General features: G+C 58.4%; 43 protein-coding genes, 1 tRNA gene and 3 pseudogenes (2 of these 47 running past the window's edge). 18 read left to right on the top strand and 29 right to left on the bottom strand.

The annotated features are described in order from the left end of the window. Positions 1-544 carry the 3' end of a cyclopropane fatty acyl phospholipid synthase gene (gene cfa / locus ITX55_RS09540; protein WP_108680257.1) on the top strand. The gene continues 608 nt to the left of window position 1, outside the view, so the window shows 544 of its 1,152 coding nt (coding positions 609-1,152); its start codon lies off the left edge, out of view; its stop codon occupies positions 542-544. A gap of 111 nt (positions 545-655) precedes the next feature. On the opposite strand, the gene ITX55_RS09535 is transcribed toward cfa, so the two are convergent. The 3 genes from ITX55_RS09535 to tesA all read right to left on the bottom strand — a co-directional run bounded on the left by ITX55_RS09535 (position 656) and on the right by tesA (position 3,029). Next, the gene (locus ITX55_RS09535; protein ID WP_033642135.1) at positions 656-1,510 is read right to left on the bottom strand and encodes a co-chaperone YbbN; all 855 of its coding nucleotides are present in this window, start codon (positions 1,508-1,510) and stop codon (positions 656-658) included. A gap of 77 nt (positions 1,511-1,587) precedes the next feature. Continuing rightward, positions 1,588-2,364, bottom strand: a complete 777-nt coding sequence (locus ITX55_RS09530) for an SDR family oxidoreductase (protein ID WP_004940195.1) — start codon at positions 2,362-2,364, stop codon at positions 1,588-1,590. 26 nt (positions 2,365-2,390) lie between these two features. Then, on the bottom strand, positions 2,391-3,029 hold the full coding sequence (tesA, locus tag ITX55_RS09525) for a multifunctional acyl-CoA thioesterase I/protease I/lysophospholipase L1 (protein ID WP_223085037.1): 639 nt from the start codon (positions 3,027-3,029) through the stop codon (positions 2,391-2,393). Between tesA and ybbA the strand changes: the two genes are divergently transcribed. The 3 genes from ybbA to ITX55_RS09510 all read left to right on the top strand — a co-directional run bounded on the left by ybbA (position 3,000) and on the right by ITX55_RS09510 (position 7,879). Further along, complete coding sequence (ybbA, locus tag ITX55_RS09520; protein ID WP_046897614.1) at positions 3,000-3,686, top strand: putative ABC transporter ATP-binding protein YbbA; 687 nt, start codon at positions 3,000-3,002, stop codon at positions 3,684-3,686. The two genes, tesA and ybbA, sit on opposite strands and share 30 nt — an antisense overlap. Next, positions 3,683-6,115 (top strand): putative ABC transporter permease subunit YbbP, encoded by a 2,433-nt coding sequence (ybbP, locus tag ITX55_RS09515; RefSeq protein WP_108680258.1) that lies wholly within the window; start codon positions 3,683-3,685, stop codon positions 6,113-6,115. Before ybbA ends, ybbP begins: the two co-directional genes overlap by 4 nt. Before the next feature lie 357 nt (positions 6,116-6,472). Beyond that, positions 6,473-7,879, top strand: a complete 1,407-nt coding sequence (locus tag ITX55_RS09510) for a sugar porter family MFS transporter (RefSeq protein ID WP_223085016.1) — start codon at positions 6,473-6,475, stop codon at positions 7,877-7,879. Between the two features lie 64 nt (positions 7,880-7,943). On the opposite strand, the gene purK is transcribed toward ITX55_RS09510, so the two are convergent. From purK to ppiB, 4 genes are all read right to left on the bottom strand, one after another. Continuing rightward, complete coding sequence (gene purK, locus ITX55_RS09505; RefSeq protein WP_072628246.1) at positions 7,944-9,011, bottom strand: 5-(carboxyamino)imidazole ribonucleotide synthase; 1,068 nt, start codon at positions 9,009-9,011, stop codon at positions 7,944-7,946. After that, positions 9,008-9,532 carry a 5-(carboxyamino)imidazole ribonucleotide mutase gene (gene purE, locus ITX55_RS09500; RefSeq protein WP_004940188.1) on the bottom strand — a complete coding sequence of 175 codons (525 nt, stop codon included), beginning with the start codon at positions 9,530-9,532 and terminating at the stop codon, positions 9,008-9,010. The genes purK and purE overlap by 4 nt, the downstream gene beginning before the upstream one ends. 149 nt (positions 9,533-9,681) lie before the next feature. Continuing rightward, complete coding sequence (locus tag ITX55_RS09495; RefSeq protein ID WP_108680259.1) at positions 9,682-10,404, bottom strand: UDP-2,3-diacylglucosamine diphosphatase; 723 nt, start codon at positions 10,402-10,404, stop codon at positions 9,682-9,684. A gap of 10 nt (positions 10,405-10,414) precedes the next feature. After that, positions 10,415-10,909, bottom strand: a complete 495-nt coding sequence (gene ppiB / locus ITX55_RS09490) for a peptidylprolyl isomerase B (protein WP_016928800.1) — start codon at positions 10,907-10,909, stop codon at positions 10,415-10,417. 308 nt (positions 10,910-11,217) lie between these two features. Here ppiB and cysS point away from each other — a divergent pair, with 308 nt between their 5' ends. Continuing rightward, positions 11,218-12,603 (top strand): cysteine--tRNA ligase, encoded by a 1,386-nt coding sequence (gene cysS, locus ITX55_RS09485; protein WP_108680260.1) that lies wholly within the window; start codon positions 11,218-11,220, stop codon positions 12,601-12,603. Between the two features lie 58 nt (positions 12,604-12,661). Here cysS and ybcJ read toward each other — a convergent pair whose 3' ends face one another. Together ybcJ and folD are read right to left on the bottom strand one after the other, a co-directional pair. Continuing rightward, positions 12,662-12,874 (bottom strand): ribosome-associated protein YbcJ, encoded by a 213-nt coding sequence (ybcJ, locus tag ITX55_RS09480; RefSeq protein WP_033642141.1) that lies wholly within the window; start codon positions 12,872-12,874, stop codon positions 12,662-12,664. Positions 12,875-12,884: 10 nt separating this feature from the next. Continuing rightward, positions 12,885-13,751 carry a bifunctional methylenetetrahydrofolate dehydrogenase/methenyltetrahydrofolate cyclohydrolase FolD gene (folD, locus tag ITX55_RS09475; RefSeq protein WP_004940177.1) on the bottom strand — a complete coding sequence of 289 codons (867 nt, stop codon included), beginning with the start codon at positions 13,749-13,751 and terminating at the stop codon, positions 12,885-12,887. A 205-nt stretch (positions 13,752-13,956) separates the two neighbouring features. Between folD and ITX55_RS09470 the strand changes: the two genes are divergently transcribed. From ITX55_RS09470 to ITX55_RS09460, 3 genes are all read left to right on the top strand, one after another. After that, positions 13,957-14,166: a hypothetical protein gene (locus ITX55_RS09470; RefSeq protein WP_042783825.1), complete on the top strand. Its 210-nt coding sequence runs from the start codon at positions 13,957-13,959 to the stop codon at positions 14,164-14,166. Further along, complete coding sequence (locus tag ITX55_RS09465) at positions 14,163-14,471, top strand: hypothetical protein (RefSeq protein ID WP_072022486.1); 309 nt, start codon at positions 14,163-14,165, stop codon at positions 14,469-14,471. Before ITX55_RS09470 ends, ITX55_RS09465 begins: the two co-directional genes overlap by 4 nt. Before the next feature lie 96 nt (positions 14,472-14,567). Continuing rightward, positions 14,568-14,644 (top strand) — tRNA-Arg (locus tag ITX55_RS09460). Positions 14,645-14,668: 24 nt separating this feature from the next. Here the strand turns inward: ITX55_RS09460 and ITX55_RS09455 are convergent. Then, positions 14,669-14,809: pseudogene (locus ITX55_RS09455) on the bottom strand (integrase); the annotation flags it as partial. 636 nt (positions 14,810-15,445) lie between these two features. On the opposite strand from ITX55_RS09455, the gene rfaQ reads away from it, so the two are divergent. Then, on the top strand, positions 15,446-16,606 hold the full coding sequence (rfaQ, locus tag ITX55_RS09450) for a putative lipopolysaccharide heptosyltransferase III (protein WP_108680261.1): 1,161 nt from the start codon (positions 15,446-15,448) through the stop codon (positions 16,604-16,606). Positions 16,607-16,657: 51 nt separating this feature from the next. Further along, entirely contained in the window at positions 16,658-17,905 is a 1,248-nt protein-coding gene (locus ITX55_RS09445; protein ID WP_108680262.1) for an O-antigen ligase, read from the top strand. 177 nt (positions 17,906-18,082) lie between these two features. Here ITX55_RS09445 and ITX55_RS09440 read toward each other — a convergent pair whose 3' ends face one another. Further along, positions 18,083-19,579 carry an NCS1 family nucleobase:cation symporter-1 gene (locus ITX55_RS09440; protein WP_033642144.1) on the bottom strand — a complete coding sequence of 499 codons (1,497 nt, stop codon included), beginning with the start codon at positions 19,577-19,579 and terminating at the stop codon, positions 18,083-18,085. 133 nt (positions 19,580-19,712) lie between these two features. Between ITX55_RS09440 and ITX55_RS09435 the strand changes: the two genes are divergently transcribed. The 5 genes and pseudogenes from ITX55_RS09435 (at position 19,713) to ITX55_RS09415 (ending at position 24,123) form a co-directional block, all read left to right on the top strand. Beyond that, positions 19,713-20,429 carry a GntR family transcriptional regulator gene (locus ITX55_RS09435; protein ID WP_033651130.1) on the top strand — a complete coding sequence of 239 codons (717 nt, stop codon included), beginning with the start codon at positions 19,713-19,715 and terminating at the stop codon, positions 20,427-20,429. Further along, a pseudogene (locus ITX55_RS09430) lies at positions 20,429-21,296 on the top strand (aspartate/glutamate racemase family protein); the annotation flags it as partial. The gene ITX55_RS09435 and the pseudogene ITX55_RS09430, both read left to right, overlap by 1 nt. Next, a pseudogene (gene puuE / locus ITX55_RS09425) lies at positions 21,265-22,119 on the top strand (allantoinase PuuE); the annotation flags it as partial. The pseudogenes ITX55_RS09430 and puuE, both read left to right, overlap by 32 nt. Before the next feature lie 193 nt (positions 22,120-22,312). Next, positions 22,313-22,456 (top strand): hypothetical protein, encoded by a 144-nt coding sequence (locus ITX55_RS09420; RefSeq protein ID WP_162837200.1) that lies wholly within the window; start codon positions 22,313-22,315, stop codon positions 22,454-22,456. A gap of 125 nt (positions 22,457-22,581) precedes the next feature. Further along, the gene (locus ITX55_RS09415) at positions 22,582-24,123 is read left to right on the top strand and encodes a glycosyltransferase family 39 protein (protein WP_197752348.1); all 1,542 of its coding nucleotides are present in this window, start codon (positions 22,582-22,584) and stop codon (positions 24,121-24,123) included. A 75-nt stretch (positions 24,124-24,198) separates the two neighbouring features. On the opposite strand, the gene cysE is transcribed toward ITX55_RS09415, so the two are convergent. The 10 genes from cysE to ITX55_RS09365 form a co-directional block, all read right to left on the bottom strand. Further along, entirely contained in the window at positions 24,199-24,966 is a 768-nt protein-coding gene (gene cysE, locus ITX55_RS09410) for a serine O-acetyltransferase (protein WP_049866655.1), read from the bottom strand. Between the two features lie 58 nt (positions 24,967-25,024). Beyond that, positions 25,025-26,245, bottom strand: coding sequence for an aminotransferase class V-fold PLP-dependent enzyme (locus ITX55_RS09405; RefSeq protein WP_042783829.1), 1,221 nt, complete (start codon positions 26,243-26,245; stop codon positions 25,025-25,027). After that, complete coding sequence (locus ITX55_RS09400) at positions 26,242-27,525, bottom strand: phenylacetate--CoA ligase family protein (RefSeq protein ID WP_108680265.1); 1,284 nt, start codon at positions 27,523-27,525, stop codon at positions 26,242-26,244. The genes ITX55_RS09405 and ITX55_RS09400 overlap by 4 nt, the downstream gene beginning before the upstream one ends. Further along, on the bottom strand, positions 27,522-28,529 hold the full coding sequence (locus ITX55_RS09395) for a TauD/TfdA family dioxygenase (protein WP_033651136.1): 1,008 nt from the start codon (positions 28,527-28,529) through the stop codon (positions 27,522-27,524). The genes ITX55_RS09400 and ITX55_RS09395 overlap by 4 nt, the downstream gene beginning before the upstream one ends. After that, the gene (locus ITX55_RS09390) at positions 28,526-31,636 is read right to left on the bottom strand and encodes an amino acid adenylation domain-containing protein (RefSeq protein WP_182074110.1); all 3,111 of its coding nucleotides are present in this window, start codon (positions 31,634-31,636) and stop codon (positions 28,526-28,528) included. The genes ITX55_RS09395 and ITX55_RS09390 overlap by 4 nt, the downstream gene beginning before the upstream one ends. 8 nt (positions 31,637-31,644) lie before the next feature. Then, entirely contained in the window at positions 31,645-32,223 is a 579-nt protein-coding gene (locus ITX55_RS09385) for a DUF6817 domain-containing protein (protein WP_049866656.1), read from the bottom strand. 18 nt (positions 32,224-32,241) lie between these two features. Then, positions 32,242-37,263, bottom strand: coding sequence for a non-ribosomal peptide synthetase (locus ITX55_RS09380; RefSeq protein ID WP_223085014.1), 5,022 nt, complete (start codon positions 37,261-37,263; stop codon positions 32,242-32,244). Between the two features lie 13 nt (positions 37,264-37,276). Then, entirely contained in the window at positions 37,277-44,866 is a 7,590-nt protein-coding gene (locus ITX55_RS09375; RefSeq protein ID WP_223085011.1) for a non-ribosomal peptide synthetase/type I polyketide synthase, read from the bottom strand. After that, on the bottom strand, positions 44,859-45,641 hold the full coding sequence (locus tag ITX55_RS09370; protein WP_071883536.1) for a thioesterase II family protein: 783 nt from the start codon (positions 45,639-45,641) through the stop codon (positions 44,859-44,861). The genes ITX55_RS09375 and ITX55_RS09370 overlap by 8 nt, the downstream gene beginning before the upstream one ends. Positions 45,642-45,721: 80 nt before the next feature. Beyond that, positions 45,722-46,945, bottom strand: coding sequence for an MFS transporter (locus tag ITX55_RS09365; protein WP_159085269.1), 1,224 nt, complete (start codon positions 46,943-46,945; stop codon positions 45,722-45,724). 1,189 nt (positions 46,946-48,134) lie between these two features. Between ITX55_RS09365 and ITX55_RS09360 the strand changes: the two genes are divergently transcribed. Both ITX55_RS09360 and ITX55_RS09355 read left to right on the top strand, forming a co-directional pair. Then, positions 48,135-48,686 carry a flavodoxin family protein gene (locus tag ITX55_RS09360; protein ID WP_033642149.1) on the top strand — a complete coding sequence of 184 codons (552 nt, stop codon included), beginning with the start codon at positions 48,135-48,137 and terminating at the stop codon, positions 48,684-48,686. A 603-nt stretch (positions 48,687-49,289) separates the two neighbouring features. Continuing rightward, positions 49,290-50,738, top strand: a complete 1,449-nt coding sequence (locus tag ITX55_RS09355; protein ID WP_033644213.1) for a GGDEF domain-containing protein — start codon at positions 49,290-49,292, stop codon at positions 50,736-50,738. 6 nt (positions 50,739-50,744) lie between these two features. On the opposite strand, the gene ITX55_RS09350 is transcribed toward ITX55_RS09355, so the two are convergent. After that, complete coding sequence (locus ITX55_RS09350; protein ID WP_015376921.1) at positions 50,745-50,906, bottom strand: YnfU family zinc-binding protein; 162 nt, start codon at positions 50,904-50,906, stop codon at positions 50,745-50,747. A 60-nt stretch (positions 50,907-50,966) separates the two neighbouring features. Further along, a complete protein-coding gene (locus tag ITX55_RS09345) occupies positions 50,967-51,467 on the bottom strand; it encodes a cold-shock protein (protein ID WP_108680270.1) in 501 nt (166 codons plus the stop codon). A 167-nt stretch (positions 51,468-51,634) separates the two neighbouring features. Here ITX55_RS09345 and ITX55_RS09340 point away from each other — a divergent pair, with 167 nt between their 5' ends. Further along, on the top strand, positions 51,635-52,144 hold the full coding sequence (locus ITX55_RS09340) for a VOC family protein (protein ID WP_089196711.1): 510 nt from the start codon (positions 51,635-51,637) through the stop codon (positions 52,142-52,144). Positions 52,145-52,182: 38 nt separating this feature from the next. On the opposite strand, the gene ITX55_RS09335 is transcribed toward ITX55_RS09340, so the two are convergent. The 6 genes from ITX55_RS09335 to ITX55_RS09310 all read right to left on the bottom strand — a co-directional run. After that, complete coding sequence (locus ITX55_RS09335) at positions 52,183-53,010, bottom strand: amino acid ABC transporter ATP-binding protein (RefSeq protein WP_015376924.1); 828 nt, start codon at positions 53,008-53,010, stop codon at positions 52,183-52,185. 9 nt (positions 53,011-53,019) lie between these two features. Continuing rightward, the gene (locus tag ITX55_RS09330; protein ID WP_004940038.1) at positions 53,020-53,907 is read right to left on the bottom strand and encodes an amino acid ABC transporter permease; all 888 of its coding nucleotides are present in this window, start codon (positions 53,905-53,907) and stop codon (positions 53,020-53,022) included. A gap of 30 nt (positions 53,908-53,937) precedes the next feature. Then, a complete protein-coding gene (locus tag ITX55_RS09325; RefSeq protein WP_096241998.1) occupies positions 53,938-54,465 on the bottom strand; it encodes a GNAT family N-acetyltransferase in 528 nt (175 codons plus the stop codon). Between the two features lie 9 nt (positions 54,466-54,474). Next, positions 54,475-55,395 (bottom strand): ABC transporter substrate-binding protein, encoded by a 921-nt coding sequence (locus ITX55_RS09320; protein WP_108680271.1) that lies wholly within the window; start codon positions 55,393-55,395, stop codon positions 54,475-54,477. Positions 55,396-55,421: 26 nt separating this feature from the next. Next, positions 55,422-56,747, bottom strand: a complete 1,326-nt coding sequence (locus ITX55_RS09315) for an LLM class flavin-dependent oxidoreductase (protein WP_042783837.1) — start codon at positions 56,745-56,747, stop codon at positions 55,422-55,424. A gap of 188 nt (positions 56,748-56,935) precedes the next feature. Beyond that, positions 56,936-57,671: the 3' portion of a M20 peptidase aminoacylase family protein gene (locus ITX55_RS09310; protein WP_108680272.1), read on the bottom strand. The gene runs 428 nt beyond the window's last position; 736 of the gene's 1,164 nt are visible here — the last part of the coding sequence; the start codon falls outside the window, past its right edge; its stop codon occupies positions 56,936-56,938.

Here is a 57,671-nt window from a genome sequence, read left to right as displayed (position 1 = left end):
GAAGCTGGCGCAGGAACGCTGCGCCGGGCTGGACGTCGAGATCTTGCTGCAGGATTACCGCGATCTGGATCGTCAGTTCGATCGCATCGTGTCGGTCGGCATGTTCGAGCACGTCGGGCCGAAAAACTATGAGACCTATTTTAGCGTCGCGGCGCGCAACCTGAAGCCGGATGGCCTGTTCCTGCTGCACACCATCGGTTCCAATCAGACCGATCTCAACGTCGACGCCTGGATAGACAAATACATCTTCCCCAACGGCTGCCTGCCTTCGGTGCGGCATATCGCCGAGGCCAGCGAAGGGCGTTTCGTGATGGAGGATTGGCACAACTTTGGCGCCGATTACGATCGCACGCTGATGGCCTGGCTGGAGAATTTCAAACGGGCGTGGCCGGATCTGATGGGCGGTTATTCCGAACGCTTCGAGCGCATGTTCACCTATTACCTGAACGCCTGCGCCGGCGCGTTCCGTTCGCGCAACATTCAGCTGTGGCAGGTGTTGTTCAGCCCGGCGGGCGTGGAGGGCGGGGTGCGGGTCTATCGCTAATCCCCGTCATATTCAAGCTGGCTGCACGTTCGAGCCCTGGTCGCTTAGCTATCTAAGCGCCCAGGGCTTTTCACATTTGCCGCCTGGATGCAGCTTCAAGTATGACGGAGATCAGTACAGCAGGGAGTACAGCTGGCGGCGATATTTAGCGGCCAGCGCGTCGCCGGTGCCGAGTGCGGCCAAAATGTCCATCAGGGTTTTGCGCGCGCTGCCGTTGGCGGCGGCCAGATCTTTCTTCAGATGCCCCATCAGCAGTTCCAGCGCTTCTTCGTTACGCCCGACCTGATGCAGTTGCAGCGCCAGCTGCACCGCCAGTTCGACGTTGTCCGGCTGCTGCTGCACCTGCTGTTGCAGCTGTTGGATTTCCGGCGTGTCCGCCGCCTGCTTCAACAATTCAATCTGCGCCACCAGACCTTGATAGCGGGTATCGCGATCCTGCAGCGGGATGGTCGCCAGCACCGCTTCAGCGTCTTCGCTGCGGCTGAGCGCGATCTGAGTTTCGGCCAGCGTCAGGCCGATGTCGCTGCGCTGTTGGCTGCTCTGCCAGGCGTCTTTCAGCAGCGGCAGCGCTTCGGCGGCGTTGCCGGCGGCCAGCAGCTCCTGCGCCTGTGCCAGTTTCAGATCTTCTTCCTTCGGCAGGAAACGCTGCAGCAAATCGCGGATCGCTTCTTCCGGCTGCGGGCCCTGGAAGCCGTCGACCGGCTGACCGTCTTTGAACAGGTAGACCGTCGGAATGGAACGCAGCCCGAATTGCGAGGCGATCATCTGTTCGGCGTCGCAGTCCACCTTGGCCAGAATGAACTGACCGGCGTATTCCGCCGCCAGCTTGTCCAGCACCGGCGTGAGCTGCAGGCAGTGTTGGCTGCGCTCGGACCAGAAGTAGAACAGCACCGGTGTGGACATCGATTGTTCCAGCGTCTGGTGCAGGTTAGTTTCGTTAATATCAACAACAGCTTGAGCTAGCATCTTTTTTCTCTCTGATCGTGCGGAGCCATGGGGTGTAGATGGGGGCGCGCCGCCATTCTTCAACCCCGTCGGGCGAATTAAGCGTTGCTGCGCAGCAGCCAATCCAGACAGCGGCCCGGCAAAATGCGGCGCAGCACGCTCATCGCGTGCGCCAGCAGGGTGACCGGATAGCGCAGTTTGGCGCGCGGGCTTTCCAGCGCGTGGCGCAGTTTGGGCAGAATGGCCTCCGGCGGCAGCGTCAGGCGCTTGGCGATGCCGGGATTGTGCACCGGTTTGTCGCTCTGCGCCTGGTTGACGTTCTGGCTAAAGTGGGTGGAGATCGGCCCCGGTTCGATCAGGCTGACCTGAATGCCGCTGCCGTGCAGCTCCATGCGCAGCGCGTCCGACCAGGCTTCCAGCGCGAACTTGCTGGCGGCGTAGGCGCCGCGCCCGGCGCTGGAGACCAGGCCCATCACCGAACTGGTCTGAATGATCCGCCCTTCGCCGTGCGGCAGCATCGCCGGCAACAGCAGTTGGGTCAGTTGGTGGGTGCCGAACAGGTTGGTGGCGAACTGCCGTTCCAGCTGGCTGCGCGAAATGCGGCTGAGCGGGCCGTAAACGCCGAAACCGCCGTTATTGAACAGACCGTACAGTCGGCCGTCGGTCAGCGCGATCACCTCGGCGGCGGCGCGCTCGACGCTGGCGCTGTCGTCCAGATCCAGCTCGATGCCTTCCAGCCCGAGCTGGCGCATGTTTTCCACGTCCTGCGGCTTGCGGCAGGCGGCCAGCACCCGGTAGCCGCGGTTGCGCAGATCCTGCGCCGCAATCAAGCCAATCCCGCTGGAACAGCCGGTTATCAATACCGCTTTTTGCATAACTTTACCTAGTGTACGACCCTAATTTAGTGAGACTCATGCTTTACTAGAGGCTCCAGGCGCTCCGCCATCCAGGTGGCGATAAACGGCTGGGCGTCCCCATTGGGGTGCAATCCGTCATCCTGCATCCATTCCGGCTTCACCACCACCTGTTCCATATAGAACGGCAGCAGCGGAATGTTGAACTGCTTGGCCAGTGCCGAGTAGACGGCGCCGAACGCTTCAGTATAGCGGCGGCCGTAGTTCGGCGGGATGCGGATCTGCATCAGCAGCGGCTGCGCGCCGGCCTGCTGCACCAACGTGATGATTTGGCCGAGATCGCGCTGTACGTCCTGCGCCGGGAAGCCGCGCAGGCCGTCGTTGGCGCCCAGCTCGATCAGCACCCAGCGCGGCTGATGCTGTTTCAGCAGCGCGGGCAGACGCGCCAGCCCCTGCGCGGCGGTGTCGCCGCTGATGCTGGCGTTGACCAGCTGCGGCGCACCCGGTTTTTTCTGCCACTGTTCGGCCAACAGCGTCGGCCACGCCCGCTCGATCGGCAGGCGGTAACCGGCGCTTAAACTGTCGCCTAAAATCAACAAGGTATCGGCGGCGGCAGCGCGTAAACTGAATAATCCCAACAGCAAAAGGAAGGGAAGATGCCAGCGGAAAACGTTCTTGAAGTTCATCATCTTAGTAAACACGTTGGTCAGGGTGAGCATCAGCTCACCATCCTTACCGGAGTCGAGCTGCTTGTCAAACCCGCGCAGACGATCGCCCTGATCGGCGAATCCGGATCGGGGAAATCGACCTTGCTGGGCATTTTGGCCGGGCTGGATGACGGCAGCGAAGGCGAGGTACGCTTGCTCGGCGAGTCGCTGACCGCGCTGGACGAAGAGGGGCGCGCCGCGCTGCGCGCCAGGGACGTCGGTTTCGTGTTTCAGTCGTTCATGCTGGTGCCGACGCTGAACGCGCTGGAGAATGTGCAGCTGCCGGCGCTGTTGCGCGGCGAGAGCGACAGACAGAGCCGCGAGCAGGCGGTGCAGCTGCTCGAGCAGTTGGGGCTGGGGAAACGGCTCGATCACCTGCCGGCGCAGCTGTCCGGCGGCGAGCAGCAGCGCGTGGCGCTGGCGCGCGCCTTCAGCGGCCGACCGCGGGTGCTGTTCGCCGATGAACCGACCGGCAACCTCGATCGTCAGACCGGCGATCGCATCGCCGACCTGCTGTTTTCCCTCAACCGCGATTTTGACACCACCCTGATCCTGGTGACCCATGACGAAACCCTGGCGGCGCGCTGCCAGCGGCGGCTGCGGCTGCGCGAAGGCAAGCTGTGGGAGGAAGCATGATCTGGCGCTGGTTCTGGCGCGAATGGCGTTCGCCGTCGCTGCTGATCGTGTGGCTGGCGCTGACGCTCTCCGTCGCCTGCGTGCTGGCGCTGGGCAGCATCAGCGATCGCATGGACAAAGGGCTCAGCCAGCAGAGCCGCGATTTTATCGCCGGCGATCGGGTGCTGCGCAGCGCGCATCCGGTGCCGGAAGGCTGGCTGCTGGACGCGCAGCAACAAGGGCTGAAGGTGAGCCGTCAGCTGTCGTTCACCACCATGACCTATGCCGGCGATCGGCCGCAGCTGGCGGACGTGAAAGCCACCGATTTGGCCTATCCGCTGTACGGCAAGCTGGAAACGCGCCCGGCCAACATCCAGCCCGAACCGGGCAGCGTGCTGGTGGCGCCGCGTTTGCTGGCGCTGCTGAACGTGAAAGTGGGGGATTCGCTGGAGGTCGGCGACACCACGCTGCGCATCGCCGGTGAAATCATTCAGGAGCCGGACGCCGGTTTCAATCCATTCCAGACCGCGCCGCGCATCATGATCAACCTGGCGGACGTCGATAAGACCGGCGCAGTGCAGCCGGGCAGCCGCCTGACCTATCGTTACATGTTCGCCGGCGCCGAGCCGGATATTCAGCGTTACGAAGAACGGCTGACGCCGCAGTTGACGCCGGATCAGCGCTGGTTCGGGCTGCAGGAATCCGGCAGCGCGCTGGGCAAGTCGCTGCAGCGCTCCCAACAGTTCCTGCTGTTGTCGGCCCTGCTGACGCTGCTGTTGTCGATCGCCGCCGTGGCGGTGGCGATGAGCCACTATTGCCGCAGCCGCTACGATCTGATCGCGGTGCTGAAAACCCTTGGCGCCGGGCGCGGCGCGCTGCGCAAATTGATCGTCGGCCAGTGGCTGGCGGTGATGGCGCTGGCGGCGGTGTGCGGCGGGGCGATCGGGCTGGCGTTCGAGGCGCTGTTGATTCGCCTGCTGAAGCCGGTGTTGCCGGCCGCGTTGCCCGCCGCCGGCGTCTGGCCGTGGCTGTGGGCGCTCGGTGCGCTGGTGCTGATTTCGCTGCTGGTCGGGTTGCGGCCGTATCGCCAGTTGCTGGCCACCCAGCCGCTGCGGGTGCTGCGTCGCGATGTGGCGGCCAACGTCTGGCCGCTGCGCTATTTCCTGCCGGTGACGGCGGCGATCGTGGTCGCGTTGTTGGTGTTGCTGATGGGAGCCAGCACGTTGCTGTGGGCGATCCTGGCGGGCATGGCGGTGCTGGCGCTGCTGCTGGGCGGTATAGGGTGGGGCAGCCTGCTGCTGTTGCGCCGCATCACGCTCAAGAGTCTGGCGCTGCGGCTGGCGGTCAACCGCCTGCTGCATCAGCCGTGGGTGACCATCAGCCAGTTGGCGGCGTTCTCGCTGTCGTTCATGCTGTTGGCGCTGCTGTTGGTGCTGCGCGGCGATCTGCTCGAACGCTGGCAGCAACAGCTGCCGCCGGACAGCCCGAACTATTTCCTGCTCAACATGACCGAGGCGCAGGTGCCGCAGGTGAAAACTTTCCTGCAGCAGCACCAGATCAAACCGGAAACCTATTACCCGATCGTCCGGGTGCGCCTGACCGAGATAAACCAGCAGGTGGCGACCGAACGGGTGCATGAAGACGATCCGGGCGGCGAGGCGGTGAACCGTGAGCTGAACCTGACCTGGCTGGCCGAGCTGCCGGATCACAATCCGCTGGTGGCGGGCAATTGGCCGCCGAAAAGCGGCGAAGTCTCGATGGATGAAGGCATCGCCGGGCGGCTGAAGATCAAGCTGGGCGACACGCTGACCTTCAGCGGCGATACCCAGGCGTTCAGCGCCAAAGTCACCAGCCTGCGTCAGGTGGATTGGGAAAGCCTGAAGCCGAACTTTTACTTTATCTTCCCGCCGGGCGCGCTGGGCGGCCAGCCGCAGACCTGGCTCACCAGCTTCCGCTACGACGGCGACGGCCGGATGTTGACCCAGCTCAACCGCCAGTTCCCAACGCTCAGCCTGCTGGACATCGGCGCGATCCTGAAACAGGTCGGCGGCGTGCTGCAACAGGTCAGCCGCGCGCTGGAGGTGATGGTGGTGCTGGTGGTGCTGTGCGGCGGCCTGCTGCTGCTGGCGCAGGTGCAGGTCGGCATGCGTCAGCGGCGGCAGGAGTTGGTGGTCTATCGCACGCTGGGCGCCGGTAAACGGCTGCTGCGCCGCACGCTGTGGTGTGAGTTTGCCCTGCTGGGGCTGGTGGCGGGCATCGCGGCGGCGGTGGGGGCCGAAGCGGCGCTGTGGCTGCTGCAAAGCCGGGTGTTCGACTTCCCGTGGACGCCGACGCCGGTGCTGTGGTGGGCGCTGCCGCTGGCCAGCGCGCTGCTGCTGTCGCTGTGCGGCGGCTGGCTGGGCGTGCGCTTGCTGCGCGGCCGGGCGCTGTTCCGCAGTTATGATGGCTGATCTGGCGATCGCAGGCCCGTTGCCGCCAAGCGTGGCCGGGCCTGCCGATTTTCTTTCGCGCGTCACTGGCGCAATTCCTCTTCATGCCCATTCATTGTGAAATCGATTACATTTATGTCATATCGATACGTTTGCCATTGGTCATCGGTGTAGCGGATAGTTGGCTGACTTCGCCTGTTTTACGCATTGATTTAGAGGGTTACGCATGGATTAAGTGAATTCATCCGCCATAAAAAACGGCCTAAAAAGATTTAATGGAATGTAACCGTTTTCACTAATGTGATCGCACTCACTTATCTCCGACGCATTGCCTCCTATCATGTCGCACACTGATGACCGTTTTCTCCTGGAGGCTGTATGAGCGATACCGTCAAAGTGACACCGGCGGAGAAAAGCCCGACTCATGTCGGCATGACTTTTTTCGTCTGTTTTTTAGCCGCCTTGGCCGGCTTGCTGTTCGGTCTTGATATCGGCGTGATCGCCGGCGCCCTGCCGTTTATTACCGATACTTTTCAGATCGCCAGCTCTCAGCAGGAGTGGGTGGTCAGCTCAATGATGTTTGGCGCCGCCGTCGGCGCCATCGGCAGCGGCTGGATGAACTTCCGGCTGGGGCGCAAATACAGTTTGATGATCGGCGCAATCCTCTTCGTGGCGGGATCGCTGTGTTCTGCGTTCGCTCCCAACGTGGAGGTGTTGATCGTTTCACGTATTCTGCTGGGATTGGCGGTGGGGATCGCTTCTTATACCGCGCCGATTTATCTTTCTGAAATCGCGCCGGAGAAAATCCGCGGCAGCATGATCTCGATGTATCAATTGATGATCACCATCGGCATTCTGGCCGCTTACCTGTCTGATACGGCATTCAGCTATACCGGCGCCTGGCGCTGGATGTTGGGCGTCATCACCATCCCGGCCGGGCTGTTGTTGGTCGGCGTGTTCTTTTTGCCTGACAGCCCGCGGTGGTTGGCCTCGCGTAATCGCCATGAGCAAGCGCGTCAGGTGTTGGAGAAGCTGCGCGACAGCAGTGCCCAGGCGCAGTATGAGCTGAATGAAATTCGTGAAAGCCTCAAACTGAAGCAAAGCGGTTGGGCGTTGTTCAAAGGCAATAAAAATTTCCGCCGCGCGGTTTTCCTTGGCATTCTTCTTCAGGTGATGCAGCAGTTTACCGGGATGAACGTCACCATGTATTACGCGCCGAAGATTTTCGGTCTGGCGGGCTTCGCCAGTACGGAACAGCAGATGTGGGGCACGGTGATCGTCGGTCTGGTCAACGTGCTGGCCACCTTTATCGCTATTGGGCTGGTTGACCGCTGGGGCCGCAAGCCCACTTTGATCCTTGGGTTTATCGTGATGGCCGTCGGCATGGGGGCGCTGGGCACCATGATGAATATCGGCATGAACTCGGCGGCGGAGCAATATTTCGCCATCGTCATGCTGCTGATGTTTATCGTCGGCTTTGCCATGAGCGCCGGCCCGCTGATTTGGGTGCTGTGCTCAGAGATCCAGCCATTGAAAGGCCGCGATTTCGGCATCACCTGTTCCACCGCCACTAACTGGATAGCCAATATGATCGTGGGGGCGACGTTCCTGACCATGCTGAATTCGTTGGGCAGCGCTCACACCTTTTGGGTCTACGCGGGGCTTAACGTGCTGTTTGTTTTCATCACGCTGGCGCTGATCCCGGAAACCAAAAATATTTCACTGGAACACATTGAGCGCAATCTGATGGCCGGCAAACCGTTGCGTAATATCGGCTCGCGTTGATCTTTGCGGCAATAAAAAAGGTTCAGCCTGGGCTGAACCTTCTTCTTTTCGGCGGTGTAAACCGTTAAGCCAGCTTCTGCTGTGCCCAGGCCAGCCCGCTTTGGTATTCGCCCGGCAGCAGCGGCGCCAGCGCCTGCAGCGCTTGACGTAGATCGGCGGCGCTCGGGTCGTTCAGATTGAGGTGGCCGACCTTGCGGCCCGGGCGCACCTCTTTCTCATACCAGTGCAGATGCACCAGCGGCAGCGACAGCCACTGTTCGTTGACGGCGGTGCCGATCAGGTTGACCATCACCGACGGCGTGCTCACCACCGGCTGCGGCAGCGGCAGGCCGAGGATGGCGCGCAGGTGCAGCTCGAACTGGCTGATGGATGCGCCGTTTTGCGTCCAGTGGCCGCTGTTGTGCACGCGCGGCGCCAGTTCGTTGATCAACAGCCGATCGCCGACGATAAAGCACTCCATCGCCATCACGCCGACGTAGTTCAGCTCGTTCAGGATCGCCGCCAGCATCTGCTCGGCCTGTTGCTGCAGCGCCGGATTGGGCTGCGGCAGCGCCACGCTGGCGCGCAGGATGCCGTCTTCATGCAGGTTGTGGGTCAGCGGGTAGAAGACCGAACGGCCGTCGTGGCCGCGCGCGCCCACCAGCGACACTTCGCCGGAGAAATTGATGCCTTGCTCGACGATGCACTCGCCATAGGCATCGGCCGGCAGTTCGGCTTCCTGCCCCGGACGCAGGCGCCACTGGCCGCGGCCGTCATAGCCGCCGACCCGGCGTTTGACGATCGCCAGCTCGCCCAGCGCAGCGAACACCTGCGGCCATTCGGCGGCGCTCGCCAGCAGCTGCCACGGCGCGGTCGCCAGGCCGAGCTGATCGAGCAGCTGCTTTTGCGTCAGGCGATCCGCCAAACGCGGGAAGATGTCGCGGTTGACGAAGGCGCCGTGAGTCGCCAGTTCGCGCGTCAGCGCGGTTTCCGGCCAGCGTTCAATCTCGGCGGTAATGACGCTGTTCTGATACGGCACCGCCTCGGGTTCGGCATCGATGCCGACAGGGTAGACGGCGATGCCCAGCGGTTCGCCGGCCTGGCGCAGCATGCGCCCCAGCTGACCGTTGCCCAATACGCAAACCGGCTTCATGCGTCCTCCCGCGGATCGGGGTGGTTCAAAACGTCTTCAGTCTGCGCCTGACGCCAGTCCGCCAAACGCTGCGCCAGGGCGGCATCGTGCAGCGCCAGGATCTGCATCGCCAGCAGCCCGGCGTTGGCGGCGCCGGCTTTGCCGATCGCCAGCGTCCCCACCGGAATGCCGCGCGGCATCTGCACGATGGAGTAGAGGCTGTCCACGCCGCTCAGCGCGGCGCTTTGCACCGGCACACCCAGCACCGGCACCAGCGTTTTCGCCGCCAGCATGCCCGGCAGATGCGCGGCACCGCCGGCACCGGCGATGATCACGTCAAAGCCGTTGGCGGCAGCCTGCTCGGCGAAGCTGAACAGCTTGTCCGGCGTGCGGTGAGCGGAAACGACTTCGACATGGAAGGGGACATCGAGCTGGGTCAGGACTTCGGCGGCGAACTGCATGGTGGCCCAGTCACTTTTCGATCCCATTACAATTGCGATTTTAGCCCCGGCATTGGCGGCTGAAGCGGCGTTGGCTCCCATGGGTGTAAGGCTCCTGTGATTTGTCTGGCGTCGGCTGAGGGCCGAATGAGGGCGTAGAGCATACCATGAGCGCACGGTAAGGAAAACGGTTGCGTCGCCGGTTTTCACCGGCGAAAGCGCGAATTTTCACCCGCGCGCCAGTGCGGAACTCAGAACGGGAATTGGATCAGCTCGACGGCGTCGGCGCTGACTTTGATCATCGATCCTTCGACGTGCCAGGCGCCCAGCACCCCGCGATGGGCTTCGCCGTTGCTCAACGCCAGCCGATGCACCGCCGGGCGATGGGTATGGCCGTGGATCATCCAGTGCACATCGTGGCGCAGCATCGTTTGCTCGACCGCCTGCGGGTTGACGTCCATGATGGCGTCCGACTTGTACTGGTTGGATTGCTGGCTGCGGGCGCGCATCTTGGCGGCGATCTTCAGTCGCCAGCGCAGCGGCAGCGCGAGGAACAGTTTTTGAATCAGCGGGTTGTGCACTTTACGGCGGAATTGCTGATAGGCTTGATCGTCGGTGCACAGGGTGTCGCCGTGCAGGATCAGGATCCTGCGGCCGTACAGCTCCAGCACTTTTTCTTCCGGCAGCAGCTGCATGCCGCTGGCGCGGGCGAAGCGCTTGCCGAGCAGAAAATCGCGGTTGCCGTGGATGAAATAGCAGGGCACGCCGGCCTGTTGCAGCGCTTTCAGCGCCGCGGCGATCTCCGCGTGCAGCGGCTCGGGATCGTCGTCGCCGATCCAGGCTTCAAACAGGTCGCCGAGGATGTACAGCGCGTCGGCGTGCACCGCTTCGCGCCGTAAAAAACGCAGAAAACCGGCAGTGATTGCCGGTTCCTGTGCGCACAAGTGCAGATCTGCGATGAACAGCGTACTCATGCAGCCGCGATTACTCGCTGACGGTCACGCTGTTGATCACCACGTCTTCTACCGGTACGTCCTGGTGCATGCCGCTGCGGCCGGTTTTCACGCCTTTGATCTTGTTGACCACGTCCATGCCTTCAACCACTTCAGCAAACACGCAGTAGCCCCAGCCCTGTACGTTTTCGCCGCGGAAGTTCAGGAAGTCGTTGTCAGCCACGTTGATGAAGAACTGTGCGGTGGCGGAGTGCGGATCGTTGGTGCGCGCCATTGCCAGGGTGCCGATGGTGTTTTTCAAACCGTTGTTGGCTTCGTTCTTGATGGCCGCGTTGGTCGCTTTCTGGTTCATGCCCGGCTCGAAACCGCCGCCCTGGATCATGAAGCCGTTGATCACACGGTGGAAGATGGTGTTGTCGTAGAAACCGGCGCGGCAGTAGTTCAGGAAGTTTTCAACGGTAACCGGCGCTTTGTCAGCAAAGGTCTTGATAACGATATCGCCGTGATTGGTGTGGAAAGTAACCATAGTTTTAATCCTAACAAGGTGAAGTGAGACGTCACGTAAAGCGAGTGAACATTCAGACCGCCCTTATAACATATCCGCCCCAGCGAGTCAGCAGCGGCTCAACCGCGCACTGTCTGTGGTAATTGTATTTATGTTATATTATAACAATTGCGCGGCCGGCGAATTTTGCGCTTTTTCTTCGCGTGAAGTCAGCAAAGCATGGCCTTAACCTTGCAATAGATCAGGCTTCAGGTTTCAATACGCTACCGGGCGTTAAACCTGAAGCCCGGTTATCTTTTTTGTTATCACGCACACCACGGAATCTCCCGATGCTAAAGATTTTTAATACCCTGAGTCGTCAAAAAGAGGAATTCAAACCCATTCATGCCGGGAAAGTGGGCATGTACGTGTGCGGGGTAACCATCTATGACCTGTGTCACATCGGCCACGGTCGTACCTTTGTCGCTTTCGACGTGGTGGCGCGTTACCTGCGCTATCTCGGCTATTCGCTGAACTACGTGCGCAACGTCACCGACGTGGACGACAAAATCATCCGCCGCGCGGCGGAAAATCATGAGACCTGCGACCAGCTGACCGAACGCATGCTGGCGGAAATGCATGCCGACTTCGACGCGTTGCTGATCGATCGCCCGGACAGCGAACCGCGCGCGACCCAACACATCGCCGAGATCATCGAGATCACCCAGCGCCTGATCGATCGCGATCACGCCTATGTGGCCAGCAACGGCGACGTGATGTTCTCCATCGACAGCGATCCGCAGTACGGGCTGCTGTCGCGCCAGGATCTGGAGCAGCTGCAGGCCGGCGCGCGCGTGGAGATCGACGACGTTAAGCGCAACCCGATGGACTTCGTGCTGTGGAAGATGTCCAAACCGGGCGAGCCGAGCTGGCAGTCGCCGTGGGGGCCGGGCCGTCCGGGCTGGCACATCGAATGCTCCGCCATGAACTGCAAACAGCTGGGCACCCACTTCGACATTCACGGCGGCGGTTCCGATCTGATGTTCCCGCACCACGAGAACGAGATCGCGCAGTCGAGCTGCGCCCACGACGGCCCGTACGTCAATTACTGGATGCACTCCGGCATGGTGATGATCGACAAAGAGAAGATGTCCAAATCGCTGGATAACTTCTTTACCATTCGCGACGTGCTCGGCCATTACGATGCGGAGACGGTGCGTTACTTCCTGATGTCCGGCCACTATCGCAGCCAGCTGAACTACAGTGAAGAGAATCTCAAGCAGGCGCGCACCGCGCTGGAGCGCCTCTATACCGCGCTGCGCGGCACCGACGCCAATGCCGCGCCGGCCGGCGGCGAAGCGTTCGAAGCCCGCTTCCGCGAAGCGATGGACGACGACTTCAACACCCCGGAAGCCTACTCGGCGCTGTTCGATCTGGCGCGCGAGGTTAACCGCCTGAAGGGGGAAGACATGGCGGCGGCCAGCGGCATGGCGGCGGAACTGCGCAAGCTGGCGAACGTGCTTGGCCTGCTGCAGCAGGAGCCGGAGCAGTTCCTGCAAGGGGGCGCACAGGTTGGCGACGGCGAAGTGGCGGAGATCGAAGCGCTGATCAAACAGCGTAACGAAGCGCGCGCCGCCAAGGACTGGGCGCTGGCGGATGCCGCGCGTGATCGCTTGAACGAGATGAACATCGTGCTGGAAGACGGCCCGCAGGGCACCACCTGGCGCCGTAAGTAATCCGGCAGAAGGAAACAAAAAAGGCGCTGAATTCAGCGCCTTTTTCTATGGCTGCGGGTTAGGGTTTAACCATGACCTTGCCGCCGCCGAACTCCACCACCTGATCGGCGACGATCTTGCAGCGCTTGCGGGTTTCGACCTTACCGTCGACTTTCACCTGCCCTTCGGCGATGACTTCTTTGGCGGCGCCGCCGCTTTCACACCAGCCCTGGAACTTCAGCAGATCGCACAGTTCGACATGGGGATGATTGTCCAGATTGAAAATTTCCATACTGCCTTACTTATTTAGGTTGAACGTCGTGATATTCCTCGCAGGCCTGCAAGGTATTTTGGATCAGTGTAGCCACGGTCATCGGGCCAACGCCACCCGGCACCGGGGTGATGTAGGCGGCGCGCTCGCTGGCGGCGTCGAAATCGACATCGCCCACCACTTTACCGCTTTCCAGGCGGTTGATGCCGACGTCAACCACGATGGCGCCCGGTTTGATCCAGTCGCCCGGAATGAAGCCCGGTTTGCCGACCGCCACCACCAGCAGATCGGCGTTCTCGACGTGATGACGCAGATTCTTGGTGAAGCGGTGGGTGACGGTGGTGGTGCAGCCGGCCAGCAGCAGCTCCATGCTCATCGGGCGGCCGACGATGTTGGACGCGCCGACCACCACGGCGTTCAGGCCGTAGGTATCGATGTTATAACGCTCCAGCAGGGTGACGATGCCGCGCGGCGTGCATGGGCGCAGCTTGGGCGCGCGCTGGCACAGGCGGCCGACGTTGTACGGGTGGAAGCCGTCGACGTCTTTGTCCGGATGGATGCGTTCCAGCACCTTGACGTTATCGATGCCGGCCGGCAACGGCAGCTGCACCAAAATGCCGTCGATTTCCTCATCGGCGTTCAGCTGGTCGATCAACGCCAGCAGCTCGGCTTCACTGGTGGCAGCGGGCAGGTCGTAGGAGCGGGAGAGGAAGCCGACTTCATCGCAGGCGCGGCGCTTGCTGGCGACGTAAATTTGCGAAGCCGGATTCTCGCCGACCAGCACAACCGCCAGCCCTGGCGCGCGCTTGCCGGCCGCCAGACGTTGTTTCACTTGCTCAGCCACTTCGTTTCTAACCTGCTGCGCAATCGTTTTACCATCAATAATCTTTGCTGACATCAGTGTGGAAATCCATCAATTAAGAAAAGCGGGGATGCCGCTATTCTGTCAGAAGCTGAGCGCGCTGTCAGGCGCAGAATCACCCTCGCCGCCGTCGGCGAGGCCGATTTACGCTTTTTTTATGCCGGTTTCAGGAACCTCTACGCCATTTTTACCGGCATTTGCATACGCTGGGGCCATACACAGGGCGAAAGAGGGCAGGATCATGAGAGCGATAACCCGGCTTTATCCGTTGCATCATCAGCCTGATCAGCAACCGGCGCAGCCTAAGCACGTTGGTGAGACGGTGTTCGATTCTTCGCTGCATCCGGCGGACAGTGAGCAACTCACCGCGCTGCATCAGCTTTGTCAGCACCAGGCGACGCCGTCGTGGCGGGCGCGCCTGAGCGCCCTGTGGCGGAAGCTGTGTGCATGAACGGCAGCGCATGGGTAGGGTGCGCGCTATTGCTGGCTTGGGCGCCGTGGAGCCAGGCTTCTTTAAACAGCGCACGCCCTGACTCCGCTCTGGGGAAAAGAGGGGAGGCGACCTGCAACATGCAGGTGGTTGAGCATGCCGATTGGGGCGACATTACGGCGGTCGTTCAGTCCGTGCGCCTTTGCCTGCGGCGGGGCGATGGGCGGCAAGGGGCCGAACGCACGCCAGGCGATACCGCTGTCGGCCTGGCGCAACACAGCATAGCGCGGGCCGCCGCACGCGCGCTGGCGGAAAAAACGCCATAAAGCACCGTCGCCGCCGTAACGTCATGAAAAGGCATTGACTCGCTAACCTCTGACCGTATAATCGCAACCCGCAACCACAGGTTGCCGCATCTCAATGCGCCCTTAGCTCAGTTGGATAGAGCAACGGCCTTCTAAGCCGTAGGTCATAGGTTCGAATCCTATAGGGCGTGCCATTAAGTATCAATGAGTTACGCCTTTCATCCCGTCTTTCCAATTTCATCATGGGACAGATTTGGGACTAAACCTCCGAAAATCGCATCAATTTGCCTCGCATGCTCAGTGAGATGGTTCGGTGCAAGGTGAGTGTATCGCTGTACCATTTCTATGCTCTCCCAGCCGGTCTATTCTCCAAAGCTCAGCTTTTCGACGGTCGTGCAATTCCTGCGCTTGGCGAGTGATTAGGTATCCGGCCGCGGCGCCGCTGTTCCACCGGTGAAAACTCCTATTTCCCCCTCCCACGTTTATTCGCTGACGATGGTTCACTTCCCGCACCGGGCTCTCCGGTCGGGGAGTGAGTTCAGCACGCGCCGTACGCTGCAGCAATAAAAGACATTAATAACCTCAATGGGTTAGGAGTTTTCTCGGTAACCCTGCAATTTGTAAAGGATTGATCGTTTTCAACGATCGGTAGGATCTTATTGATCTGCACAACCAATTATCTTTGCTGCACGGTCGCCGTTAAGATCGGGCAGGATATTATTCGGCGGTAACTCTTTATTCATCCGGTGAATACCACGTAGCGCTCGACAATTTATCAGGATAAAACCCCCGTACTCAGCCATGACGAGAACGTCTGCTAATCGCCCGCTTTCCCGCGATAACGAGATTGACGGTTCAGGGAGCACGGCAGAGAGAACGGCGTTTTCTCCCTGCAGCCTTCTCGGGTTTTCGAACCGTGGCGCAGCGCTATTTTTATCCTCACGGACTCTTTCGGCCCTGCAGCGGCCTTTTGTATTTTTCTGAGGCGACGAACCATGAATGCCCATCGCACCACCGGCAAACGCCCCGTATCCCCGCTGGCCATACTCCCCGATCGCCGGGTGCCCAATGCGCTTTTGCACCGGGATAGCGTGCAACGCATTCTCGTCATCAAGCTACGCCACTTTGGCGACGTCCTGTTGATGACGCCGGTGCTCAGCACATTGCGCGTCAACTACCCCAATGCGTTGATCGATGTGCTGGTCTATGACGGCACCGAGGCGATGCTGGCCGGCAATCAGGATGTTTATCTGGCCTTTACCGTGGATCGAGAGCTCAAGCGCCAAGGGCTGAAAGCGCAATACCGCGGCGAATATGCGTTATGGAACAGCCTGCGGACCGGCCATTACGATCTGGTGATCAACCTCTCCGATCAGTGGCGGGCGGCGTTGTATTGCCGTTTTCTCAAGCCGACCTTCAGTCTGGGGTTTCGCTACCCCAAACGCGACAATCGACTCTGGCGGGCCTGCCATTCGCTACTGGTCGACGTTGCCGGCCCGGCGCAACACACCGTGCTGAATAATCTCAGCATTCTGGCGCCACTGGCCTTGCCCACGACAATCACGCAGGTGACGCAGGCCTGGCGGCAATCTGATGTGGATGACGTTGACCGGCTCAGTCGACGCCATCACCTGACCGATTTTGTGCTGATACAGCCGACCGCACGCTGGGCTTTCAAGACCTGGACGGTGGACGGATTCAGCGCCGTGATTAACCACCTGACCGCCCAGGGCAGAACGGTGGTGCTCACCGGCGGACGCACGCAAGATGAAGCCGCCATGATAAGCGCCATCATGGCCCGCTGCCTGTTACCGCGGCGGGTGATTAATCTGACCGGGCGTCTGGAGCTGCCGGAGCTCGCGGTGTTGATTGACCGGGCGCGGCTGTTTATTGGGGTCGATTCGGTGCCGATGCACATGGCCGCCGCGCTGAATACGCCCTCGGTGGTGCTGTTCGGGCCCAGCGACCTCGCGCGATGGTCCCCGTGGCAGGCGCCCCACACGTTGCTGTGGGCCGGAGACTATCGTCCGCTGCCCGCCCCGGAAGCCGTTGACACCAACACCTGCGAGCGTTACCTCGCGGCCATCCCGGCCGGCGATGTGATACAGGCGGTTAACAGGCAACTGGCATCCCTCGTCGGATCTGCGCAGCGTTAATCCTGCGCGGCCTTCCACCGTGTTTTTTCTCTTATCAATGAGTACGTCACGATGCTATTCAACTCAGCAGTTTCCTCGTCAATACAAACGCCCCTTCAGCAACGGTTGTTTGCGTTTACCGCCTTTTTGCTGGGAGCCTCCCTCCCGACCTCCAATCCCCTGATGAATATCTCACTGGGGCTGATTGTCGTCTGTCTGCTCTGGCTGCGCGATATCCGGCAGTGGGCTGCACTGGCTTGTCATCCCCTGGTTTGGTTGCCGGCCCTGATGTTTGCGCTGCTGGCGTTGTCATTGCTGACGCATGCTCACGCCTACGGCCCCAAAATGGTCGGCAAATACCAAAAATTGCTGTATGTCCTGCCGCTGGCGCTGTTCTTTCTGGCCGACTCGCGGCTGATGACGCAATTTGTCCGCGGCTTTTTGTGGGCCAATGCCGCGATATTGGCCATCAGCTTCATGAGCGGGCTTGGCCATGTCACATTGGGCGGGCTGAACCCCGCCAACCCTACGGTGTTTAAGCTGCAAATCACCCAAAACGTGTTTATGGCGCTGGCGGCGCTGGTCTGGTTGTCGCGTGCTTTTGCCTGTAGCGGAAAACGGCGCTGGGGGTATGCGGGACTGGTGTTGTTGGCGACGGTTAATGTTCTGCTGATGGTGCAGGGGCGTACCGGGTATGTGGCATTGGCCGTTGGCATGGGCATCTGGTTATTGCTCACACTCCGGCGCAAGCAGCAAGTGGCCGTGATCGCCTGCGGCATACTGGCTGTCGTGATGCTGGTCATGACCCCCAATCGCGCCATGGAGCGCCTGACGCTGGGCGTCCAGCAAATTCAGGGGTGCGTTTTCGCCCCGGCCCAAACGGCTTATGCGGCCTGCGACAACTCCATGGGGCAACGCACCGCCTTCGCCCGCGAAGCCCTGCGACTGATAAAGCAATCCCCGCTGCTGGGCAACGGCGCCGGCAGCTTTTGGTACGGCAATCCATCCACCGGCTATGGCGTGCATAATCCGCACAATGAATACCTGTTGGAAACGGTGCAGAGCGGTTTGCTGGGATTGATGGTGTTCCTCACCTGGATGTGGAGTTGCTACCGCGTCGCCTGGCGCTTGCCGCCGGCGCGCCGAAATCTGTTCGTTGCGGTGCTCAGCAGCTACATGGCCTGCCATCTGTTCAATTCATTCCTGCTGGACTCGTCCGAAGGGCACCTGTTTGTCATTATCGCCGCCTTACTGGCCGGGCTTTCCCTCACCACTCCGCCGTCTCTTCATGCAGATTTGCCTCAACCCCAGATGCGATAGGGGGTTGAAGTGCTTCGAAAATACGCGCTTGAACGCGGCGCTCAGCGCTCCTCCACGCATCGGTGAAAAGCCAGCGGCCGCCTGGTTCGCTCACAACGGCCGCCCCGGCGTTAACGCCGGGGCGGCACGGTTGCGGATGGCTTTTTTCCCTTCCGACGCAGTTTGCTGTGGGCGGAATTACTCTTTTTGCGCCATCACCTTCGCCCGGAACGCCGGACCGGCCACGGCGGTGCGCTCATCGCGGGCCAGCCAGCGGTAGGCGGTCGCGCCGAGGAAGACGCCGATAAACCAGCTGAAGTTGGCCACTTGGTGCAGAGCCGGAATAAAGCTGATGATCAGGCCAATGGCCACCGACGGCAGCAGCGCGGCAATGGCTTTCGGGTTAAAACCGTTGCGGTACCAGTATTTGCCTTTCGGGGTGTCATCAAACAGATCGTCCACGGATACCTGGCCGCGTTTGATCAGATAAAAATCGGCGATCAGGATGCCGAACAATGGGCCAATAAAGGCGCCCAGCACGTCGAGGGTGTAGTGGATAAGCTCCGGCGAATTAAACAAATTCCACGGCGTCAGCAGAATCGACCCAACGGCGGCAATCATCCCGCCGGTGCGGAAGCTGATTTTCTGCGGCGAACAGTTCGAAAAGTCAAAGGCTGGCGAGACGAAGTTGGCCACGATATTGATGCCAATGGTGGCGGTGATCATCGTCAGCAGGCCAATGGCGACCGCCAGATCGTTTCCAATGCGGCTGACGGTTTCAATCGGGTCGGTGATCATGTGGCCAAACAGCGATTGTGTGCCGGAAACAATCACTACGGTGACGATGGAGAACAGCAGGAAGTTGAACGGCAGGCCCCAGCGGTTGCCGCGGCGGATCTCGCCCATGTTTTTGCCGTAGCGGGAGAAATCGCCGAAGTTGAGCAGCGGCCCGGAGAAGTAGGAGACCACCAGCGCGGTGGCGGTGATCATTTGCCAGGTCTGCTCCCCGGCGGTCAGCGATTTGCTGGCCAGGGTAAAGGAAATCCCGTCAAAACCGGTCTTGTATACAATCCAGCCCGCCAGCGCCAGCATCACCACATAGACTGCCGGCCCGGCGATATCGATGAAGCGCTTAATGGCGTTCATGCCGTGCCAAAAGACCATCGCCTGCAGCAGCCACATGGTGGCGAAGCATAGCCAGCCCAGGAGCGACAGGCCGAGGAAGCCGCTTCCGGTGAGCGTGGACAGCGACGGCCAGAACTTGAGCAGCACCAGCATCAGGGCGTTGGCCGCAAGGTAGGTCTGGATCCCATACCAGGCGAAAGCGATAAGCCCGCGGATCACCGCCGGGATATTGGCGCCAAAGACGCCAAACGCCTGGCGGCAGATGACCGCATAGGGCACGCCGGCCATTTGGCTTGGCTTCGCCACCAGGTTGGCGCACAGCTGTACGATGCAAATGCCGATCAGCAGGCAGAGCAGCACTTGCCAACTGGCCAACCCAAGCGTGAAAAAGCTCGCCGCGACCACATAGCCCCCCATGCTGTGCACGTCCGACATCCAGAATGAAAAAATGTTGTACCAGCTCCAGTTTTGGTCGCGCGTCGGCGCGAGATCTTCATTACACAGTCGCGGGCTGTAGCCGGCGGTCGCGTCTTTGGCCGAAACCTGATGCATGTGTGTTGAATGTGGCATGAAACCTGCTCCTCTTGTTATGTGGATTGCTGAGGCTATTGCAGGATCCAGGCCACAATGGCTGATTTTGCATACAGAAACCGAGCGTTATGTATACGATTTTGCTATCGATAGGTGAAACCGGAGTGGGTGAATGAATACTGAACATTGTCTCCAGGCCGCGCCAGCGCTGCAGGACAAAGATGAAACCATTTATCAGGCGTTGATGACGGCGATTGTCGAGCATCAGCTGCCGCCGGGCAGCAAATTGCCGGAGGAGGCGTTGTCCGACGTGTTTGCCGTGAGCCGCACCGGCATCCGTAAGGTGCTGCAACGACTCGCCGCTGTGCAAATGGTTAGCCTGAAGCCCAAACGTGGTGCATATGTCGCCAGCCCGACGGTGGAAGAGGCGCAGGCTATCTTCCGCACGCGCGCGCTGCTGGAGGTGGCCAATCTTCCCGATATTATCGCCCGCTGTCGAGCGCCCCATCTGGCGGCACTGGAGCGCATTATTCAGCTGGAACAGCAGGTGCATGAGGCTTACGACGGCCCGGCGGCGATTCGCTATTCCGCCGATTTTCATATTCAGCTGCAGGCGATCTCGGGCAATTCGGTTATCACCGACATGGTGACGCGTCTTTGCCAGCGTTCTTCCCTGGTCATCGCCACCTGGGGCGCGCCGTGGCGGCAGGGGTGCCGTTGCGACGATCATCAGCAGTTGGTCGGTTTGTTGCGGGATAAAGCGCTGCAGCCTCTGAGCGACGCCCTGATGCGCCATTTTGATCATATTGTCGCCAGCCTGCGCTTTGAGCGCGATGGCGTCAGCCTGCCCGATTTTTCCCGGCTGTTCGCCGGTTACAAGGAGCCGTGATGTATTCTGTTTGCATACAGGTTATCAACCCCAACACCAGTCAGGCGATGACCGACACCATCGCCGCCGCCGCGCGCACCGCCGCCGCGCCGGGCACCGAGATCCTGGCGGTGTGCCCGCGCGACGGGGTGCCGTCCATTGAAGGGCACTTTGACGAAGCCATCGCGGCGATCGGCGTGCTGGAACAGGTGAGGGCGGGGCGACGGCAGGGCGTTGACGGTCATGTGATCGCCTGTTTCGGCGATCCGGGATTGCTGGCCGCGCGCGAGCTGGCGCAGGGGCCGGTGATCGGCATTGCGGAAGCGGCGATGCATATGGCGTCGATGGTGGCGACCCGTTTTTCGATCGTCACCACGTTACCGCGCACGCTGATTATCGCCCGCCACCTGCTGCATCAGTACGGTTTTCATCAGCATTGCGCGGCGCTGCACGCCATTGACTTGCCGGTGCTGGCGCTGGAAGACGGCAGCGGGCTGGCGCAGGAGAAAGTGCGCGAGCGCTGCATCCGCGCTCTGAAAGAGGATGGCTGCGGGGCGATTGTGCTCGGCTGCGGCGGAATGGCGACGCTGGCGCAGGAACTGACCCGCGAGCTGCGGGCGCCGGTGATTGATGGCGTCAGCGCGGCGGTAAAAATGGTGGAGTCGCTGGTGGCGTTGGGGTTATCGACCAGCAAACAAGGGGACTTGGCCTATCCCGAAACCAAAGCGTTAAGCGGTCAATTTCAGTCGTTAAATCTATTTTAAAGGGATGAAGAATGGTCATTGTCGATGAGAATTACCCCCGTGACCTGCGGGGCTACGCCGGAGATCCGCCGCACGCGCGCTGGCCGGGCAACGCGCGGATTGCCGTGCAGTTTGTGCTCAATTACGAGGAGGGTGCGGAGAATCATGTGCTGCATGGCGATGCGGGATCGGAACAGTTTCTCTCCGATATTATCGGCGCCGCCAGCTATCCGGCGCGCCATATGTCGATGGATTCGCTGTACGAATACGGCAGCCGGGCGGGATTTTGGCGGATCCACCGCGAGTTCAGCCGGCGTGGCCTGCCGTTGACGGTCTTCGGCGTGGCGATGGCGCTGGCGCGCCAGCCGGAGATTGTCGCGGCGATCAAAGCGGCGAAATACGATGTGGTCAGCCATGGCTGGCGCTGGATCCATTATCAACATATGGATATCGCTGAGGAGCGCGAGCATATGCAAAAAGCGGTGCAAGTGCTGGCCGACCTGTTCGGCAAAGCGCCTACCGGCTGGTATACCGGGCGCGATAGCCCCAACACTCGGCAACTGGTCGTGGAGCAGGGCGGTTTTGATTATGACAGCGATTATTACGGCGATGATTTGCCGTTCTGGAGCGAAGTGGCGTGCGGCGACGGCAGCCGTCGGCCGCACCTGATCGTTCCTTACACGCTGGACGCCAACGACATGCGTTTCGCCACCGCTCAGGGATTTAATACCGCCGAGCAATTTTACACCTATCTGAAAGACAGCTTCGACGTGCTGTACGCTGAGGGCGAGGAGGCGCCGAAGATGATGTCGGTGGGGATGCACTGTCGTCTGCTGGGCAGGCCGGGGCGTTTTCGCGCGCTGCAGCGTTTTCTCGACTATATCCAGCAACACGAACGGGTGTGGGTCTGTACGCGGCAGCAGATAGCGGACCACTGGCGCGAGACCCATCCGTACCCGGGAACATGACGCATGCCTGGCGGCGTTGTGTCGGCTCCACTGCGCAGCGTGTTTTCGTATGGCCAATAACGCTGCCGCTCAGCTCGCTCCAGTGCTTTGATGGATCGACAGAGCGGCCGTAGGGCAAACGACCCGCCGCCAATTGAACCTTCGTTTATTTTGCCGCGTTACAATAGGTGAAAATTTCCCCATGGAGCCTATCGTGCGCAAATCCAGATTCTTTCTCGTGACCTTGCTGTGCCTGTGCGGCGCCGCCGTGCTGTACGTCATGGCTTACCGGGCGTTGGGGCATTACCTCAGCGACGGGGAGAAGGCCTACCCGGACATCACCGTTGAAATCCGCTGAGGGCCGTGCGCCGCCGCGGTGATTGCGCCGATTTTTTCGCACTGATTTACCCGCCATTTACCCGCCGTCGGCAATGATGACGCTGCGTCTCCACACTGTGTGGTTCTCTTGGGCGGAATGCGGTTATGTCACTGCAACAGGTATCGAATGTTTCTTTGAGCAATAACGGCTTAAAAGGCATCGGTTACAAACATTACGCGTTGGCGATCGTGGCGTTTTCGGCGATCGTGCGGTTTATTTCCTTAACGGATCGGTATTTTTGGTGCGACGAGGCCTCCAGCGTGCTGACCAGCCGCTATGATGTGGGCGCTTTGCTGTACCATGCTTCCTTCGATGTTCACCCGCCGCTTTATTACCTGCTGCTGCATGGCTGGATGGTGCTGTTTGGCGACGGCATTATGGCGGCCCGCGCGCTGAGCCTGGTGTTCGGCGTGATGACGGTGGCGCTGGCGATGCGTTTTACCCGTTGGTTGGCCAACGAGCGGGCGGCGCTGACTGCGGGATGGCTGATGGCGATCATGCCGATGGCGGTGCGTTACAGCCAGGAGGCGCGCATGTATGCGCTGATGGGGCTGTTGGCGATCGCCGCCGCCATGGCGCTGGCGAAGTGGCTGAAAACGCCGGATAACCGCCGCTATCTGGCGCTGTATGCGCTGTTGATGACGCTGAGCTTTTATACTCACTACTTCACGATTTTCACGCTGATCGCGCACTGGCTGGTGGTGTTGGCACTGTCGTGCCGCCGCGAAGGCGAGTGTTACATCAGGCAGCCGGCGTGGTGGGTGGCCAATGCGGCGATTGGCGTGGCCTATATTCCCTGGCTGCTGGTGCTGCTCAATCTGCTGGCGCATATTGCTGAACTGCGGGTCGGCGGCGACGTCGGTTGGATCCCTCAGGTTGCCTGGGGCGATCTGCCGGCGATGTATTGGCGTTTTCTCACCGGGCATGATGGCAGCAACTATCCCACGATCATTCTCTGGCTGCTGCCGGCGATGTTTGTCGCCTTATGTTCACTGCTGCTGTGGCGGCGCCAGATGCCGAGAAAATATGCGTTGCTGCTGCTCGGCGGCATGCTGATCCCGGTGACGTTGGTATTCGCCATTTCCTGGCGTTCACCGCTGTTTGTCGATCGCTACCTTTATTCCGCCGCGCTCGGCATTCCGTTGGTATTGGGCGTGCTGATCGCCGGTACGAAAAGCCGGGTGCGCGGGATCTCTTTGCTGCTGTTCTTCAGCCTGCTGTTCGGCTGCGGCGTGCGCAACGACTATCCGGTCGAGAAAGATGAGTTCAAGGTGATGGTGCACTACATCAACAGTAACTATCAGCCCAACGATGCGGTGGTGGTCAGCAACATGTTCAACTACCTGAGCTATGTGTATTACAACAAGAAGGGCTATCGCGCCTTGCTGTATACCCCCGCCAGGCCCAACGGCATTTCGGGCAAGCCCAATGCCTATGGTTTCGGCACCTTTTTCCACGATCGGGCGGCGCAGACCTACGTCGATAACCTCAGCGCGTTAGCGAAAGACCATCGCCGGGTCTGGCTGGTCAGCGGCGGGGATTTCAATCAGGACTTCGGCCGTTCGCCGCCGGGGTGGGTCAATACCGGCACCTTCAAAAGCGGCGGTTTCGAGTCGAGGCTATTCGTGGTGCGCGACGCCAGATAGCCGGATAAATGCCCCAAATCTCGGAAGCCCCCACACACCGAAACTTTTTCACCGCTACCGGTGTGTGGGAGGCGCTTAGAGGCCGACAATCCGGGCGGGAACGCCCACTGCCGTGGCCGATGGCGGAATGTCCTTGAGCACAACGGCGCCGGCGGCAACACAGCAACTGTCGCCGATTCGCACATTACCCAATATTTTGGCTCCGGCGCCGATAACGACGCTATTACCCACCTTGGGATGGCGATCGCCGCCGGCTTTTCCTGTTCCTCCCAGCGTCACCGAATGCAGCAGGGAGACGTTGTCGCCCACCGTCGCCGTTTCACCGATGACAATCGCGTGAGCATGGTCGAGCATGATGCCTTTGCCCAGCTTGGCGGCCGGATGGATATCGATACAGAAGAGTTCTGATACCCGACTTTGGATGTGATAGGCCATTTCACGTTGCTGATGCCGATACAGCGCATGTGAGATGCGATAGGCTTGCAATGCGATAAACCCCTTGAAGAAAAAAAATATCTGTACCGTACTGTGGCAGGCGGGATCGCGTTCGTAAACCGCGCGCATGTCCGCCAGCGCGGCGTCGACAATGTCGGGCGCACGTTGCAGCGTTTGTTCAACAACGTTTCTCAGGCTCGTCGCATCGATATCGTCATTGGCCAGTTTCAAGGCCAGGCGGTTTGCGAGCGCCTCGTTGAAGGTGGCATGCTGCAATACTCCTTGCTGCAGGAGTTTGCTCATCGCCCCTTCTCTTTCGGCCAAGGCTTTTGCCTCTTGCCGGAGCTGTACCCAAAAGGGGTCGGAGACCGTCAGGTTCGGGAAAATGGCATAGTTCATCAATCGCATCTTTTTTCCTCGTCGCGTTATAGCGATAAAACGCCCGGCAAACGCCGGGCGTTTTTCATCAGTTTACCGTGGGCAGCCCCATGCACTCCGCCAGGTCATCAAGGGCCTGATACAGGGCATCGATATCAGCCGTCGTGTTGTATAGATAGGCGGATGCTCGCAGGATCTCTCCACCGGCCAGGGTGCTAACGAAAGGTTGCGCGCACAGATAACCGCTGCGGCACATGATGCCGTAGGCGTCGCTGAGCAAGCGGGCGATTTCTCCGACCGAAACGCAGTCCGAGAACTTGAAGGCGCCTATGGCATGGCGGTTTTCACCGTCGGCGGGGCCGATAAGTTTGAGGTAAGGGCGAGAGGCCGCCCCGGAAAGCAGCGCGTTGACCAAACCTTTGTCGTGTTCACGCCGCGCCGTCTCATCGAAGCCGGCTAACAGACGAAAAGTCGCGCCGGCGCCGATGACGGAAGCAATCGCCGGCGTGCCGGCCTCGAGATGATAGGGCGCCCGACGATTGACCTGACCATCGGCATCCACCCAGTCAACCGTACCGCCACCGAATTGCAGCGGTTTAAGTGCATCGAGGCGATGTTGGTTCGCGTACAAAAAGCCCAACCCGGTTGGGCCCAGCATTTTGTGTGCGGAGAAGGCGACAAAGTCGGCGCCCAGCGTGTGGAGGTTGAGACGGCCGTGCGGGAGAGACTGTGCAGCGTCCAGCACAATAACGGCATCGCTTTGTGTGCGGATCATCGCGATCATCTGCTCAATGGGATGCACAACGCCGGTGACATTGGAGCAGTGCGTCAGGGCGACCACTTTCGGCCGTTGCGCGAGCAGCGTCTGGAAATGATCCAAATCGATCCTGCCCTGATCATCGGTTTGGATGAACCTCAGGGTGGCTACTTGTCGCCAAGGCAATAGTTGGGAATGATGTGAATCGACACCAGCGATAACCAGATCCGATTTTCTCAGCGCCAATCCTTGCGCCACGATGTTCAGCGCATGGGTCGTATTGTGGGTAAACACGACTTCGTTAGCCTGTGCGCTGACGTAGTCCGCTACTGCGAGGCGCGCGGCTTCATAGGCATTGGAGGCTTCATCGGAGAGACGGTGTTTGCCGCGATGGATATTGGCACCGTTCTGGCTGTAATACTCCGTTACGGCGTCAATCATGACGCGCGGCTTTAGGGTAGTCGCGGCGCTGTCGAGATAGTTGAGAGGCCGTCCGTCTATTTCCTGCATCAGCGCAGGGAACTGACTGCGGTCAATAAAATGATTCGTCATGGATGAGATGCCCCGTTATATCTTGAAATGCAGGATTGGAATTTTCCGCTGCGTTCGCAGGCGATGTAATCCACGGCTTCGAAAATGATGTCGCGGGTTTGGCAAAGTGCGCTGATGCGCTGTTGCAATGCGAGTAGCTCAGACGATGATGCTTGATTGAGGATATAGCGAAAACGAAGATTCCCGAGCTCGTCTTGTTCCAACTTATATAAATCGATCGCTGGGCAATCGGCCACCGCCAGATCGACCTCGGCAGGCGTCACTATCGCCCCGTTTTTACCGATGACGTTGTGGGTGGCGCGCCCTTCGATGTTGACCACCGGCAAAGTGGCGCCACAGGTGCAGGGTTCCGACGATAGACGGTACAGGTCGCCGGTGGCGTAACGAATGCGCGGTAGCAAGCTGTCATCAATGGTGGAAATGACCAACTCGCCGACTTCATCCAAGGCCGATTCCTGCTCCCCGCTTAAAAACTCCAGGAAAAAATCTTGGTTGTTGATGTGCAAACAACCGTGGTGGCATTCGAAACCGAGGTAACCCAGTTCCGACATGCCCAGCATGTTGCCGATTGGCGTTTCGTCACCGAAGAAGCGCCGAATTTGACGTCGTGCAACCTGCGTCAAATGGGTATAGCCACAAACGATATGCAGCTTGTTGGTGGTGACGATAGTGCGTCCCAACTTGTCGGCCTCTCGAGTTAAAAAGGCTAAATGCGTCGGGTCCACCACCAAAATTTCCGGATCGTAGGCGGCGATTTCGTCCAGCGCCTGCTTGATCATCCTGGCGGGGGTCGCCAATAAGTCGTGAGCGACAGGCAAGACCAGCGTGCCGTCGGCCAGCGTGCGTTCCTCCATGGTTGTCAGGCCGATGCCGCACTCTACGTCAGAGCAGTTAGGTGGGGCATAGCGGCAAATGCGCGGCCGGGCACCAGGGCGCCACAGTGCGTTGAAGTTTGCATTGACGCCCATACTGGTGGCCTGTCGTCGCGCCAGGTCATAGGAAAGGATCGCGCTGTTCAAACGTTCTCCTGAGGTCCCAGAACTTTGAAAGCGCATCACATGCGGCCCGGTCAGTGTAAATCCGGCAGCTAACACCCCTGACGGATAGTTGCGTCGATAGTGCATTTTGCGTGTGACGGGGATGCGTTTAAAGTTCGCCAGGGTTTTAATGTCGTCGGGCCGTAGGCCCGACGCTGCCATGTGAGCTTTAAAAAATTTCACATTTTCATAAGCGTACGCCACTTCACGACGTACATCTTTAAATGAACCTGATTCGCTCATGTCATTGCCACCATGATGTTGCGCGGCGGCGTAAATGGTCGCCGGCCGTGGGAAATGGTTTCGTTATCCAAAATCAGAATGTCGCCCTGTTCCCAGTCGAACAGGATTTCTTCTTGTTGATAGGCTTGTCGAATCAGCGTCAGGTCGGTTGACGGGATAGGACTGCCGTCGCCAAACAGGGCATTGCGCGGCAGCTCATGCTCGGCGAATTCGCGTCTTAACTCACGTTCCGCCTCCGCCGGCAGATTGCTGATATGGAACAGATGCGCCTGATTAAACCAGATCCCCGCCCCCGTTCGCGGGTGGGCAAGGGTCGCCTGACAAATTTGGCGTGTGCGCAGGCGTCCTTCCCCCAACCATTGGCATTGGATGTCGTTCGCTTGGCAATACGCCTCAACCTCCGCCTGATTTTCCGTTTGGAATACCTGCTGCCAGCTGAGATCCAAACCTTGTCCAAAATTGCGCACGTACATCACGCCATGGGCTTCAAAACGCGCGCGCAGGTCTTCCGGCAGGCGTTCATAGACCCCCTGACTGTCGGCAAGCGGAGTCTGCCCTTGATCGCCTGGTTTGACGGCGCAGTGGAAGAACAGCCGCTTGGGCCAACTGCGGGTGTAGGACATCTCATTGTGTTGGGGAATATGCTGGTCGGCCGGATACTCGGTCGAGGTGTATATCCCTTCGCTGATATTGCTGCGCGGCGTAGAGCGGTGGGTGTATCCCAACAATGCGCCTGCCGACGTTTGCACAAAGGCGCGAAAAGCCGCGACATCCGCGACCTTGAAGCCACGCAGCAAAACGGCGCCAGATTCGGCTAACAGACTGGCGATATAATCCCAGCTGTTTTGCCCCCACTCAGGGGCGGATAGGTTGGCTAGCGCCGGGCGCAGCATGACACCTTTAGCGCCGGCATGGGTCAGTGGTGACGCGGTGACCAGACTGGTGACGGATACGCCTTGGCTCTGGCGCCGTCGGGCGAATAAACCGCTTGCTGTTTCGTTCATTTTGCCAGTTCCTGAGAGTGTCGTTGTTCATCAATGTTGCGGCTGAGGCCGGCTACGGTCGCATCCATAAAAACGCTGCGCAGATTGAACGGAATATCGAAGGTGGAACGGATTTGAGCGACCAACTTTGTGGCGATTAGCGAATGCCCACCGATATCAAAGAAGTCGTCGTGTATGCCTACACGGTTGGCCAGCAGCAACTCCTGGAAAATGGCCGCGACACTTTTTTCCGTTTCGCTTTGCGGCGCGACATAGTCATCGGCGTTGGCGGCGATAAGCGTATCCGGCGCCGGTAGCATGCGGTGATCGACTTTGCCGTTGTGGTTTAACGGGAAGCGGGAGAGCGACACGATTTGAGAGGGGATCATGAAATCCGGCAGGTAAGCGGCGAGATGCTCACGCAGCCAATCGGCATTGCCGTTGTCGCCGCTTTGCAGAACCACGTAAGCCAACAGATGTGCACTGCCGGATTCGCCTTGTTCAACGACGCAGCTGTCCAAAACCTCCGCATGTTTGCGCAGCGTGCTTTCTATTTCGGCCGGTTCTACCCGGAATCCGCGGATTTTCAACTGACGGTCGATACGGCCAAGAAACTCCAGGCTGCCATCGGGAAGCCTGCGAACTTTATCCCCTGAACGGTAAAGCCGGGCATTGGATCGCGGGCTCCAGGGATCGGCGATAAAGCGGGGACGCTGATCTTCAGCGCTTTGCACATAGCCGCAAGCGACCGTCTCGCCGCCAATATATAACTCACCCGCGACGCCCACGGGAAGCAATGCACCATGCGGGTCGACGACATAGCAGCGGGCATGCGGCAAGGGGGTACCGAGGGGAACGGTGGAAGCCAGCCTGGCGTATTTATCCGACGCTACCTGCTGCGCAATGGCGCCCACGCAGGTTTCGGTTGGCCCATAATGATTGTAGATGCGACAACCGTTCGCAAAATCGTTGAACAGGCGCCACATCCCCCAACTTAACACCTCACCCCCCAGCAATAAGGCCTTGCCAGGCATCAGGCGCGCCGGCGTGTCCGCCAGCGCGAATAAAGATGCCATATGAGAAGGGGTCAATTTGAGGACGTCATACTCGCTTTGCTCCATATAGCGAATTTGCTCCTGAATATCCTCGGCGTGCGTGAAAGGTGAGATGTCGATGCAGCCACCGGTGACCAGTGCGGGGAACAGGGTGGTATTACCCAAGTCGGTGGTGATGGGGCCAATGGAGAGATAGGTGAGCGCTGCGCCCAGTTCCGCACGCTCAATAATGCCGGACACATAGTTCTGCAATTGATGATGAGCGATCTTGACGCCTTTCGGCTCTCCGGTAGAGCCGGAGGTGTAGAGCACATAAGCGAGGCTGTCGGCAGACGCGGTGAATGGCAGCGCGGAGTCATCCAGCACGCTAATGTCATTCCACTGCTCATCCAGCGCCATCACGGGGAGGGTGAGCTGCGCCTGGCGGTGTTGCGCTTGAGCGACAAGCATCAGTGCCGGCCTGGTTTGCTTCAGGATGATCTCCACCCGCTGCTGGGGCAGTTGAGGGTCGAGAGGGACATAACAGGCTCCGGCTTTGTGGATGGCGATGATAGCCGCCAGCGCCAGATCGCTGCGCTCAAGCATCAGGCCGACCGCTGCGCCCTGTTCCACCCCATTGTTCAGCAAATGGCGAGCCAACTGATTGGTGAAGGCATCCAGCTCGGCATAGCGCCAAATTCGCGAGTTGTACTTTAACGCCGGCGCATCGGGAGTCTGCGACGCCTGGCGGCTGAAAGTATGGTACCAACAACCGAGGGCCGGCGATGACGACAACGCGTTATGGGTGTTTTCAATCAGAATGCGTGTTTCATCGTCAGTCATAAGCGGAAAGCGATCGAGCATGGCCTGTGGTGTCTTGAGCAGCGCCTGCAGCGTGGCGCGGAACGCCTGCTCAATCGTTGCGATCCCTGCCGTATCGAAGACGCCTTGCTGTATCTGCAACACAAGGTGGAGGCGTTCACCGGCATTCACCTGCAGAGATAATCTGCAGTGTTCCGGTACAGGGATGGCGGTACGGTTTTCCCAATGTAGCAGGGGTGTTTCGATTGCCGACGCCGCATTGAAGAATTGATAGCCGATCTCGCTGGCTGAATGAACATCACCCGGCTGGCGGCCGTCTTGCTGCTCGCTCAGTCGCAGTGCTTGCTGACAATGTTCAGCGAACTGCAGCAACGTCATGTCAGCGTTGGGCTGCGCGATCGTAGGCACTGCATATTCGAACCGACCCAGAGCCTGTTGAAGTTCCGCAAAAGGGCGGCCGGCCAGGTTCGTGCTGAGCACAAAGCGGTCGGGATATTCCGCTATGCGCCATAACGCAGCACTCCAACAAGCGTAAAGCAGAGCGCGCAGAGACAAGGCGTTTTCTGTTGCCAGCGCTTGTAGCTGAGATTGTGTTTCCATCGTCAGCGTTATGGGGCGGCATTGCCAATCCTGGCTGTCGGACTTGAATTCGAGAGGCAGACGCAAAGAAGGGATGGGCTCGACATGAGTAACGGTAGTTTGCGGGGGGAAATCCTCGCGCTGCCATTGGGCAAAGTCGACGTATTGTACAATGGGGGACGACGTACCAGCCTCACCGGTATAGAGGCGACTCAACGCCACCATCATCGCGTCGGCGGAGGCATAGTCCAGGCTGGCGGTGGGCAGTGAAATCACCAGCGTATGCCGGTCGGCTGTTATGCGGTAAAGCGCGGCTTTGAGAGGCCGTTCTCTGGCTGTGGGACTTGCGCATGCCGATGCCGCTTCTTCCTCGTTGAACGGGTTAACGTCCGAAGGCTCACCGTCAGCCATAATCAGTTCGGGCTGATAGGGATCATTGATGACCATCAGCACATCGCTGTTTTCTCCCAATACGTTTCTGAACGACGTTCGCAAAATCTCATGTTCATTAATCAGTGTGGACAAGGCCGCGATTAAACGGTTGGGGTCCAAAGATCCTGACAGAGAATACGTTGCGCTGAAATATTGCGGGCTATTTCGGGTAGTTTGCTTAATCAGCTGTTGCTGCTGAAAAGACAGGGGAAACCCTTCCCAGTTATTCTCTGGTAATGCCATGTTTTCTGCAGTTTTCATGTTTTTTATTACCCGTTAATGGTTTTGTTCCAAATGGACAAGTGTTTTTCACCCAGATATTCCGCGACTAACTCCCAAAACATGCCGTATTCCGCCGGCAGATTTAGACAGGTGTGATATTTCTGCGTAGGGGTGTGCGCCAATACGTCCGCCAGCTTTAAAGCTAACAATGCTTGGAAATGACTTACTGAAACGTTGAGCGTTTGACCGTTCCTGCGATCCTTCAAACAAGGTTGCCCTTCCGGTTTGAGGATATTACGGAAACTTTTACTCAATGATTCGTAACTCATGACGGAGAAGTGATAAACCAGCTGCTCGGCGTTTTCACCGATACTGGCTCTGACAATTTCCCTTTGAGATGACGGAATGTCACCAATCTCATCGGTATGTAATCCCTGTGTGCCATATGCGCCGTGAAATAATCCGGATAAGCATATCGTCTCGTCACATTCCATTTCCCTGAGAAGATGGTGTGTTCGTATTAAATGATTCATTAGTGGCTCATCTAAATGAGCCACTTTATGTGCGCCCAACTTCACCAGCTGCGGCTGGTATTGCGCGATAAGCTTGGCATCTGCATCCATCATTTTTTCCTGTCAATAAGATCAGTCGTTGGCGGTGATTCGTTGTTTTCTTTGTTGCATTAGGCGTTGTCGGCCAGAGAGCCGCTGTTCGGTTGCCTGAGATGCGCCCGCTGCATCGTTCTCTATGTTGCCGGCCAGCCATTCGGCGAGGCTGCGCAAAGTGGTGTACTGAAAGAGCGTGACGATGGGGATCGTGCGGTTCAACGCGTTCTCCAGCGTTCTGTGTGTCCTTATCAAGCTGGCGGAGTTGCCGCCGAGATCAAAAAAGTTATCCGTAGCGTTCAGGGCCTCGCAGTTAAGTTCGTGCTTCCAGATATCGGCGATCGTCGTCTCATAGTGCCCTGTCGGGGGGGCGTGCCGATCGCCGCCGCCGTTCATCGTTATTGGCTCCGGAAGCCGCTGCTTATCCAGTTTGCCGTTGGCGGTTAAAGGAAATGCTGACAGACAGGTGAACACGGCGGGGATCATGTATTCGGGTAATTTGGTGCGCAGATTGGCGCGCAGCCGTGCAATCGCCTCCTGATTGTGTTCCTCGCTGACGATATAGGCGCACAGCCAGAGGCGATGACGTTCACCTTTAACCACGACACAAGCGCCGTTTATTCCGGGTTGCGTGAGTAGCGCAGCTTCGATTTCGCCCGTTTCAATGCGGTATCCATTGATTTTTATCTGCGTATCTTGCCGTCCCAGGAATTCGATGGTGCCATCCGGAAAGAATCGGGCTCTATCGCCGGTTCGATACATTCTGGCGGTTGGCGTCAGGCCATATGGATCGGGCAGATAACTGCGCGCCGTTTTCTCTTGATCGCCGAAGTAACCTTCGGCCAATACCTCGCCGCCGATAAACAGATCGCCCTCGACCGCGATGGGAACGGGCTGCAGTTGCTTATCCAGTATGTAGTAGCGAGCATTTTGAATCGGTTTGCCGTAAGGGATGCTGCTTTGCTCCGGCGCTACCCGCTCGATGATAAAGAAGTTGGACCAAATGACGGCTTCAGTGGCGCCGCCCAAGCCAACCAGCTGCAGGTTGGGGAACGTCTTACGCAGCTTGTCCGGCAGCGATACGGGGATCCAGTCGCCGGACAAGAAGGCCAGGCGTAATGATGGAATCGGGTACGGCGGGAAATAGGGTTCGCATTGATCGAGCGCGATGGGCGCTGAGTTCCAGAAGGTGATGCCCTCTGCACAGACGATGTTGGCCAGTGTACTCGGATCCTTGGTTTCGTCTCGGCCGGCGAGGCGAATCGTTCCGCCTGCGGCAAGCATTCCCAGCAGATCGTAGACGGACAGGTCGAAGGCCAGTGACGTGACGAACAGCGACTTGTCGCTGGTGTTCACGGTGAAGGTCTTGTTTACCCACTCGATCAGATTGATTACCGGTTTATGCCTGACGGCGACCGCCTTGGGATCGCCGGTCGTTCCTGATGTAAAGATGATGTAAGCCAGTGCGTCCGATGTGATGCGGCTCTCCACGGGAGTCGAAGGCCAGGAGAGGTCCTCGCTTATCGCGACGTGCACGTGCGCCAACGAGGTGGGCGCTTGTGCGATCAAGGCGGCGGCGGTATCGGCAAACAGCGCGTCAGTTGCGATACCGGTGATGCCGGCGATACGGATCATCGCTTGAAAACGAGCTGGAGGGCTGGCGGGATCGAAGGGCACATAAACACAGCCCGCTTTCAGAATAGCCAACATGGCGATGACCATCGCCGGGCTGCGATCGCACAGGATAGCGATGCGTGCGCCGGCGTCGAATCCCTGGGCCAGCAAATAATGGGCCAAACGATTGGCACGCGTATCCAATTCAGCGTAACTCATCGCGTTCTGCGCATTGCATAGCGCGATGTGGTGAGGTGCCTGACTGGCTTGTGCTTCGAACAGCTGATGCACCAGCCGATCGCCGGCATAATCGCATTGCGTGGCGTTCCAGCCGTCGAGCATGTTGTGGCGCTCATCGTCAGAGAGCAAAGGCAGGGTAGTGACGACGGCCTCATCGTTTGCGAGCGCTGCACTCATCAGCGTGAACCAATGGCCGATCAGGCGCTGAACCGCAGCATCGGTAAAGCGTTCCGTGTCGTATTCGAGATTCAGCTCAAGGCCGCCGTTGCTGAGACGGAAAAAGAAGCCCAGGCTGAAACGGCTGGTCAACAAGTCGATGGGCAGGTGGCTGGAGCCGGTATCCCTCATCGTCCACAGCGGCTGTTCTTGCTGCAGCGATAGCATGACGTTGAGCGCCGGCGTGCCATTGGCGGTGCGTAGCCCTTTGACGTTATCGAGCACCGTTTCATAAGGAACCTGGCCGAACTGCATGGCTTCCTGGGTACGTTGCCTGGCCTGACGCAATAATTCACCGACGCGCGGCTGGTGCCGCATATCGCCGCGCAAAATAACCGTATTGACGAAATTACCGATGGTTGCGGCAAAATCGTGGTTGTTTCGCGTTTGCAGTGGTGCGGTCAGCAGGACATCGTCGGTATCCGCCAGGCGTCCCAAATAAGCCCAAGTCAGCGCCAGCAACCCGTGGAACACAGAGACTTCGTGTCGGCGGCAAAGTTGAGAAAGCGCGATGAATTTATCTTCTGGAATGGGGACGCTTAACTGGCGACCTTGCCCCCGTTCCTGGCGCGGCAGCGGCCGATCGCAGGGAAGTTGCGGGGCGGCCGGTGGCTCGGCCAGCTGTCGTTGCCAATAAGCCAGAGCCTCGGTTTGCCGGCTTTCACATTGCGTCAGCCAGTGGCAATAGTCCTGGTAGCTGAGGGGGGCAGGAGAGGCATCCGAAGCCGTATTCTCATAGGCCGCGGAGAGTTCGGCCAGCAAGATGTCCATGGAGCCGTCAACGGCGATGTGGTGCGTCAGCAGCACCACCAGATGCAGGTCTTGCTTGATCTTGAGGGCCAGCACCTTGAACGGGATTTCTTCGGTCAGATCGAACGCCGTGCGAGCGAAGGCGTTCGCGCGGTTCCTGGCCTGTTCCCAGGCTGCTTTTTCATCCCATTCACACAGGTTTTCATGATGAACCACCGGCGGGTAGGTTTGGGCGACGCATTGCTGCAGACCCTGCGCGCCTTCGGCATAGCGCGTACGCAAGATGGTATGTTGCATCACGACTTGTTCCGCTGCGTTGGAAAGACGGCTTATATCCAGTGGCCCCACGATTTGAAAAGCGGCGGGAATGTTGTAACGAGGCGAGCCCGGCAACAGTTTTTCCAGCATCCACATTCTCGATTGCGAGGGCGAACAGGGTGCTTCGAGAGTGGTTTGTCGCGTATGGCCGACGCACGGCGGCGCATCGGCGTTTTTCGTCCATTGTTCAATAAGCCGTGCCTGACGCGAGAGCGTATCGGCAGCCAGGAGCCGTTCTATCGCAAGGTCAGCAGAAAACTGCTTTTTGATCTCATGAGCCAGTCGGGCGAGCAGTAAAGAATGCCCGCCGAGACCGAAGAACGTATCGGTGCGATAGACGTCAGCACAGTCCAGCAACTGGCGCCAAAGTCCAGCCAACGATAGCTCTGTGGCGCCTTCAGGCGCTTGGCCCGCACGATTTTCATGTTGCGTTCGGCAGTGTCTTAAGGCACCTCTGTCAATTTTTCCGTTAGGCAAACGGGGAAGTTCATCGAAGGCCATCCACTCCGCCGGCAGCATGTAGACCGGCAGTTGGGTTGCCGCCCAGGCGATAATGGCATGACGATCCGCCGGAGAGTGCAGCTCCAGTGCGCAGCGTAAAGATTTGCCCTTGTTCGCTGATTCGACCACCACCACCGCCACTTCTCGCACACCGGGATGCCGACGGAGCACGGCGTCAATCTCACCGATTTCGATACGATGGCCGCGGATCTTGACCTGGTCGTCGCGACGCCCGAGGTAGAGCAGGCGTCCATCTTCAAGCTGCTTGCCATAATCGCCGGTGCGGTACATGCGCGCCCCTTTGGGGCCGGCGGGGTCGGGCAGGAAGGCGTCGTTGAGTTCTGGACGATGGTAGTAACCGCGAGCGACGCCCGGGCCAGCCACGTAGATTTCCCCCGTTTCTCCCGGCGCTACGGCGTTGCCTTCTGCGTCAAGCAGATAACAGCGTCGGCCCGTCAGTGGTGTGCCGATGGTGGGATGCGGGTCTGAGGCCAAGACTTCACCGCCGGTGGAGTAGGTCGTATCTTCCGAGGGACCATAGAGATTAAAGATTTTTGCCGTCGGGCATTGTCGCCTGAGCGTATGCACCAGGTGCATCGGCAGCGGTTCCCCGGCTAAGTTGATAATCGGCAAATGGGATGGCAACTCGCCGATTTTAACCATCTCGTTGATGACCGAAGGTACGGTATTGAACAGCGTAATATCGTCACGCTTGTGCCACTGTAATAACGCCAGGGGATCTGCCAGCATATGCACGCATCCGCCCTGAGTAAGCGGAGCAAAGATTTCAAAGACGGAGAGATCGAAGGTGATCGACGTGCCACAAGCGACCTGCGACAGCTGTTCGTCAGTATAGGTTTGGTGGGCCCAATCGATAAGCGACAGGGCGTTGCCGTGTTCGATCATCACCCCTTTGGGAACGCCGGTGGAACCGGAAGTAAAGATAAAGTAAGCCAGTTGAGTGGCACAGGTGTTGCGCTGCAGTATCGCTTCGTTGGGGCGCCCGTTTTCGTCGATGAAAACGGGCGTAATGGTGTCGGGCAGCCTGCTCGCTAGCGCCGTTGTTGTAATGACGTATTTGGCCTGGGCGATCTCCAGCAACAGTTCGGTGCGCGCCTGGGGATGCTTGGGGTCGAGCGGCAGATAAGCGCAATCCGCCGCCATGATGCCCAACAAGCTGGCGGGGATATGGCGATCGCGCGGAAGATAGACGCCGACGGCCGTCTCTTTCGCCAGATTAAGCGCGGACAATTGCTGTGCGATGCTCAACGCGGCATGCCGCAAGCATTGATAGTCCATGATGCCGCTTTCGTCGATCACGGCCGGGCGTAGTGGCGTTGCCATCGCCTGATTAAAGACGGCTGCGTGCAGCGTATGGGATTGCGTCTGGTTTTCCGGTCCAATACCTTTCATGCTTTGCATTGTTAACCCTTATTTATTTGCGGCGATTAACCGAAAAGTCCCAAGAGGGCAATTCGTCTGAACAGGCTGATGTTTCATCGACTTTGGGGTGTTGTGCATCGAGATAGCCTTTTATTTCCGGCAAGGTGATCGTCATGTCCTCAGAAACCTTCTCGACTAACTGCGTAAAGGCGACGGCAACATTTGCGATTACGTCGGGTGTAAACAAGGCGGTGCGGTAATCCAGCCCGCCTTCCATTGCGCCCTGTCTGGTAACCAGCGACAGTTTTATGTCGTGCACGTCCAGCAGAAATTCCGCATCGAGCAAGGTGGCCTTAATGCCTGATAACGTCCATGGCGGGGTCGCTACGTCATGCAAGACGAACCACGAGCGGTAAATCGGCGCCGACTGCGACATTTTTCGCTTCGGTCGCAGCGCGTTGACGATTTGATCGAACGGCAGATCCTGATGCCGGTAGGCATCCAGACAGGTTTGTTTGACGCGCAGGCACAGATCTGCAAAGGCGTCATGGCGTTGGAAGCGAGTGCGGATGGCGAGGCTGTTCACCATAAATCCGATGACGCCGGCGAGTTCGGGACGAGAACGATGGCCTGCCGCCGTTCCCACGACGATGTCGTCTTGTTGACACCACCAATGCAGCAGCAACTGCCAGGCGGTCATATACCCCATGAAAGGCGTGATACCCAGTTTGGCGCAGAGTGCATCGAAGCGTGCAGTGAGCGGCGCGCTTAAATGGAAAGGATGACGCGCGCCGGTAGCGGTCAGATGGTCGGTATCGACAGGCGTCGTCGGCAAAGCCAGCACCGGCAGGTTATCGCCAAGCTGATTGACCCAGTAATCCAATTGAGTGTTGAAGGTCCGGGATGCGCGTTGCGTTTGCTCCCATTGCGCGACGTCAAGGAAATTAAGCCTGTCTGACGATTCGGCTGGCGTCCTCCCTGCGACGAGAGCGTTATATATCTCGCTGATCTCACCCGCCATAATGGCAGTGGACCAGCCATCCCATACGATGTGATGCACGGCGATGATCAGGAGGTGACACTGCGCGGAGAATGCGATGAGGCTGGCTCTGAACATATCGCCGCAACGGGTATCGAACGGGCGCGTCGCCGCGGCAGCAAGTGCGCGCTGCATGTAGCCCTTTCTCTCGTGAGAGGGGATGTCGAACGCCTCTTCCAACTGCAGCTGAAATGAGGTCTCCAGCGACGGGGACATATAAGCGTCAGCCCGATCGTCGAGAATGCGGCATGTCAGCACCGAATGTCTGGCGACAAAGATCCGCAGAGCCTGGGACAAGGCATCCACATTGAGCAAGCCGTTCAGTTCGAAAGGTTCCACCAGGTTGTAGGTGCAGTTTCCCGGATGAAGCTGATCATGGAACCACAGCCGCTGTTGGGCGGAAGAAAGCGGCCAGCGGGACATGGCCGGTACCTTGACGATAGGCGGCAGTTCGTCCTCGGTGCGCTCAGCATCCAGCGCATTCCTGACCGCCTCAGCAATACCCCGTATGTTGGGCGTTTCAAAGGCGGCGCGAAGCGGGAATGCCGGGGTAAATTCTCGGCGAATTTGGGTCACCAAATCGGTGAGACGGCGTGAGTCAATCCCGGATTTAAACAGATCCTGGGTAACGCTCAGCGCCTCGCCACCCAAAATCTTCTGGCCAAGCCGGCAGAGACGATGTTCGATATCGTCCGCCGGAGCGATAAATTCACCGCTATGGCGTGACAGTTGCGGCGTCGGCAGCTGTGAAATATCGACTTTGCCATTGGCTGACAGCGGCAACGTCGGTAGGATCATAATGACGCTTGGCACCATGTAGTCCGGCAGCTGTTCGGCAAAATGGCGATGGAGCTGCATTTCATCGAGCGTGGCGTCTTGCCTCGGGCAAAGATAGGCGAGCAGCAGTGCTGAGCCGTCCTGGCGGTGAAGGCGAACCACACAGCGATCGACTCCCGGGTGTTTACCGGCGGCGCGCTCTATTTCACCGGTTTCAATACGGAATCCATTGATCTTCAGTTGATTGTCTCTGCGCCCCAAAAACTCGATGGTGCCGTCAGGCAACCAGCGTCCCAGATCGCCGGTTTTGTATAATCGCTCGCCGCTTTGCGGGTGGGTGATAAAGCGTGCTGCGGTTTCTGCGGGATTGTTCAGGTAGCCGGCGGCCAGCCCTTTGCCGGCGATATAAAGTTCGCCCGCAACGCCTTCTGGCCGGTGGCGAAGATGGGTGTCCAAAACATAGAAGCGTTGGTTTGCCAAAGCCTTGCCATAAGGAATGCTGGTCATCGTCGGATCGATATCCTGGATGAGGTGGAAAATGGACCAAATGGCGGCTTCGGTGGCGCCGCCAAGACTGACGCTCAGGGCGTTTGGCATTGCGCGGTGGATTTTCTCCGGTAAAGCAACGTTGATCCAATCGCCGCTCATCATGACCAGCCTGATGCTCGTCAGCGTTGCGTTTTGATTAGCGGACAGATGATTGACCAAGAGTTCAACCAAGGCCGGCACCGAGTTCCAGACGGTGACCCGGTATTTCTGCACGCAGGTTTCCCAGTGCGCAGGATCTTTGGCAAGCTCATCTTTCGGCATCACGATGGCCGCGCCGCGCGCCAGTGGCCCGAAAATGTCGTAAACCGACAGATCGAAAGAGAGTGAGGAAAGCGCCAACACGCGGTCGTTCTCGCCGATAGCGAAACGCGAATTGATATCGGTAACGGTGTTAGCGGCGGCGGCATGAGTGACAATGACCCCTTTGGGCTTACCGGTCGTGCCTGAAGTAAAGATAATGTAAGCCGGCGACGCCGCGTCGATCTCGGCATCGCGCCATTCGTCCGTGAATGCGTTCATCGCTTCAGTGATGGGCAGATGCGCGATGGTTGCCGGCCACTCAACGCGCCCGTCGCTGGCGGGCGTCGTCAGTGCGACTCGAATTTCGGCCTCGCTCAAAAGTGCCTGCATGCGCCCCTTCGGTAGCGTCGGGTCGAGTGGAACATAGACGCAACCGGCGCGCAAAATACCCAACACAGCGGCGACTTGTTGCCAGCCTTTTTCTGCGACTACGGCTACGCGTGCACCGGGCTGGAGCGCCTGCTTGGTCAGCGACAGCGCCACATTGGCGGAGATATTCGCCAAATCCGAATAGGTGAGGACGGTTTCCCCCAGGATAGCGGGAGCTGACGGCTTCTTGTTTGCATACGCCAAGAACCCCTGATGCAAGCAACTTTCGTCAATGGCGACGGCCGTACGATTGGCTTCGGCGATGGCGCCGCTGTTGACGCGTTGAGCCAGAGCGTCGCGCCAATGATTTTCATGCCAGATGGCTTCTTCTTTGGGCAAACGCATAAGCAATGCGCGATAGTCCATAAACATCGCGTCAAGCATGTCAGGATCGAAAAGGCCGTCGACCGCATCCCAGTTGATGAGGAGATTGCCTTTTTCTTCGTAAACCTGGCAGTCGAGCCATACGTGTGGCGTTTGCGATATCCCTTCCACCAATTTACCGAGCCGGCTCACAATCGGTTTATCATCGGCGGACGGGAAGATCAGGCTGGTAAAGACATAGGGCATGGTTGGCCGTTCGGCGCTTTTTTCCGCAATGTCTCGCAGCATTTTTACGCCACTGTACTGCAAGGCAGAAAGATCGTCCCAAAGGCGTTTTTGCGTTTTTTTAGCGCGTTGAGTAAAGGTCTCCTCCTGCCGCAGGTCGGCTTCGAACAGCAGAACCGAGGTGAAATCCCCCATCACCTGATCGATTTGTGGATGCACCTCCAGACGATTGAAAGCCGGCAGGTTCAGGCAAAAATGGGGTGTTTCGCTCCAGTTCGCCAATATCTCCGTATAGGCGGTGAGCAATATGGTGGACGGCGTGAGGCCCTGGTGTGCGGCGGCGTCTTTCAGCTTGCGCCAGACGGCGTGGGGTATCGTCGTTTCCCGGCGAAGGAAGCGGCGATGCTCCAGGCTTTGCGGAGCGATTCGCTGCGGCAGGGACGGGGCAGAAGGGAAGGCGTCGGCGCGTTTAAGCCAATAGTCGCGAGCGCGCTGATAGGCGGCGCTGTGTTCCAGGCGCTGTTCGGCCAGCACGTAATCTCTGAACGTGATGGCCACCGGTTCAGGCTGGTAATCGGCGTGGTAATAACGTTCCTCCAGCTCGCGCCAGAATAACGTAATGCTCCAGGCGTCCATAATCAGCAGATCGAAGCTGACGTGCAGCCGTACGGTGCCATCGGGCAATCGCGAGGCGGAAATATCAAACAGCGGCCATTGATCACAGGGCATCAGCTGATGAGATTTCCGCTCCCTGAGCGCCGTTAACTGCGCCACGGCGTCCTTAGGTTTCAACTGACTAAAATCGTTAGTGTCAATGATATATCGGGGGACGTGGGGGAGAACGCGCTGCATGCCGTCGTGCGTCATGACGGCTCTCAGCATATCGTGTTGAGCGATCAAGGCATTGAGTGCCTGTTCTAGACGCGCAAGATCCAGATCGGCGCATTCAAACTCTTCATAGGCATGCGCTGCAACATTGCCCGAGTTATTGCCCGCGTTACGTCCAACCCAATATGCGTGCTGAATATCGGTAAGCGGGAACGGCAAGAATGCCTCGTCCGGACGGATTTCCAAGGCGCTTGCATAAATGCTGGCCAGATCTTCTTCGGGTTGTGCCTCTGCGTCGCGTTGCCCTGCACGGTTCTCCAAAGCGGCGAGCAAGCTTTCCACCGTCGGAAACTCGAGGATGTCACCAGGGCCAAAATGCAACCCCAGCGTACGCGCGCGGTTAGCAATCTGGATGCTGAGAATGGAGTCGCCACCGAGATCGAAGAAATTTTCTTTCGGCTCAATTTGCTCGACTCCCAGCGCTTCGCTCCACAGCAACGTCAGTTTTTCCGCCAGCGTGTTCGCCGGCTTCGCCTGTTCAGGCGCATTTTTGTTGTCGACGGCGCTGATGGCCGGCACCACGTCAGCGGTTTGCGGTTCAGGATCGACCCAGTGACGGGCGCGATCAAAGCGGTAAGTCGGCAGCGGAATTTTGTTGCCCTGCGGTGAGTGGGGTATCGCCTGGCCGTAACACCAGCGCTGCTCCTGGATGCGCAGAAGTGACGCCGGGCCACTCAATCCCGTGTGCTCGGGCGAGAGCAACGGGATGGCGTTGACATCTTTGCGGCCGGCGCCAATAGCGCGTGCAGCCTGGCTCAATGAGGTGCCTGGCCCGCACTCGAACAACAGGAAGGCGTGTTGATCGATAAGCGTTGCCAACCCATCGGCAAAACGCACGGTACCACGTAGATGACGCACCCAATAATCAGGGGTCGTCGCCTCTTCATCAGTGATCCATGTTCCGCTGAGATTGGAGATAAAGCGCTGACGCGGCGGTGTCAGGGTGACCTGAGCCAGCACCTCACCAAAAGCCTGTAAGCAAGGTTCCATCATGGCCGAATGGAAAGCATGGGAGGTTTCAAGGGCTCGGCAGCTGATGCCATCGCGCTCCAATGACCGGCGAAACGCGTCCATATCATGGGCGGGGCCAGAGATGACGGTCAATGCCGGCCGATTGACGGCCGCGATGGAGAGGACGGAGGGTAGCCGAGAGTGCAGGCTTGCCTCATCAGACATGACGGCCAACATCTCGCCGTGATCCATGCTTTGCATCAAGCGACCGCGTGCCGAAACGACCTTGACGGCATCTTCAAGCGTAAAAACGCCGGCGAGGCAGGCTGCGACATATTCGCCGATGCTGTGTCCTATCATGCCTTCGGGGGTCAGGCCGGAAGCCAGCCAATGTTTCGCCAGCGCATATTCGACGGCGAAAATCGCCGGTTGCGAAAGCCAGGTTTGCGCCAGCAATTCGCCAGTGTCCTGCGCCTTGTTGAACAACAGCGAGCGTAAGTCGTGGTCGATAAACGGTTGGAACAGCTGCGCCAGCCGATCGAACTCTTGGGTGAAGATGCCGCCGGTGTGATACAGGTTGGCTCCCATACCCTGATATTGTGTTCCCTGGCCAGGAAACATAAACGCTGTTTTCATCGGCGCGTCGCAGGCTTCTCCGAAGCACGTGGTTTTAGCTCGCTCGGTTTCCAGCTGCGCGAGTGCCTCTTCCACACTGTCGGCCGTTATGGCGGCGCGCACGGGAAACGCTTTCCGACCTGTCGCCAACGAATGGGCGACATCGGCGAGAGATACCTCGGTATGGTTGCGCAAATAATGGGCTAGTCGCTGCATTGTCGCGCGCAAGGCGACCTGGCTTTTGGCCGAGAAGCGTAATGCGCAGGTGGCGGGTTCTGCGGCAGGGGAGACGGCGGAAACCGGGGGTTGCTCCATGACGACATGGACATTAGAGCCGCCGATGCCGAAGGCGCTGACTCCCGCCCTGCGTGGCGAGCCTTCTTCCCAGGGCGTTCCTTTACTCGTCACGGTAAACGGGGTACCGGCGAAATGGATGGCGGGGTTTGGCGTCCGGTAATGCAGCGTAGCGGGAATATAACCGTGATAAAGGCTTAGCGCGGTCTTGATAAATCCGGCAATACCGGCACCGGCGTCAAGATGGCCTATGTTGGATTTGACCGAACCTATCTTACAGCTTGCGGCTGGACAATCGTCGCCAAAAGCGGCCGCCAGCGCGGCGATTTCTATCGGATCGCCCAAGCTGGTGGCCGTGCCATGAGTTTCAACGTATCCGATAGTGTCGGGCGTCACGTTGGCAACGGCGTGCGCCATTTGGATAACGCGGGTTTGGCCTTCGACGCTGGGTGCGGCATATCCCACTTTTTGTGCGCCGTCATTGTTGGTCGCAGAGCCGCGGACGATGGCATAAATATGATCCCGATCGTTGATCGCATCATCCAGACGTTTTAACACCACGATCCCGCCGCCATTCCCGCGCACTGTGCCGCTGGCATGTTCGCTGAACGGTTTGCAATGCCCGTCCTGTGAAAGAATGCTGCCCGGTTCATACCGATAGCCTTCTTCAGCCGGGTATTCCAGCGAGATACCACCGGCCAGGGCGATATCACACTCTCCTGCCAGCAGGGACTGGCTTGCAGTGTGTACGGCCAACAACGAACTGGAACAGGCCGATTGAACGACGATGCTTGGGCCTTTCAAATCCAGTTTGTAGGAGATGCGGTTGGCTGCGTAATCCTTGTCATTGCCAATCAGCAATTGCATTTTGCTGGTGGTGGCGCAAAGCTGCCTATTGTTCGCGAGATTATGCAACCAATACCCGCTGGGACCGCTGCTGACATAGACGCCGACGTTTTGTTGGTGGCATGTGGCGGCATAGCCGGCGTTTTCCAACGCTTCCCACGCGCACTCAAGTAGCAGGCGTTGCTGCGGGTCGGTGATCGCCGCTTCTTTTGGCGACATAGCGAAAAATTTTGCATCGAATTGATCGACATCGGTTAGCAGGTAGCCTGCAGGGACGTGCCAGGAACCGTCCGTGGAGGCTTGCGGCGCAAAATCAGCATGCCAGGTAACGGAATCGATCTCCTGACAGAGATTATTCCAGTAAGCGTCAATGTCTCCTGCTCCGGGAAAACGCCCGGCCATTCCTATGACGGCCAGTTCGATGCCGGTAAATTCATTATCGAGAGTTTTTTCTAATTCAGACATGAGTATGATTCCCCAGGGATGTCGGCGGCATGTGCAGCGATAATGTGGCGAGCACTTTTTTCACGTCTTGCAGCCAAATATCTTTTTGTTCGTCAAATAAGAAATGGCCTGCATTAAATTCGCGCCATTCGACGGTATTGGCGGTAACGTCTATCCAGCCGCGAGTCGCCTGGCGATCGATCACCTGGTCGTGCAAGCCGTGGCAAACGTGTATTGGGCATGTCAACGGGGCTTTACCTGTTGGTGCATAGCCGTCACTCGCCTCCAAATCTGCGCGGATGGTTGACAGAAAAAGCTCATAGAATTCCGGTGTCGCGGCATCCTGTGCGTTGATGCCACCTAGTTTGACCAGGCAATCGATCAGCTTTTCCGCCGACATCTGATGCCAGTTTTGTCGTGTTTTGTGATAGTGGGGAGACCTCTGGCTGGCGATCAATAGCGCGTGAACGCAGGCACCATGCTGTTCCAGCCGCGTTGCCATCTCATAGGCCAGCAGGCCGCCGTAGCTGATGCCTGCCAACACCAGCGGCGTATCGAGATAGGGTTTTATACGAGCGAATACGTCATCGGCCACTTGTTCCAGCGTGGAAAAGGCAGGTTCAATAAAACGTTCTTCTCTGCCGGGAATAACAGGAATAAGAATATTGGCATATTCCTGTAATTCGGCATGCCAGGTACGATATCGGCTGGTGCCACCACCGGCATGAGCAAAGCAAATTAAATTTATGGCCGACGGGCGTGATGCAGACAGCTCACGGATAAAATGATTACCCATGCTAGGTCCTTAATTATTTTATGTAAAAAGGGTATGTAGCTGGCGGGCTTTATTCCCGCCGTGATGCTATTTTCCGATTTTTATTCAGATTTTTTTAGCGTGACAATTGCGGAAATTAACGAGAGCAACGCCAATAAGGCCAGGCTAAAAGTAATAACCAGGGGGGTTCCGCTATTGAACTCGGCAATAAACTGCGTGGCAACGCTCGCGAGAAGCATGCTGATGAACATGCTCAATCCTGCCGCGGTGCCCGCCAGAGGCTTGATCGCACCAATGGCGCCGGCCTGCGCTGCCGGGCTGGTGATACCGTAGAAAATACTGAATACCATCGTTGGGATGACCAGTGCGGGAATCGACCAGATGTTTATCAGGCTTAGCGTCAGAGCGAGCAAGCTGAAAATAAAGCCGATGATGCTGCCCAACAGCAAACGGCGCCGTAGCGACAGACTTTGCGGTAAACGGCTGGCCGACAAGTTACCGATAATGGCGCTGCCAGACACCATCAATAGCAACAAACTGGCGCCAGAGGCGGAAAGTTGGAAGGTCTGCGTCAGCACGATGGGGGCGGCGGCCATAAAGGCCATAAAGGCCGACTGAGCGAAACCAAATTGAAAGGCGTTGCCGAGAAAGGTGGCGTTTTTCGCCAACTGCCCATAGTCATGGAACAGATTGCTTTTGCCTGCTTCTACGCCAGTTTGCGCTTTGCGGGTTTCGGAGAGACTGAACAAGATGATAACAAACACGATGGCTGCAATAGCGCCGATCAGAATGAAATTTGAACGCCAACCAAAGTTATCCGTTAATAAACCACCCAATGGCACGCCCAGTAGCGGCGATATCATCATAGAAGCGACCAGTTTCGACATGACATTTGCCGCCTTTTCGCTGTGATAGATATCCATGACGATAATTCGCGCCGCAATAACGCCGGCCGCCCCGCCCGCCGGTTGAATAATACGGCCCAAAATTACGGCTTCAATGGACTGCGCCGATAAACAAATGAAACTACCAATAATCAGGATCGCCATGCCTAACAGTAATATGGTTCTGCGTCCCAGTCGATCAGCCAATCTTCCATATACCAGACAAGCAAGGGCAAAACTGATCATCGATAGAGAGACTGTCAGGTTGGCGGTCGCAGGTGTTGTTTCAAAGTATTTAACCAGGCTAGGCACTGAAGGCAGGAAAATTTGGAATGAGGTTGGTCCCAAACCTGACAATAGAATGAGAATGAATTGCAATAGGGCGTGATTGACGTGCGTTTGCTCGCTGGCGTTATCAGAGGACATTTGTCTTCCGTTCATTGCTTCTTCCTGTATTGAGTGTAAGAGACAGCTAAATACCCTCGACATACCGCAATGGGCATTCACCGCAAAAAAACAAATTATTCGCATTCATTTAATTACCTTGCTAATCATTTGTGCCTGTGGTTGGCAAGGTGATTGGGTTTTTTGTTGTTTTTAAAAGACTTTTATCATCACGATGCTGCTGGTAGGGATTGTGATGTTATGTAAAGTTAAGTCCTTTTTTGTTAATCAAAGGTAATCATACGCAAATATTATTTATCTATAAGCTATATCCAAGTCAATCAGTAAGGTTAATTTATTTTAATGATTTTCCTGCTCCTGTAAGCCGAGTGTCGCTGCAGGCCTTGATAAGGCTGCAATCAGGCAGTCGTTGAGTATTCCTTGATTTTTTAATAATGAGTGGGAGGTCACAGAATAAAAATGATAAAAAACAGAACTATTTTTATAGCTTATGAAAATAGAAAAAATTGATATTTTGGTTTTTTGTATTGTTAATTTCGCAGGATTTTGGTTTTAAAAACTGCCTTGTTGTTGCTATTTGGCGATTTTAATCGACAAAGATAATGGGGTTTCTCTCCCTAGGCCTTCCTGTCGTCCATGTTTCAGAGTACGAAAGAAAAATGACGCTCTGATAGGGCGGAATCTGGATCGCGAATGGGGTGATTAACACTTAATGTGATTATTGCATTTGTTAATTATTTGCGCTGATGTTTAATGCTGTTTTTTGTGCAAGGATGAATGATTGAACAACGAATTCAGTAAATGTTTGCATGGGATGACGAGGGCTTAGTGACATCTTCATATTCAAACGGGTTTATGGGGGGACGTCGCTCTCGGCTATATGGCCGTGGATGAGTTTATCGGTTGTTTCATCTCCCCATTCGGCGTTACATCTGGCCGAGCAAACTTACGCGGGGATGACAGTTCTATACATTGGGATTGGTACTGTAGCTCTACCCGATGATGTTGTGTGTTATCCATTCCCTGTAGTGTATTACCCCATCCCTGTTAAGTTTATCCCGCCTTGTGCGGGATTTTTTTTATCTGCGCATACCCGGCGGCGCGTAGCGCGATTTTTTTGAATAACACCGTCAGTTTTATTCAGTATTCAGCCGTTGCGCGCTTGATTAGATTGAACGCGAGATGGGCGTCGTCGGCGCCTTTGTGCAATGAGTGGAGAATTTCTATGGCGAAGACAGTAGTGGTGTTTCATTCCGGCTACGGCCATACCGAGCGTTTGGCGAAAGTGGTGGCGGAAGGCGCTGGGGCCGAACTGATCGCTATCGATCAGGAAGGCGATATCAGCGATGAAGCGTGGCAGAAGCTGGATGAGGCGGACGCCATCATCTTTGGCTCACCGACCTATATGGGCGGCCCGTCCTGGCAGTTCAAGAAATTCGCCGACGCCAGCTCCAAAGCCTGGTTCGGCCGCAAGTGGCAGGACAAAGTGTTCGGCGGCTTTACCAACAGCGCCAGCCTGAACGGCGACAAACAGGTCACGCTGATTGCGCTGCAAACGCTGGCTTCGCAACATGGCGGCCTGTGGGTCAGCTTGGGGCTGCTGCCGGCCAACACCAAATCGGCGCAGCGTACCGATGTCAACAACCTGGGCGGTTCGGTGGGGCTGTTGGTACAGACGCCGTCGGATGCCGGCGTGGACGAGATGCTGTCGGGCGATCTGGCGACCGCCAAGCTCTATGGCCAGCGCGTGGCGGGCTTTGCCGCCAAACTGGCGTAAGGCCTTGCCGCGTGCAGCGTTCATTTTCTCTGCACATTTGGCGTGTAAGCTGCGAAATGTTATTAGCCTGCTTGGGCTAACGCTGCATTTCGTACAAATATTCCCGGTTCCTAGGCCGGGTTTTTTGTTGCTAAGGTCTGCTTAAGCTTTCGCCGCTACACTGCATGGCAGCACAGGCATGCAATGAATGGCTGTGTCGTAACTGTCGATTTGCTGTTGTTCAAGCAAGCCCGCTTTAGGCGGGCTTTTTTTGGGTTGTTATTGCACGGGTGGCCCAGTTGCAGGAAAATAATCGCGTAGTTATTCAAATATCATTCAACGAGCAATAACCACAATTTTATTAATGTAATTAACGTCGGTCGGCGGCCTATTACGCTTTGCGCTATGCTGTCAGCAGAGCTGAGCATTATTTTCCGACGGTATGCGGGGGAGTCCGCCGCCGCCACATTAGGTTAAGAAAAGTCTGTTAATTAATTGTTAATGCTTTTTATTATTGATTTGTCTGGCTTTTTTGGTTGAAATCCGGGTTGATTATCCCTCACTGGCCGGGCGAGAGAGTATGCACATTATTATTCTGGTTATTAGCAAAATATGGGCGAGGCGATGAACGCCAGAATAAACGCCAGGCATGGCCTGCCGCTTACGGTTCAGCTCATCAATCTTTTCATGCTGGCCTTTTTACTTTCCCTGGTGGGCATTCTTAGCCGGCCGATTGGCTCGCTTTCTTTATTTTGGCCGGTGAATGCGATTCTGCTCGGCCTGCTGCTGCGCAAACCCGCTTACGCCACGCCACTCGGCTGGCTCACGACCTACCTGGGCATGGTTGCCGCCGATCTCAGCACCGGCGAGGGCTGGTCTTTGGCGCTGTGGCTTAACGCCTGCAACATGTCGCTGATCGTCGTCGGTTACGGCATCATGCTGATGCTGCCGCAATCTCAACGGCGCATGGGTAAACCCCAGGCGATACTCTATATGTTCAGCGCCAGCCTGGCCGGTGCGGCGGTGGCGTCGACGCTGTCCGTGCTGCGCAACGATAGCCTGTACAACAACACGGTGGTGGTCGCCTGGCTGGCCTGGTTCAGCGAACAGTTTTCGACGACCCTGCTGCTGTTGCCGGTGCTGATGGCGGCGCCGCGGTTGAAACAGCTGTTACGCATGCAGGTGCGTTGGCGCTTGAAAGGCTGCCTGCCGCTGCTGGCGCTGCTGCTGTCGCTGGCGTTCAGCGTCTATATCGGCGGGCCGGGCGCGATCGCCTTCCCGATCCCGGCGCTGCTGTGGTGCGCGGTGCGCTACCAGCTGTTCCCCGTGACGTTGCTGACGTTGTTGACCGGTATGTCCGAGATCAGCAGCATCTCCGCCAACCTGGTGCTGTATGAAACGCCGAACAACCATAATGCCTTCCTCGACACGCTGATGTCCGCCCGATTGGGTATCGCCATGCTGGTGATGGGGCCGCTGATCCTCGCCAGTTCCATCGCGGCCAACCGTAAGCTTATGCGGCGTCTGGAGCACAGTGCCAACCACGATTTCCTGACCGGCGTGCTGGCGCGCAGCGCGATGACGCGCAAAGCGGGCGAGCTGTTGGAGCACAAGCACCGTTCCAAAGAAGCGGTGTCGTTACTGCTGATCGATATCGATCATTTCAAGCAGATCAACGATACGCACGGCCACAGCGCCGGCGATCAGGTGCTGGCGTCGTTCGCGCATATCGTGCGGCGCGAGCTGCGGCACGATCAGCTATTCGGCCGCTTGGGCGGGGAAGAGTTCGCCATCATGCTGCCGCGCGCGTTGGCGGCGCAGGGCGTGGCGCTGGGGGAGCATCTGCGCCGGCTGGTAGAGCAGACGGAGCTGCAGGCTGAAGGCAAGCAGACGTTGAAAATCACCATCAGCGTCGGCGTCGCCAGTTTGGCGATGAACGAGGTGAAATCGCTGGAGCAGTTGATGAACATGGCGGATATCGCGCTGTATCGCGCCAAATCGCAGGGGCGTAATCGGGTGGAGTCGTTCAACGTGGTGAACGGCAACAGCGTCGAGCATATCCTGTTCCGCTAACCGTTTTCAGCCTTGCCTGGGCTCGAAGCGGGTTTCGCAATTAGGGCAAATCAATATCACGTCTTGCAGCATTGCCGCGCATTTTTGCCGGGTAACATAGCCGCATTTAGGGCAGACGATTTGGGTGGAGCGGTTGATAAAACCTTTGACGCTGCTGGAATCGGACATATCAATAGCCTGTGTCAGGTGAAAACTCACGCTAACACAGGCGACGACACATTTCGTTGGTTATTTTCTGTACGCAGAGGCTTGCAGGCTTTTCAGCGCCTTGATGGTCTCATCCATGTCGATCTCGTGCTCGGAGAAGGTATGGGTGGTGTTCTGGAAGGTGGTGATGGTCAGCATGCGCAGCGTTTGCATGGCCTGCGCCTGGTCTTCGGACTGCGGGCGAATGCGGTTCATCAGCAGGCCGACTGACAGCACGGTGTTCTCTTTATCCACGTCGGCTTTGACCGGCACTTCCTTGGTGAAGGTATTGAAAGACTTGATGCTGGTGATCTTGATTCTTTCATTGGCGATGATGATGTATTTGCTGGGCGCCAACACTTTGACCGCATAAGCCGACGGGCCTTTGGTGTTGTTGGTCGGTTCGAAGGTCACCGCCGCGTTTTTCTTAATCAGCTCCGGGTTTTGCACTTTAATCACGTGAAAATAACGATTTTCTCCGTTCTCGTCGGTAATAAAGCCGAAGCCTTTGTCTTCAAAAAAAGTCGTTATCTTGCCGTTCATCGCTATTCTCACAAAAAGGTTCAATACAGCGCTTATGATAGCGCGGAATGCCTTGCAGCGACAGATTGCGCGGGCGGCATTTAGTCATGCGATAACGGCATTTAGCGGCTTCCCGGCGACATGCTATGTTCATGCTGACTTTATTCAATGCGCAAAAAGGAATAGCGATGGGCATCAAACGTCTCAATCACGCCGTGCTGTACGTCAGTGACGTGCGGCAGAGCGCCGACTTTTATCATCAGGTATTGGGCTTCAAGCTGAAGCCGTCCGACAGCCCCGATCGGGCGGTATTTACCCAGGCCGCCGACTCGGACAACGATCACGATTTGGCGTTGTTCAGCAAGAACCTGGGCCAGCAGCGCGCCGGGGTGTTTCGCGCCAACGGCGAGCCGTCGGCGGAGCATGAGCCGCCGGCCGGGCTGTACCATCTGGCCTGGGAAGTGGACAGCCTGGAAGAGCTGGAGCGCATTCGCCATCAGCTGGTCGAACGCGGCATTCTCGGGTTGGAAGAGGATCACGGCGTGCACAAAAGCATTTATGGTCACGATCCGGACGGGCTGCTGTTCGAGGTGACCTGGTTTATTCCCCCGGCGTTGCTGACCGAAGAGGACAAAAACCAGCAGGGGATCCGCCCGCTGGATTTCGCCGCCGAAAAGCGGCGTTTCGCCGGCCTCTAACCTGCTCCTGCGCGGGGCGCATCGGCGCCCCGCGACGCTCACAGCACTTTGTTGAGGAAGTTGACGGTGCGCGGGTGCTGCGGCTGAGCCAGCACCTGTCTGGCATCGCCCTGCTCGACGATCTGCCCGTCGACCATAAACACCACCCGATCCGCCGCTTCGCGCGCAAAGCCGATTTCATGCGTCACCACTACCAGCGTGACGCCCAGATCCGCCAACCCTTTAATCACGTCCAGCACTTCGCCGACCAGCTCGGGATCGAGCGCGGAGGTCGGCTCATCGAACAGGATCACCTTCGGGTTCAGCGCCAGCGCGCGCGCGATGGCGATGCGCTGCTGTTGGCCGCCGGAGAGGTGGCGCGGGTAGGCGTCCGCCTTGTGGCGCAGCCCGACCGTATCCAGCAGCTCATAGGCTACCGCTTTCGCCCGTTCGCGGGAGTGGATCTTGTGCACCACCGGCGCTTCGATGATGTTTTCCAGCACCGTCAGATGCGGGAACAGGTTGAAGTTTTGGAACACGTAGCCGACGTTGATGCGCTGCCGGAGAATGGCCTTTTCCTTCAGCTCGTACAGCCGGTTGCCCTTGCGGCGGTAGCCGACGTAGTCGCCGTCAATGCGGATAAAGCCCTCGTCGACGCGCTCCAGATGGTTGATCGCCCGCAGCAGCGTCGATTTTCCGGAGCCGGAAGGCCCGAGGATCACGGTCACGGTGCCCGGCTGCAGCGTCAGGCTGACGTCGTCCAACGCCTTGTGTTTGCCGAAGAATTTGCTGACGTTGCTGATTTCGATCAGACCGCGCGCCGGCACCGGGGTGAGGTTGCGTGCCGGCTGTTCGGGCAAGGCGTAATAATCAATGGCTTCAGACATGCGGGTCTCCTAACGTTTTAGCCAGCCGGCCAGTTTCTGCCAGGGCGTCGGCGGCAGTTCGCGCACCGCGCCCCGGGCGAAATAGCGTTCGATGTAGTATTGGATCACCGACAGGGCGGTGGTGATGAACAGATACCAGACGGTGGCCACCATCAGCAGCGGTATCACCTGCTGGGTGCGGTTATAGATCACCTGGATGGTGTAAAACAGCTCCGGCAGCGCCAGCACATAAACGATTGAGGTGCCTTTCGCCAGACTGATGATCTCGTTGAATCCGGTCGGAATAATGGATCGCAGCGCCTGCGGCAGAATGATGCGGAAGGTGCGGCGATAGCCCGGCAGGCCCAGCGCCGCCGCTGCTTCGTGCTGGCCGTAATCCACGCCCAGGATGCCGCCGCGGATGATCTCGGCGGTATAGGCGGACTGCACCAGCGTCAGGCCCAGCACCGCCACGGCGAACTGGCCGAGGATATCGATGGTCGGGTAGCTGGCGAACACCACCGAGGTAAAGGGAATGCCCAGCGAGATGGCATCGTACAGATAGGAAAAGTTATACAGGATGATCAGCACCAGGATCAGCGGCAGCGAGCGAAACAGCCAGATATACCCCCAGGCCAGCGACGCCAGCAGGTAAGAGCGCGACAGCCGCGCCAGCGCCAGCAGGGTGCCGAACAGGATGCTGAACAGCGTGCCGAGCAGCGTCAGCAGTAGGGTCTGTCCCAGCCCCGCCAGCACCGCCGGGGCGAAGAACCACTCGGCGAACACGCCCCATTCCCAGCGCGCGTTGCCCGCCACCGATTGCACGATGGCGGCCAGAATAAACAGCGAAAACAGCGCGCCGATCAGCCGCAGCGGATAGCGGGCGGGCACCACTTTCAAGACTTCTTGTTTGGACATGTCATGTCTCCTGATACAGATAAAGGGGCCTTAGGCGATTTTCCTTTCCGACGCGCAACAACAGGCGTCTTCTGCAATCAGGCTTTTGCGGAACGGCAGGCGGCCATCGTAGGGCGGGCGGCTGTAAACCTCGCTGTCGACGGTGGGATCGAACTGCGGCTGATAACCGTTGCTCAGGTACAGGCCCACCGCTTCGGGCTGGCGAAAGCCGGTGGTCAGATAGAGCCGGCGATAACCCTGCGCCAGCGCCAGCGTTTCCAATTGCTGCAACACCCGTTGCGCCAGGCCCTGGCGGCGCAGATCGCCCCGCGTCCAGATACGCTTCAGCTCGGCGGTTTGCCCGTCATAGCGCTTGAAGGCGCCCATGGCGATCGGCGCACCGGCGCGCAGCAGCACGATGAAGGCGCCCTGAGGCGGCGCGTACAGGTCCAGCGGTTCCGGTTCCTGGTCACCAAAATAGTCGCCGTAGCGCTGACGATATTCGCCGAACAGCCCCTCGATCACCGGGGCGACCAGCGGATCGGTCGGCAGCGTCTGAATGAAAGTGTCTTGCGTCATCGCGCGCTCCTAATCGCCCAGACCGGGCGGGTTGATTTCCGACTGCGCAAGGCGTTCGACGCTCTCGCCCCAGCGGTTGAGCACCTGATCGTACTGTCCGCCGCGGATCGCGCCGTTCAGCGCTTCATTCACCGCCTGCACCAACCCGTTGCCTTTACGGGTGGTGACGGCGATGTGCGCCGCCTTGGGCCAACCGCCTTCCACCGTGCCCGCCAGCCGGGTACGGCCATTCAGCGCCGCTTTATAGGCGCCCAGCACGTTGGGCCCGAAATAGGCGTCGGCCCGGCCGGACTGGATCGCCAGCGTGGCGGCCGCATCGTCGGTCACGTAGATCGGCTGGAAGGGTTTGAGCCCCTGCTGCCGATTCTGCTTGTCCCATGCCAGCAAGATGGCTTCCTGGTTGGTGCCAGAGCCGACGATGATCTTTAATCCGGCGATATCGGCAGGCTGTTTGATCGTCGCGATCTTGCCGCCGGTTTTGACATAAAAGCCGAGCGAGTCAATGCGATAGGTGGCGAAGTCGAAGCGGGTTTTGCGCTCTTTGGTGACGGTGACGTTGGTGATGGCCGCGTCATACTTGCCGGAAACCACCCCCAGCGGCCAGTCTTCCCACGAGGTTTGCACCACGTGCAGTTCCAGGCCCAGGCTGTCGGCCACCAACTGCGCGATATCCACTTCGCTGCCGATAAGCCGCCGGTTGTCGGCGGCGAACAGCGCCAGCGGCGGCGTGTTGAGCGCGGCGATCGCGACGGTGAACCGGCCCGGCTTCACGAAGCGGAAATCGGCCGGCAGCTTGGCGATCGCCTGCGGGTTTTTCGGCGCATGGATAGGGGTTTCATTGGCCTGCAAATCGATGCCGGTGCCCGCCTGCGCGGCGCCGGTCAGGCTCAGCAAGGCCGCCACGAGAGCGGCGGTAACGGTTTTCTGCATAGCGGGTATCCCTGAAAACGATCTTATTATTGGGTGAATCTGTTCAACGGACGCTTCAGGCCCAGGTGCTCGCGCAGCGTATCGCCGTGGTACGCCTGGCGGAACAGGCCGCGCCGTTGCAGGACGGGCACCACCCGATCGACGAAGTGCCCGAAGGCGTTGGGCGTACCGCCGCTGATGATGAAGCCGTCGGCGGCTTCGCCGTCGAACCAGCGTTGCAGGCCGTCCGCCACCGCTTCCGGCGTGCCGCTGAACACCGGGCGCGGCGAGGCGGCCTCCAGCGCCACCTGGCGCAGCGTGAGGTTACGCTCGCGGGCGTTGCGCTTGATGGCGTCGGTGGTGCTGCGGAAGCTGTTTTGCCCCAGATCGCCGATGTCCGGGAAGGGCGCGTCCAACGGATGGCGTGAAAAGTCGTAATGTTCGAAGTAGCGGCCAAGGTAGTTGAGGGCGTTCTCGATGCTGACCAGACGGGCCGTCTCTTGGTACTGGCGCTCGACGTCCGCATCGTCGTCGCCGACGATCACGCTGACGCCCTGGAAGATGCGCAGGTCGTCCGGTTCGCGCCCCTGTTCCACCAGCTGCCGCTTCACGTCCTGGTAGAAATCCTGCGCCTGCTCCAGCGTGTCGTGATGGGTGAAGATCGCATCGGCGTGCTTGGCCGCCAGCCGTTTGCCGTCTTCGGAGGCGCCGGCCTGGAACAGGATCGGGCGGCCCTGCGGCGTGCGGCCGATGTTCAACGGCCCCTGCACCGAGAAGAACTCCCCCTGATGATTGAGGGTGTGCAGTTTCCCGGCGCGGAAAAATTCGCCGCTGGCCTTATTGCGCACGAAGGCATCGTCTTCCCAGGAGTCCCACAGTCCTTTGGCGACGTCGAGAAACTCGCCGGCGATGCGGTAACGCAGGCTGTGCTCCGGGTGCTCGGCGCGCGAGAAGTTTTTGGCCGAACCTTCCAGCGGCGACGTCACCACGTTCCAGCCCGCGCGGCCGTTGCTCAGGTGATCGAGGCTGGCGAACTGGCGGGCGACGGTGAACGGATCGCTGTAGGACGTGGAGAGCGTGCCCACCAGGCCAATTTTGTCGGTGGCGGCGGACAGCGCGGCCAATAAGGTCAACGGCTCGAAACGGTTAAGAAAATGCGGAATGGACTTTTCGTTGATATATAAGCCATCGGCGACGAAGACGAAATCGAATTTCCCTTGTTCGGCTTTTTTCGCCGAGGCGATATTAAATTCGAGGTTGATGCTGGCGTCGGCGGTGGCGTCCGGGTGGCGCCAGGCGGACATATTTCCCGAGGCGCCGTGCAGAATGGCGCCCAGCCGTAATTGCCGTTGATTATTCGCGTTGTCGCTCATCGTGATTATCCTGTCATGCGCCGAAAGGCGCGCGGTGTCTGATGCGTCCACTATTGATGAGCGCTGTCGGGATGTAAAACAACAAAACAGCATATTCAAATGTTGAAAACTGCAAATATCACGGCGAGCGAAAATAATAATCCCCGGCGCGGCATCAGCGGCGTCGGGGAAATACTATTTCACGTTATTCAGGCGTTGCTGAGGGCTTTTTTCGCTGCGGGGGTTAATTGCTGCAGCGTGCGCTCCGCCAGCAGCGAAAAATAGTGGGCGGCAGGAAAGAGGGCGCGCTCATCGGGATTGAAACGCGGATGGTGCAGGCCGAATTCGCTGGCGGAGCCGATGCTGACGAACGCGCCCGGCACGTGATGCAGATACAGCGCGAAATCCTCGCCGCCCATCTGCAGCTCCGCCTCTTCGACCCGGTAGCCGGCCTCGGCGGCGACGGTTTTGCTGAACGCCGCCCAATGGGCGTCGTTGATCACCGCCGGCGGCCCCGGCTGCCAGTGGAATTCGGCCTGCGCGCCGAGCGCGGCGGCAACGCCGTCGATCACCTGGCGAATTTTATCCGGCACCTGGCGGCGCACCGCATCGCTGTGGGTGCGCACCGTGCCTTCCAGCTCGACGGTTTGCGGCAGCACGTTCCAGGTATTGCCGCCTTCGATGCGCGTCACGCTCACCACCAGCGATTCCAGCGAGCTGAAGCTGCGGCTGGGCAGCGTTTGCAGCGCGCCGACGATCTGGCTGGCGGTGACGATGGTATCGACACCCTGTTCCGGTTTGGCGGCGTGGGCGCCTTTGCCGGTGATGCGGATCTGGAAGCGATCGACGTTGGCGTAGAACGGCCCGGCGCGGGTGGCGAAGGTGCCGGTGGGCAGCTCCGGCGCATTGTGCAGGCCAAATATCGCCGCGACGTTATCCAGCGCG

This window comes from Serratia sp. EWG9 (genome assembly GCF_019913725.1).
Classification (GTDB): domain Bacteria; phylum Pseudomonadota; class Gammaproteobacteria; order Enterobacterales; family Enterobacteriaceae; genus Serratia; species Serratia ureilytica.
Note: the sequence above shows the minus strand (reverse complement) of the source record. Positions and strands in the feature narration are given on the sequence as shown.

Excerpts from the sequence above, each read along its gene's own strand:
- ITX55_RS09535 (WP_033642135.1), bottom strand. The coding sequence starts at position 1,510 with ATGCTAGCTCAAGCTGTTGTTGATATTAACGAAACTAACCTGCACCAG.
- ITX55_RS09530 (WP_004940195.1), bottom strand. The coding sequence starts at position 2,364 with ATGCAAAAAGCGGTATTGATAACCGGCTGTTCCAGCGGGATTGGCTTG.
- ybbA (WP_046897614.1), top strand. The coding sequence starts at position 3,000 with ATGCCAGCGGAAAACGTTCTTGAAGTTCATCATCTTAGTAAACACGTT.
- tesA (WP_223085037.1), bottom strand. The coding sequence starts at position 3,029 with ATGAACTTCAAGAACGTTTTCCGCTGGCATCTTCCCTTCCTTTTGCTG.
- ybbP (WP_108680258.1), top strand. The coding sequence starts at position 3,683 with ATGATCTGGCGCTGGTTCTGGCGCGAATGGCGTTCGCCGTCGCTGCTG.
- ITX55_RS09510 (WP_223085016.1), top strand. The coding sequence starts at position 6,473 with ATGAGCGATACCGTCAAAGTGACACCGGCGGAGAAAAGCCCGACTCAT.
- purK (WP_072628246.1), bottom strand. The coding sequence starts at position 9,011 with ATGAAGCCGGTTTGCGTATTGGGCAACGGTCAGCTGGGGCGCATGCTG.
- purE (WP_004940188.1), bottom strand. The coding sequence starts at position 9,532 with ATGGGAGCCAACGCCGCTTCAGCCGCCAATGCCGGGGCTAAAATCGCA.
- ITX55_RS09495 (WP_108680259.1), bottom strand. The coding sequence starts at position 10,404 with ATGAGTACGCTGTTCATCGCAGATCTGCACTTGTGCGCACAGGAACCG.
- ppiB (WP_016928800.1), bottom strand. The coding sequence starts at position 10,909 with ATGGTTACTTTCCACACCAATCACGGCGATATCGTTATCAAGACCTTT.
- cysS (WP_108680260.1), top strand. The coding sequence starts at position 11,218 with ATGCTAAAGATTTTTAATACCCTGAGTCGTCAAAAAGAGGAATTCAAA.
- ybcJ (WP_033642141.1), bottom strand. The coding sequence starts at position 12,874 with ATGGAAATTTTCAATCTGGACAATCATCCCCATGTCGAACTGTGCGAT.
- folD (WP_004940177.1), bottom strand. The coding sequence starts at position 13,751 with ATGTCAGCAAAGATTATTGATGGTAAAACGATTGCGCAGCAGGTTAGA.
- ITX55_RS09470 (WP_042783825.1), top strand. The coding sequence starts at position 13,957 with ATGAGAGCGATAACCCGGCTTTATCCGTTGCATCATCAGCCTGATCAG.
- ITX55_RS09465 (WP_072022486.1), top strand. The coding sequence starts at position 14,163 with ATGAACGGCAGCGCATGGGTAGGGTGCGCGCTATTGCTGGCTTGGGCG.
- rfaQ (WP_108680261.1), top strand. The coding sequence starts at position 15,446 with ATGAATGCCCATCGCACCACCGGCAAACGCCCCGTATCCCCGCTGGCC.
- ITX55_RS09445 (WP_108680262.1), top strand. The coding sequence starts at position 16,658 with ATGCTATTCAACTCAGCAGTTTCCTCGTCAATACAAACGCCCCTTCAG.
- ITX55_RS09440 (WP_033642144.1), bottom strand. The coding sequence starts at position 19,579 with ATGCCACATTCAACACACATGCATCAGGTTTCGGCCAAAGACGCGACC.
- ITX55_RS09435 (WP_033651130.1), top strand. The coding sequence starts at position 19,713 with ATGAATACTGAACATTGTCTCCAGGCCGCGCCAGCGCTGCAGGACAAA.
- ITX55_RS09415 (WP_197752348.1), top strand. The coding sequence starts at position 22,582 with ATGTCACTGCAACAGGTATCGAATGTTTCTTTGAGCAATAACGGCTTA.
- cysE (WP_049866655.1), bottom strand. The coding sequence starts at position 24,966 with ATGCGATTGATGAACTATGCCATTTTCCCGAACCTGACGGTCTCCGAC.
- ITX55_RS09405 (WP_042783829.1), bottom strand. The coding sequence starts at position 26,245 with ATGACGAATCATTTTATTGACCGCAGTCAGTTCCCTGCGCTGATGCAG.
- ITX55_RS09400 (WP_108680265.1), bottom strand. The coding sequence starts at position 27,525 with ATGAGCGAATCAGGTTCATTTAAAGATGTACGTCGTGAAGTGGCGTAC.
- ITX55_RS09395 (WP_033651136.1), bottom strand. The coding sequence starts at position 28,529 with ATGAACGAAACAGCAAGCGGTTTATTCGCCCGACGGCGCCAGAGCCAA.
- ITX55_RS09390 (WP_182074110.1), bottom strand. The coding sequence starts at position 31,636 with ATGAAAACTGCAGAAAACATGGCATTACCAGAGAATAACTGGGAAGGG.
- ITX55_RS09385 (WP_049866656.1), bottom strand. The coding sequence starts at position 32,223 with ATGATGGATGCAGATGCCAAGCTTATCGCGCAATACCAGCCGCAGCTG.
- ITX55_RS09380 (WP_223085014.1), bottom strand. The coding sequence starts at position 37,263 with ATGCAAAGCATGAAAGGTATTGGACCGGAAAACCAGACGCAATCCCAT.
- ITX55_RS09375 (WP_223085011.1), bottom strand. The coding sequence starts at position 44,866 with ATGTCTGAATTAGAAAAAACTCTCGATAATGAATTTACCGGCATCGAA.
- ITX55_RS09370 (WP_071883536.1), bottom strand. The coding sequence starts at position 45,641 with ATGGGTAATCATTTTATCCGTGAGCTGTCTGCATCACGCCCGTCGGCC.
- ITX55_RS09365 (WP_159085269.1), bottom strand. The coding sequence starts at position 46,945 with ATGAACGGAAGACAAATGTCCTCTGATAACGCCAGCGAGCAAACGCAC.
- ITX55_RS09360 (WP_033642149.1), top strand. The coding sequence starts at position 48,135 with ATGGCGAAGACAGTAGTGGTGTTTCATTCCGGCTACGGCCATACCGAG.
- ITX55_RS09355 (WP_033644213.1), top strand. The coding sequence starts at position 49,290 with ATGAACGCCAGAATAAACGCCAGGCATGGCCTGCCGCTTACGGTTCAG.
- ITX55_RS09350 (WP_015376921.1), bottom strand. The coding sequence starts at position 50,906 with ATGTCCGATTCCAGCAGCGTCAAAGGTTTTATCAACCGCTCCACCCAA.
- ITX55_RS09345 (WP_108680270.1), bottom strand. The coding sequence starts at position 51,467 with ATGAACGGCAAGATAACGACTTTTTTTGAAGACAAAGGCTTCGGCTTT.
- ITX55_RS09340 (WP_089196711.1), top strand. The coding sequence starts at position 51,635 with ATGGGCATCAAACGTCTCAATCACGCCGTGCTGTACGTCAGTGACGTG.
- ITX55_RS09335 (WP_015376924.1), bottom strand. The coding sequence starts at position 53,010 with ATGTCTGAAGCCATTGATTATTACGCCTTGCCCGAACAGCCGGCACGC.
- ITX55_RS09330 (WP_004940038.1), bottom strand. The coding sequence starts at position 53,907 with ATGTCCAAACAAGAAGTCTTGAAAGTGGTGCCCGCCCGCTATCCGCTG.
- ITX55_RS09325 (WP_096241998.1), bottom strand. The coding sequence starts at position 54,465 with ATGACGCAAGACACTTTCATTCAGACGCTGCCGACCGATCCGCTGGTC.
- ITX55_RS09320 (WP_108680271.1), bottom strand. The coding sequence starts at position 55,395 with ATGCAGAAAACCGTTACCGCCGCTCTCGTGGCGGCCTTGCTGAGCCTG.
- ITX55_RS09315 (WP_042783837.1), bottom strand. The coding sequence starts at position 56,747 with ATGAGCGACAACGCGAATAATCAACGGCAATTACGGCTGGGCGCCATT.